At 72.6% G+C, this 56,797-nt stretch carries 48 protein-coding genes (2 of these 48 cut by a window edge); 28 read left to right on the top strand and 20 right to left on the bottom strand.

The genetic code is table 11. The annotated features are described in order from the left end of the window. From WME85_RS45725 to WME85_RS45715, 3 genes are all read right to left on the bottom strand, one after another. On the bottom strand, nt 1-4,725 hold the 5' portion of the coding sequence (locus tag WME85_RS45725; protein WP_437830706.1) for an AAA family ATPase. The gene continues 723 nt to the left of window position 1, outside the view; the window shows 4,725 of its 5,448 coding nt (coding positions 1-4,725); it begins with the start codon at nt 4,723-4,725; its stop codon lies off the left edge, out of view. 311 nt (nt 4,726-5,036) lie between these two features. Continuing rightward, nucleotides 5,037-6,131, bottom strand: a complete 1,095-nt coding sequence (locus WME85_RS45720) for a type VI secretion system protein (protein WP_437830703.1) — start codon at nt 6,129-6,131, stop codon at nt 5,037-5,039. A gap of 4 nt (nt 6,132-6,135) precedes the next feature. Further along, on the bottom strand, nt 6,136-6,777 hold the full coding sequence (locus tag WME85_RS45715; RefSeq protein WP_437830701.1) for a DotU family type IV/VI secretion system protein: 642 nt from the start codon (nt 6,775-6,777) through the stop codon (nt 6,136-6,138). 177 nt (nt 6,778-6,954) lie between these two features. On the opposite strand from WME85_RS45715, the gene eno reads away from it, so the two are divergent. Beyond that, entirely contained in the window at nt 6,955-8,250 is a 1,296-nt protein-coding gene (gene eno, locus WME85_RS45710; protein ID WP_437830698.1) for a phosphopyruvate hydratase, read from the top strand. A gap of 175 nt (nt 8,251-8,425) precedes the next feature. Here the strand turns inward: eno and WME85_RS45705 are convergent, their stop codons facing one another. Next, nucleotides 8,426-8,803: an RNA recognition motif domain-containing protein gene (locus WME85_RS45705; protein WP_437830696.1), complete on the bottom strand. Its 378-nt coding sequence runs from the start codon at nt 8,801-8,803 to the stop codon at nt 8,426-8,428. A gap of 572 nt (nt 8,804-9,375) precedes the next feature. Between WME85_RS45705 and WME85_RS45700 the strand changes: the two genes are divergently transcribed. Then, a complete protein-coding gene (locus tag WME85_RS45700) occupies nt 9,376-11,337 on the top strand; it encodes a hypothetical protein (protein WP_437830693.1) in 1,962 nt (653 codons plus the stop codon). Between the two features lie 90 nt (nt 11,338-11,427). Here the strand turns inward: WME85_RS45700 and WME85_RS45695 are convergent, their stop codons facing one another. Further along, nucleotides 11,428-12,552: a S8 family serine peptidase gene (locus tag WME85_RS45695; protein WP_437830690.1), complete on the bottom strand. Its 1,125-nt coding sequence runs from the start codon at nt 12,550-12,552 to the stop codon at nt 11,428-11,430. A 148-nt stretch (nt 12,553-12,700) separates the two neighbouring features. Between WME85_RS45695 and WME85_RS45690 the strand changes: the two genes are divergently transcribed. The 3 genes from WME85_RS45690 to WME85_RS45680 all read left to right on the top strand — a co-directional run bounded on the left by WME85_RS45690 (nt 12,701) and on the right by WME85_RS45680 (nt 13,610). After that, nucleotides 12,701-13,045, top strand: a complete 345-nt coding sequence (locus tag WME85_RS45690; protein WP_437830687.1) for a hypothetical protein — start codon at nt 12,701-12,703, stop codon at nt 13,043-13,045. A 71-nt stretch (nt 13,046-13,116) separates the two neighbouring features. Next, nucleotides 13,117-13,350, top strand: coding sequence for a hypothetical protein (locus WME85_RS45685; protein WP_436620210.1), 234 nt, complete (start codon nt 13,117-13,119; stop codon nt 13,348-13,350). 11 nt (nt 13,351-13,361) lie between these two features. Then, nucleotides 13,362-13,610, top strand: coding sequence for a hypothetical protein (locus WME85_RS45680; RefSeq protein ID WP_437830684.1), 249 nt, complete (start codon nt 13,362-13,364; stop codon nt 13,608-13,610). Between the two features lie 125 nt (nt 13,611-13,735). Here WME85_RS45680 and WME85_RS45675 read toward each other — a convergent pair whose 3' ends face one another. Then, nucleotides 13,736-14,644 carry a fibro-slime domain-containing protein gene (locus tag WME85_RS45675; RefSeq protein WP_437830682.1) on the bottom strand — a complete coding sequence of 303 codons (909 nt, stop codon included), beginning with the start codon at nt 14,642-14,644 and terminating at the stop codon, nt 13,736-13,738. Nucleotides 14,645-15,190: 546 nt separating this feature from the next. Here WME85_RS45675 and WME85_RS45670 point away from each other — a divergent pair. The 10 genes from WME85_RS45670 to WME85_RS45625 all read left to right on the top strand — a co-directional run bounded on the left by WME85_RS45670 (nt 15,191) and on the right by WME85_RS45625 (nt 26,477). Next, nucleotides 15,191-15,469, top strand: a complete 279-nt coding sequence (locus WME85_RS45670) for a hypothetical protein (protein WP_437830679.1) — start codon at nt 15,191-15,193, stop codon at nt 15,467-15,469. 189 nt (nt 15,470-15,658) lie between these two features. Beyond that, on the top strand, nt 15,659-17,200 hold the full coding sequence (locus tag WME85_RS45665) for a YncE family protein (RefSeq protein WP_437830676.1): 1,542 nt from the start codon (nt 15,659-15,661) through the stop codon (nt 17,198-17,200). Continuing rightward, entirely contained in the window at nt 17,197-18,624 is a 1,428-nt protein-coding gene (locus WME85_RS45660; protein ID WP_437830673.1) for a hypothetical protein, read from the top strand. Before WME85_RS45665 ends, WME85_RS45660 begins: the two co-directional genes overlap by 4 nt. A 54-nt stretch (nt 18,625-18,678) precedes the next feature. Next, nucleotides 18,679-20,100 (top strand): hypothetical protein, encoded by a 1,422-nt coding sequence (locus tag WME85_RS45655; RefSeq protein WP_437830670.1) that lies wholly within the window; start codon nt 18,679-18,681, stop codon nt 20,098-20,100. Nucleotides 20,101-20,203: 103 nt separating this feature from the next. Next, nucleotides 20,204-21,022, top strand: a complete 819-nt coding sequence (locus WME85_RS45650) for a Uma2 family endonuclease (protein WP_437830668.1) — start codon at nt 20,204-20,206, stop codon at nt 21,020-21,022. A 306-nt stretch (nt 21,023-21,328) separates the two neighbouring features. Further along, complete coding sequence (locus WME85_RS45645; protein ID WP_437830665.1) at nt 21,329-22,336, top strand: expansin EXLX1 family cellulose-binding protein; 1,008 nt, start codon at nt 21,329-21,331, stop codon at nt 22,334-22,336. 229 nt (nt 22,337-22,565) lie between these two features. Continuing rightward, a complete protein-coding gene (locus WME85_RS45640; protein WP_437830661.1) occupies nt 22,566-23,678 on the top strand; it encodes an alpha-hydroxy acid oxidase in 1,113 nt (370 codons plus the stop codon). Between the two features lie 282 nt (nt 23,679-23,960). Next, on the top strand, nt 23,961-24,878 hold the full coding sequence (locus tag WME85_RS45635; RefSeq protein ID WP_437830658.1) for a metallophosphoesterase: 918 nt from the start codon (nt 23,961-23,963) through the stop codon (nt 24,876-24,878). A gap of 348 nt (nt 24,879-25,226) precedes the next feature. After that, the gene (locus WME85_RS45630) at nt 25,227-25,445 is read left to right on the top strand and encodes a hypothetical protein (protein WP_437830655.1); all 219 of its coding nucleotides are present in this window, start codon (nt 25,227-25,229) and stop codon (nt 25,443-25,445) included. Nucleotides 25,446-25,484: 39 nt separating this feature from the next. Next, nucleotides 25,485-26,477 (top strand): NAD-dependent epimerase/dehydratase family protein, encoded by a 993-nt coding sequence (locus WME85_RS45625; RefSeq protein WP_437830653.1) that lies wholly within the window; start codon nt 25,485-25,487, stop codon nt 26,475-26,477. A 92-nt stretch (nt 26,478-26,569) separates the two neighbouring features. Here the strand turns inward: WME85_RS45625 and WME85_RS45620 are convergent, their stop codons facing one another. Then, nucleotides 26,570-26,983 carry a hypothetical protein gene (locus tag WME85_RS45620; protein WP_437830651.1) on the bottom strand — a complete coding sequence of 138 codons (414 nt, stop codon included), beginning with the start codon at nt 26,981-26,983 and terminating at the stop codon, nt 26,570-26,572. A gap of 333 nt (nt 26,984-27,316) precedes the next feature. Next, nucleotides 27,317-28,303, bottom strand: coding sequence for a Kazal-type serine protease inhibitor family protein (locus tag WME85_RS45615; protein ID WP_437830649.1), 987 nt, complete (start codon nt 28,301-28,303; stop codon nt 27,317-27,319). 946 nt (nt 28,304-29,249) lie between these two features. Between WME85_RS45615 and WME85_RS45610 the strand changes: the two genes are divergently transcribed. Together WME85_RS45610 and WME85_RS45605 are read left to right on the top strand one after the other, a co-directional pair. Further along, a complete protein-coding gene (locus WME85_RS45610) occupies nt 29,250-30,476 on the top strand; it encodes an ROK family protein (protein ID WP_437830647.1) in 1,227 nt (408 codons plus the stop codon). Between the two features lie 144 nt (nt 30,477-30,620). Then, nucleotides 30,621-31,007 carry a nuclear transport factor 2 family protein gene (locus WME85_RS45605; RefSeq protein WP_437830645.1) on the top strand — a complete coding sequence of 129 codons (387 nt, stop codon included), beginning with the start codon at nt 30,621-30,623 and terminating at the stop codon, nt 31,005-31,007. Between the two features lie 395 nt (nt 31,008-31,402). Here WME85_RS45605 and WME85_RS45600 read toward each other — a convergent pair whose 3' ends face one another. Next, on the bottom strand, nt 31,403-31,831 hold the full coding sequence (locus WME85_RS45600) for a membrane spanning transport protein (protein WP_437830643.1): 429 nt from the start codon (nt 31,829-31,831) through the stop codon (nt 31,403-31,405). A gap of 14 nt (nt 31,832-31,845) precedes the next feature. Then, nucleotides 31,846-32,640 carry a helix-turn-helix domain-containing protein gene (locus WME85_RS45595; protein ID WP_437830641.1) on the bottom strand — a complete coding sequence of 265 codons (795 nt, stop codon included), beginning with the start codon at nt 32,638-32,640 and terminating at the stop codon, nt 31,846-31,848. A gap of 287 nt (nt 32,641-32,927) precedes the next feature. On the opposite strand from WME85_RS45595, the gene WME85_RS45590 reads away from it, so the two are divergent. The 4 genes from WME85_RS45590 to WME85_RS45575 all read left to right on the top strand — a co-directional run bounded on the left by WME85_RS45590 (nt 32,928) and on the right by WME85_RS45575 (nt 36,819). Continuing rightward, nucleotides 32,928-34,022: a hypothetical protein gene (locus WME85_RS45590; protein ID WP_437830639.1), complete on the top strand. Its 1,095-nt coding sequence runs from the start codon at nt 32,928-32,930 to the stop codon at nt 34,020-34,022. Between the two features lie 51 nt (nt 34,023-34,073). Next, the gene (locus WME85_RS45585) at nt 34,074-34,277 is read left to right on the top strand and encodes a CopZ family metallochaperone (protein WP_436620227.1); all 204 of its coding nucleotides are present in this window, start codon (nt 34,074-34,076) and stop codon (nt 34,275-34,277) included. Nucleotides 34,278-34,323: 46 nt separating this feature from the next. Next, on the top strand, nt 34,324-35,703 hold the full coding sequence (locus WME85_RS45580; protein ID WP_437305345.1) for a GH1 family beta-glucosidase: 1,380 nt from the start codon (nt 34,324-34,326) through the stop codon (nt 35,701-35,703). Nucleotides 35,704-35,904: 201 nt separating this feature from the next. Further along, the gene (locus WME85_RS45575; protein ID WP_437830636.1) at nt 35,905-36,819 is read left to right on the top strand and encodes a hypothetical protein; all 915 of its coding nucleotides are present in this window, start codon (nt 35,905-35,907) and stop codon (nt 36,817-36,819) included. Nucleotides 36,820-36,918: 99 nt separating this feature from the next. Here WME85_RS45575 and WME85_RS45570 read toward each other — a convergent pair whose 3' ends face one another. After that, a complete protein-coding gene (locus WME85_RS45570; protein WP_437830634.1) occupies nt 36,919-37,221 on the bottom strand; it encodes a hypothetical protein in 303 nt (100 codons plus the stop codon). Between the two features lie 164 nt (nt 37,222-37,385). Beyond that, nucleotides 37,386-39,488 (bottom strand): serine/threonine-protein kinase, encoded by a 2,103-nt coding sequence (locus tag WME85_RS45565; protein ID WP_437830632.1) that lies wholly within the window; start codon nt 39,486-39,488, stop codon nt 37,386-37,388. Nucleotides 39,489-39,618: 130 nt separating this feature from the next. Here WME85_RS45565 and argS point away from each other — a divergent pair, with 130 nt between their 5' ends. Beyond that, nucleotides 39,619-41,358 (top strand): arginine--tRNA ligase, encoded by a 1,740-nt coding sequence (gene argS, locus WME85_RS45560; RefSeq protein WP_437830630.1) that lies wholly within the window; start codon nt 39,619-39,621, stop codon nt 41,356-41,358. A 259-nt stretch (nt 41,359-41,617) separates the two neighbouring features. Beyond that, nucleotides 41,618-42,865: a choice-of-anchor L domain-containing protein gene (locus WME85_RS45555; protein WP_437830628.1), complete on the top strand. Its 1,248-nt coding sequence runs from the start codon at nt 41,618-41,620 to the stop codon at nt 42,863-42,865. 96 nt (nt 42,866-42,961) lie between these two features. Here WME85_RS45555 and WME85_RS45550 read toward each other — a convergent pair whose 3' ends face one another. Together WME85_RS45550 and WME85_RS45545 are read right to left on the bottom strand one after the other, a co-directional pair. Continuing rightward, a complete protein-coding gene (locus tag WME85_RS45550) occupies nt 42,962-43,471 on the bottom strand; it encodes a hypothetical protein (RefSeq protein WP_437830626.1) in 510 nt (169 codons plus the stop codon). Nucleotides 43,472-43,932: 461 nt separating this feature from the next. Next, nucleotides 43,933-44,310 (bottom strand): hypothetical protein, encoded by a 378-nt coding sequence (locus WME85_RS45545; protein WP_437305338.1) that lies wholly within the window; start codon nt 44,308-44,310, stop codon nt 43,933-43,935. 264 nt (nt 44,311-44,574) lie between these two features. On the opposite strand from WME85_RS45545, the gene WME85_RS45540 reads away from it, so the two are divergent. The 3 genes from WME85_RS45540 to WME85_RS45530 all read left to right on the top strand — a co-directional run bounded on the left by WME85_RS45540 (nt 44,575) and on the right by WME85_RS45530 (nt 48,704). Continuing rightward, nucleotides 44,575-46,494: an ABC transporter ATP-binding protein gene (locus WME85_RS45540; protein ID WP_437830624.1), complete on the top strand. Its 1,920-nt coding sequence runs from the start codon at nt 44,575-44,577 to the stop codon at nt 46,492-46,494. Between the two features lie 201 nt (nt 46,495-46,695). Then, nucleotides 46,696-47,151, top strand: coding sequence for a helix-turn-helix domain-containing protein (locus tag WME85_RS45535; protein ID WP_437305336.1), 456 nt, complete (start codon nt 46,696-46,698; stop codon nt 47,149-47,151). 278 nt (nt 47,152-47,429) lie between these two features. Continuing rightward, nucleotides 47,430-48,704 carry a serine/threonine protein kinase gene (locus WME85_RS45530; RefSeq protein WP_437830622.1) on the top strand — a complete coding sequence of 425 codons (1,275 nt, stop codon included), beginning with the start codon at nt 47,430-47,432 and terminating at the stop codon, nt 48,702-48,704. Between the two features lie 631 nt (nt 48,705-49,335). On the opposite strand, the gene orn is transcribed toward WME85_RS45530, so the two are convergent. Further along, the gene (orn, locus tag WME85_RS45525; RefSeq protein WP_437830620.1) at nt 49,336-49,899 is read right to left on the bottom strand and encodes an oligoribonuclease; all 564 of its coding nucleotides are present in this window, start codon (nt 49,897-49,899) and stop codon (nt 49,336-49,338) included. Nucleotides 49,900-50,020: 121 nt separating this feature from the next. On the opposite strand from orn, the gene WME85_RS45520 reads away from it, so the two are divergent. Together WME85_RS45520 and WME85_RS45515 are read left to right on the top strand one after the other, a co-directional pair. Continuing rightward, on the top strand, nt 50,021-51,253 hold the full coding sequence (locus WME85_RS45520) for an acetyl-CoA C-acetyltransferase (RefSeq protein WP_437830618.1): 1,233 nt from the start codon (nt 50,021-50,023) through the stop codon (nt 51,251-51,253). Next, nucleotides 51,250-52,335 (top strand): cation diffusion facilitator family transporter, encoded by a 1,086-nt coding sequence (locus tag WME85_RS45515; protein ID WP_437830616.1) that lies wholly within the window; start codon nt 51,250-51,252, stop codon nt 52,333-52,335. The genes WME85_RS45520 and WME85_RS45515 overlap by 4 nt, the downstream gene beginning before the upstream one ends. Before the next feature lie 25 nt (nt 52,336-52,360). On the opposite strand, the gene WME85_RS45510 is transcribed toward WME85_RS45515, so the two are convergent. The 5 genes from WME85_RS45510 to WME85_RS45490 all read right to left on the bottom strand — a co-directional run. Beyond that, nucleotides 52,361-53,875 (bottom strand): ABC transporter permease/substrate-binding protein, encoded by a 1,515-nt coding sequence (locus WME85_RS45510; RefSeq protein WP_437830614.1) that lies wholly within the window; start codon nt 53,873-53,875, stop codon nt 52,361-52,363. After that, nucleotides 53,872-54,645, bottom strand: coding sequence for an ABC transporter ATP-binding protein (locus tag WME85_RS45505; protein ID WP_437305330.1), 774 nt, complete (start codon nt 54,643-54,645; stop codon nt 53,872-53,874). Before WME85_RS45505 ends, WME85_RS45510 begins: the two co-directional genes overlap by 4 nt. 70 nt (nt 54,646-54,715) lie before the next feature. Next, a complete protein-coding gene (locus tag WME85_RS45500; protein WP_437830612.1) occupies nt 54,716-56,374 on the bottom strand; it encodes a hypothetical protein in 1,659 nt (552 codons plus the stop codon). Further along, nucleotides 56,332-56,715 (bottom strand): hypothetical protein, encoded by a 384-nt coding sequence (locus tag WME85_RS45495; RefSeq protein ID WP_437830610.1) that lies wholly within the window; start codon nt 56,713-56,715, stop codon nt 56,332-56,334. Before WME85_RS45495 ends, WME85_RS45500 begins: the two co-directional genes overlap by 43 nt. Continuing rightward, nucleotides 56,715-56,797 carry the final stretch of an Hsp70 family protein gene (locus WME85_RS45490; protein WP_437830608.1) on the bottom strand. It continues 2,374 nt past the right edge of the window, so the window shows 83 of its 2,457 coding nt (coding positions 2,375-2,457); its start codon lies beyond the right edge, outside the window — the gene reads right to left on this strand; its stop codon occupies nt 56,715-56,717. The genes WME85_RS45495 and WME85_RS45490 overlap by 1 nt, the downstream gene beginning before the upstream one ends.

Raw genomic sequence — 56,797 nt, 5'->3', positions numbered from 1 at the left:
CTTCTCGAAAGGCTGGAATTGACCTGTCGAGTCGATCTCGTCGAGCGACCGCTGGGTCACGTCGTGAAACTCCGGCGGCGTGGCCTCTGTCCACGAGATCTTCTCCGAGACGAGCTCCTGCCGGCCATAGCCGACCATGGACAGGAACGCGTCGTTGGCGTCGATGACCCTGCCGTCGAGGTCCCAGAAGGCGATCCCGATGATGTTGGCGTCGACCAGGCGCCGGATCCGCGCTTCCCTCTCGCGCAGCGCCAGCTCCGCGCGCTTGCGTTCGCTGTTCTCTCGCTGGAGCTGGGTATAGAGGCGAGCGTTCTCCAGCGAGATGGCGGACTGGGAGGCCAGGAGCTCCAGCATCGCGATCCGATCGGCGATGAAGGCGCGCGGGGTCAGGTTGTTCTCCAGATAGAGCACGCCCACCAGCGTTCCCTGCTTCACCAGGGGCAGGCAGAGCACGGAGCGGGGGCGCCGCTCGCGCACGTAGGCGTCCTCCGAGAACTGGTTGGGCGCGGCGGCGTCGTCCAGGATCACGCTCTCCCGCGTGCGGATCACGTAGTGGAGGACGCCGATGGGGAGATCGGCCGGGGTGACGGGCGCCTGCCGGAGGGTGACCTCGACCCGGCCGCGCCGGGTGACGACCTCGGCCTCGACCTCGTGCTCGGCGCCGCAGGGGCGGATCAGCAGGCCTCGCTCGGCGCCCGCGTGCTCGACCCCGATCGTCAGCAGCGTCTCGAGCAGCCGATCGAGGATCAGCTCGCCCGAGACCGCCTGCGCGGCCTTGAGCACGGTGATGACGTCGAGCTCCGCGTGCGGGACGTGCGAGGCGTGCGAGGCGTGCGAGACTTCGACCGCGGGGGCGGGCCCTGGCGTGGCCTGCCTGCGCGTCGCCTCCGGCCGGAGCGCGTGCGGGAAGTCCCTCTCGATGCGTCGCATCGGCCGCGCGGCGCCCCAGCGCCCGTACAGCCGGTGCGCCTCGGTCATGTAGGCACACGCGACGAAGGTCCTGCCCAGGTCGAGGTAATGGCGAGCGCACAGCTCGTTCGCCAGCGCCGCGTCGTGCAGGAACTGACCCTCGCGCGCGGCCGTGATCCCCAGGTCGTAAAGGGCGTCCGCGCCCTCGCGCCCCTCGCACCGGGTGAGCTCGGCCTGCAGGATCAAGCAGCGGTGACGGTGGCTCTCCGGGCCGAGCGCCGCCCAGGACTCCACCTTGCGCACGCACGCCCTGAGGCTCTCGAGGTACGCCTCCCTGAGCGCAGGGGCGGCGGTCCCGGCGGCCCGCGAGAAGGCCAGGCCGCCGTAGAAGTGATAGCAAGGGCTCGCGTGCCACGCGGCGAGCATCCCGAGGCTGCCCGGGTCGGTCGAGCCCCAGAGCTCCGCCACCTCCTCGTATGCGCCCTCGAAGACGCCGGCGAGGACCTTGAAGACGTTGAGGAAGTAGAGGGACGCCCGGTTGTCGATGCGGCGGGCCTCCTCGGCGACCGCGTCGATGTCGACCCACGCCCCGCGCGTCCAGTCGCCCCCGCCCGGCGCGCCGAGGTGCTCGCAGAGCTGCGCGACGGCCCCGACCATCCACGTGATCGTGTTGAATTTGTCGAGCTTGCAGAGCGGCGCGTACTGCCGCGCCTCCTCGATGACGTCGTGGAGGTGCGCCCCGCGGAGCAGGCCGTTCATGCTCGCGTTGCACGCGTTGTAGAAGGCCCAGATGTACTGCCCCGTCTCCACGCCGGCGTGGATGCCCTTGCGCAGCGACGCCTTCGAGCTCTCGTAGGTATCCATCCAGTGCTGGACCCACGCGCCCCACATGTTGCACAGCATGGATTCGGACTCCGCGTCCGGGTGGCGCTCGTTCAGGCGGACCGCCGCTCGCCCGAACTCGTAGCCCTTCTCGATGTCGAGCCCGGCGCAGAGGAACGTCCCGAAATTGACGTAGGCGTAGATCGAGCTCCTCGAGATGCCGTGCTTCAGCGAGCCCTGGAGCGCCTTCATCACCGTGATGCCGAAGTTGTTCGTGCCGAGCTGGTAGGTCGGCGAGAACATCTCCTGGAGGACGTCCTGGAGGGCGGCGATCTCGGGGTCGTCCAGCGCGGGCAAGTCCACGAGAGAGGCGATGGGGCGGTCGCCGATCATCGCGATCGTCCGAGCGAGCTCGGCGGCGAGCGCGCCGTCGTCCGGATACGGTGGAAGGTGGATATCGTACGCTCGGAGCGCGGCGAGCCCCTCTGCCATGGCGGCCGGCAGATCGTTCTTCAGGATCTCCACCTTCATCTTCAGGCGCCGCACCTCGGTCTGGTGAAGGCGCCCCGTCGCCCTGTCGAAGGCGCCCGCGAGGGTGGCGAGCGCGTCGTCGTGCCGCCCGCACAGCGACTCCAGCAGCCCCTTCTTCGTGTGGTAGGTGAACGCCAGGTCGTAGTCGGAGGTCCACGCGTCCTCAGGCAGCATGGCCATGCCGTGCTCCATGTACTTCAGCGCCGCGGTGAAGGCCGCCGACTTCTCGGCTCGCGCGGCGGCCTCGAGGTTGAGCCTGGCCGACTCCATGCGCTCCGGCGGGGCCTTGATCAGATCGCCCGCGCTGTTCAGGTGATTGACCGTATCGAACAGGTGACGCCCTCTGTCCGAGCGCAGCTTGCCGAGCAAGAGCCTCCCGATCCGGTAGTGGAACGCCGGCCTGTCCCGCTCCGGGATCAGCGAGTACGCGGCCTCCTGGATCTTGTCGTGCGCGAAGCGATACTGCGCGCTCGCCCTCACGATCAAGCCCTCGACGAGGGCGTGGTCGAGGCTCGCGTAGGTCTCGTCGGGGGCGCGCTCGCTGACGGTGTTCAGCACGTCCAGCTCGAACGTGCTGCCGATCGCCGACGCCAGCCGGAGCACCCTTTGCGTCGCCTGCGGCAGGCGCCGGATGGTCTCTGCCATGAGGCTCAGGACATTGTCGGTGCACTCCAGCCGCTCGATCTGCCGCAGGTCCCAGCGCCAGCCCCTCGCCGGCTCGAAGACGAGCACCTGCGCGTCGTGGAGGTACCTCATGAACTGCTTCACGAAGAACGGATTGCCGCCGGTCTTCTTCAGGACCGCGCCCGCGAGCGCGCCGCCGTCGCCGATCTGGAGGCTGTCGTCGACGAGCTCGGTCAGGTGGGCCAGCCCGAGGGGCTCGAGGACGATGCTCCGCACCCCGAGGCCGCTCCTCTCGAGCTCCTCCAGCGCGACGAGGAGGGGGTGGGTCGGGCTCACCTCGTTGTCGCGGTAAGCGCCGCAGAAGAAGAGCGACTCCACGCTCTCTTTCGCGAGGACGCTCGTGATCAGGCTGAGGCTCGCCGAGTCCACCCACTGCAGGTCGTCGAGGAAGATGGCCAGCGGGTGGGCGTGCCGGGCGAACACGGAGACGAAGTTCTGAAAGTAGAGGATGAAGCGGTTCTGGGCCTCGACCGGGCCGAGCGCGGGGACGGGCGGCTGCTCGCCGAGGATGTGCTTCAACGACGGGAGGACGTCGCAGATGACCTGTCCGTTGCTCCCCAGCGCGTCCAGGATGGCGCCGCGCCACGTCGCGATCCGCTCCTCGCTCTCGGAGAGGAGCTGCTTGATGAGCGCGTCGAACGCGTGGACGATGGCGCTGTAGGGCCGGTCGCGGTTGTACTGATCGTACTTCCCGCTGATGTAATAGCCCTTCTCGCGCGCCAGCGGCTTCAGGATCTCCTGGACCAGCGACGACTTGCCGATGCCCGAATAGCCCGAGACGAGGACGATGGTGCGCTTCCCCCGGAGCACGTCGTCGAACGAATCGATGAGCGCCCGGATGTCTCCTTCGCGACCGTAGAGCTTCTGGTGCAGTCGGAAGAGGTCTCTCCTGTCGTGCTGGCCCGGGCTGAACACCCCGAGCTGGCCGCCGCGCCGCCACCGCGACCGGAGCTCTTCCAGATCGGCCTTGAGCCCCTCGGCGCGCTGGTAGCGGTCTTCCGCGGTCTTGCTGAGGAGCTTCAGCGTGATGGCGGAGAGCGCGTCGGGCACCTCCGGGTTGATCTCCCTCGGCGGGACGGGCTCCACGGCGATGTGAGCGTGCATCAGCTCGAGCGGGTCCATCGCCTCGAACGGCCTCCGCCCGGTGAGCATCTCGAAGAGCACGACCCCGAGCGAGTACATGTCGGTGCGGTAGTCCACGCTGCGGTTCATGCGGCCGGTCTGCTCGGGCGACGTGTACGGGAGCACCTCCGAGAGGACGCGGTGGGAATAGATCTCCTCTTTCTCGCGCGTCACGATGGAGTCCACGCCGAAGCCCGTGAGCTTCACCTGACCTCCCTCCCCGAGCAGGATGTTCGGAGGCCTCACGTCGCCGTGGACGAGGCTGTGCCGGTGGATGTCGGCCAGGGCTTCGGCCACGGGGATCACGGCGTCGAGCACCGCGCAGGTGTCGAGCTCGCGCGCTGTCGTCGCCGCGGAGAGCGGGGCGCCCGGGAAATACTCGGTGAAGAGCAACAGGCCATCTCCGTGCTCCTCGACGGCGTGCACCTTGAGGATCCTCGCCGAGTCGATGCGCTTGATGACGCCGTAGGCGTGCTTGAAGCTCATGATGTCGCCGATCCGCGTGTAATCGGCGTACAGCATCTTCATCGCCACCTCGGCCCCGTCGGCGTCGCGGCGGGTCCGGTACATGGTAAAGCCCGCTCCCTCGCCGATCTTCGCGGTGACGTGATGCCCTTGGATACGGGTCGTGCCTGGCTGGATCGGCAGGTGTGTCATCGGGCCGTCCTTGCGCTCGCCGCCCCGGTCCCGCCCGGACAGCTCCGCGCCGGGAGCCTCGCGCCGCCGCTCCGGCCCGTCCGTGCGGCGCGCGCCCGGGCGCAAGCCAGCGAGCACCCTGAACGGCAGGTCGATTCCGTATGTGGAACGTGCCCTCCCATCGCGTGCGTATGAGCCCTCCACACGCCCTGTCAACCGGACGAACAGCCCGGGTGGCGCCGCTGCGGGCCGCGGCGTCGAGCCTCAGCGGGCGCGGCGCGGAGACGCTTTTCCGGAGAATTTGAGGGCACGCCTCGGGCGCGTCCCGCGGGTCACCCGAGCAGCCGCAGGACGAGCTCCGTCAGCCCCGCCGCGAGCAGCATCAACACCCCGCCGACGAAGCAGATCTGCGTGAATCGATCGTCCCGCCACCGCGGCCGGAGCGGCACGATGTCCCGCTCCGGCAGCACGACCGCCCGCACGGTCGCGTGGATCGGCAGCCCGCCCGGCCGCGGCGCGACCGCCACGTTCGGCGGCTGCGCCAGCCCCATGTTGATGAACCGCGTCACCCCCGCGCGGAGCCGGTCGCCCATGCCCGGCAGCGCGCTGCCGATCGCCACCGCCCGGATCCACGGCGCGCGCTCGAACGCGTTCTCCATCGCGATGACGCCGAACAGCTGCCGCAGCCTCGCCATCAGCGCCCGCACCTCGGCGAGGTGCTGGAACGCGCGCATCCTCGCGTCGGGCGGGTCCTCCGAGCTCACCCGCGCCAGACAGTACGACTCCAGCCGCGCGTTTAGGCCCTCGAGCTCCTGGAGGATCCGCGGCGCCGCCTTCTCCGGGCTCGTCTCGAGCGGGAGCGTGAAGCCCCAGGGCTCCTCGCGGCCGCGCTCCGGGGTCCACTGGAACACCTCGGCGAACCCCCAGAGCGTGTCGTAGCGCGACAGCACCACGTACGCCGGCACGTCGGCCCGCAGCGCGCGGCCCACCTCGATGAGGTAGGCGCGCATGCGGTTCGCGTACGCGTCGACCCCCTGCTCGTCGAGCTCGACGAACTCGGCGATGCTCAGGACGAGGAGGATGCCGTCGATCGGCTCGCGCTGGCGCGAGCGGCGCAGCTCCTCGCAGAGCTGCGCGAGCTCGGCCGGCTGCCGCCGCGGGCCGAGCACCGACGCCTCGGGCTCGATGAAGAGCGCCTCCTTCGCCAGCCAGTACGAGCACCGCGCCCCGGGCACCCCGATCGGGAGCGGGCCGCCGCCCGGGGGCCACGTGAGGTTCATCGAGCGGACCACCGTGGAGCGGCCCGAGCCGGGCTCGCCGAGCACGAGGTAGCAGGGGACCGCGTAGATCCCCTGCGCGCTGTCCGGGTTGGCCTGCTCGACCAGCGCGTGGACGCTCGCCAGCTCGTAGACGAAGGAGCCGCTCATCCGATCATCCGACCTTTTGCGCGATCGTCCACCCGAGGGCCAGCGCGCCCGCGATCGCGACCAGCGCCGCCAGCGTCCGCCCGACCAGCGCCGACCGCCACAGCGGCAGGCCGGGGACGTGCTGGGCCGCGACGCCGTCGACGATCGCCGGCCGGAGCACCCCGGCCTTCCAGTCCCGGTCCGGATCGACGCCGAGCTTCAGCGAGAGATCGCGGCGGATCCGCAGCAGATCGTCGCTGTTCTGCCCCGGCAGGCCGTAGCGGCCGCGGAAGCCGAGCCCGAGCACGCAGGCGTAGGTCGCCATCACCGGGAGCGGCCCGCTCTGCACGCGCCCGAGGCGCTCGAAGAGCTCGACGCCCGCGTTGTTGGTCATCCACCGCGACGCCTGGAGCGGGCGCTGGGCCCAGACCGGCCGGAGATCCGGCAGCGACATCGCGAGCTCGTCCGCGAACGCGGCGATCGCGAACATGCCGTCGTCGACCGAGGCCACCGGCAGCGACAGCGCGAGCTTGGACCCCTTGAGCTCCTCGAGCAGCAGGTTCGCCTGCCGCAGCACGTGATCGGCCGGCGGCCGCCGCGGGGACTGGCGGAGCATGCAGAGCCAGAGGAGCAGCTCCTCACCGAAGACGCCGATGGACGTTTCCACGCGGCCGCGAGCTTACGCCAGGCGCGCACCGACCGTCGACCCGGACGCGCGGATGCGCCGGGGGTGCCACCGGAGCGTCGACAACCGGGGGGGGCCGCGCCTATGCTCCCGCCGCTTCTCGAGCCCCTTTCGAGAGCAGCCGGGGACCCGCGAGCGCGGCCCCCTTGAGGAGAGGTCATGTCGGAGATCCAGAGCGTCATCGCGCGCGAAGTCATCGATTCGCGCGGCAATCCCACCGTCGAGGCCGAGGTCACCACGCTGAGCGGCACCGGCCGCGCGGCCGTGCCGAGCGGCGCGTCGACCGGCGAGCACGAGGCCGTCGAACTCAGGGACGGCGACAAGAAGCGCTTCCTCGGCAAGGGCGTGCTCACCGCGGTGAAGAACATCGAGACCGTCCTCGGTCCGGCCGTCCTCGGGATGGATGCGCTCGATCAGGCCGAGCTCGACCAGGTGCTCATCAAGGCGGACGGCTCGGCGAACAAGTCGAAGCTCGGCGCCAACGCGATCCTCGCGGTCTCGATGGCCGCCGCGCGCGCCGCCGCCGACACGGTCGACCTGCCGCTCTGGCGCTACCTCGGCGGCGCCGCGGCGCGCGTCCTGCCGACGCCCCTCATGAACATCCTGAACGGCGGCGTTCACGCCGACAACGGCCTCGAGATCCAGGAGTTCATGGTCGTCCCCTACGGCGCCGCGTCGTTCGCCGAGGCGCTGCGCACGGGCGCCGAGATCTTCCACACGCTGAAGGGGCTGCTCAAGAAGGACGGTCAGGTCACGGCCGTCGGCGACGAGGGCGGCTTCGCCCCGCGCCTCGCGTCGAACCGGGCGGCGCTCGAGTACGTCGTGCGCGCCATCGAGGCCGCCGGCTACCGCCCCGGCGAGGACGTCGGCGTCGCGCTCGACTCCGCGCTCAGCGAGTTCTACGACGCGAAGACCGAGCGGTACACCTTCGACAAGCAGCAGAAGACCCGCGAGGAGGTCGTCGCGATCTACGAGGAGCTCAGCAAGGCGTTCCCGATCGTGTCGATCGAGGACGGCGTCGCCGAGAACGACGAGAAGGGCTGGCGGCTGCTCACCGAGCGGCTCGGCAAGCGGGTCCAGCTCGTCGGCGACGACCTCTTCGTCACGAACCCCGCGCGGCTCGCGAAGGGCATCGAGGACGGGCTCGCCAACGCCATCCTGATCAAGCTGAACCAGATCGGCACCGTGACGGAGACGCTCGAGTGCATCCGCCAGGCGGGCGAGGGCGGCTACCGGTCGATCATCTCGCACCGCTCGGGCGAGACCGAGGACACGTTCATCGCCGACCTCGCGGTCGCGACGAACGCGGGCCAGATCAAGACGGGCTCCGCGTCCCGCTCGGACCGCGTCGCGAAGTACAACCAGCTGCTCCGGATCTCCTACGCGCTCGGCGACGGCCAGATCTTCGCCGGCCGCGCGCCGTTCCGCCGCCCCGGGGCGCAGCGCGCCAGCTAGCGCCAGCTAGCGCCATCCGGCGCTGGCCGCGCTCGCGCGGCCAGCGCTCGGTCGACGTGGTCGCTTTGATCGACGTGGTCGATGTGGTCGACGTCGCCGTCAGCGGCGTCGACGTGAACGACGCAGCCGGGCCCCCGCGGCGCTGACCGCGCCGGGGGCCCAGCCTCGCCGCTGGCTACCAGCGATCGCGCCCGCCGCCACCTCCGCGGCCACCGCCGCGGCCGCCGCCGCCGCCACGGCCGCCGCCGCCGCCGCCGCCACCGCCGCGGAACCCACCGCCGCCGCCGCCGCCGCCCGGGCCGCCCGTGCGCTCGCGCGCCTCATTGACCGTCAAGGTGCGACCGTCGAGGTCCTTCCCGTGCAGCGCGTTGATCGCCGACTGCGCCTGGGCGTCGCTCACCTCGACGAAGCCGAACCCACGAGACTGCCCGGTCATCCGATCCGTCATCAACTGAATCGACAGAACCTCGACCCCTGCCGCCTCGAACGCGGTGCGCAGGCTGTCTTCCGTCGAATGGAACGCCAGGTTCCCCACATAAAGCCGCTTGCTCATGTCTGCCGCCGATCCCGTATGCACGATCCCCGCTTCCCTCGCGAACGGCCCGGATCGTGCCGCGGGCCGTACACGAAAACACTCCCCGATGACCGGCCGTCACCCCACGTTCGGATGAGGCAACCACGTTGCAGCAGGCGGCCGGATCTGAGGTCGAGGACGAACGAGCCTTGAGGCGCTTCGGAAGCTACCGGCCGGCGACGGTGTACGCAAGGTATTCCCCCTGGATGGCCGCGTCTGCCTCGCCCTGGGCGGGCCCGGCCGCGGATCCTGGCCGCCGATCGCTCGCGCCGAGCGCGCCGCGCGCCCCTCGCTCGACCCCTGACCGAGGCCCGCGCCCGCGCGCGCGCCAGGCAGAACGTTTTCATGCACCGAGGACACACGGAGTTTTCCGTGGCCTCTCTGACGCCGAGCTCGGCCCTGGCCAGCGCGCCGCGCGATCTGCTCGAAATCCCTCGATCGCGCGGCGCGCTGGCTGACCGCGCGGCGCGCTGGCAGGGGGCGAGCGCGTATGTCCCCGATCGTCTCTTCTGGTAGCCTGCCTGTTCCGTGCTCGAACTGGAGGTCAGACCATGAGACCACGCGTGTTCTCCGCGAGGGCAGGCTCGCGCAAGGTGCATCGAGGGGCGCTCCTCCTCGCCTTCGCGGCGGCGATGGCGGCCTCCGGGGGGGCGTGCTCGTGCTCCTCGGACGGTGAGACGGACGGGTCGGCGGGCGGGGCGCAGGGCGGCGGCGGTGGCTCCTCGGGGAGCGGCGCGGTGGAGGGGCTCGTCTCGCTGCGGGTCGAGCCGGGCGCCACCTCGGTCGACCTCGCGGTCGGCGAGCCTGCCGCCGTGCAGCTCGAGGCGATCGGCCGGTTCGAGGACGGCTCCGAGCGCGACGTCACCGACCGGGTGACCTGGCGCGCCGACGACCTCTTCGCCCACGTGGACGCCGGGCGGCTCACGACCGGCTCGCCCGGCCGCGTCCGGGTGACCGCCGCCGACGGCCCGGTCTCGGCGAGCGCCGAGGTCACGGTGAAGCTCGCCGGCGAGCTCGCGCTGCCCGGCGCGCCCGCCGGCGCGAGCGCCGCGCTCGACGGCGCGCCCGAGGCGGCGAGCGCCCCCGCGATCGCCTATCCGCTCGACGGCGCGCTCTTCCCCTCGAACATCGGCACGGTCGAGCTCCAGGTGAGCCGGGGCAGCGCCGGGCAGAGCGTCGGCCGCGTCGAGATCACGGGTGATTTCATCGACTTCCGGCTCGTCGGCGCCTGCGACCCGATCCCGGAAACCGACGGGTGCGCCCTGGCGCTCCCCGCGGATCTGGTCCCGCTGCTCGTGAGCGCGAGCGAGGGCGAGGCGATGGAGACGCGCGTCCGCCTGGCCGCCGAGGACGGGAGCGAGCTCGGCGAGAGCGCGGCGATCGACGTCCGGTGGGCGAGCGCGTCGCTCTCCGGCGGCCTGTACTACTGGCGCACCCACGGGACCTCGCTCCAGTCGGCCGCCATCTACCGGTACGATCTCGACGACGCGGCGAGCCCGCCCGAGCTGTTCTGGGACAACGAGCAGTCGCCGCCGCTCGCGAACGGCCAGGAGATGCCGTGCATGGGCTGCCACGCCCTCGCGCTGGCCGGCGACAAGATGGCGCTCACCTTCGGCGGCAGCGGCCCTTCCTCGTTCGCGCTGGTGGACGTCGCGACCGCGGACATCATCGCGCTCCGCAACACCGACCCCGACGGGTTCGCGACGATGACCACCTTCTCACCGGACGGCGCGCTCATGGTCAACGCCTTCCGCGGCGGGCTCACGCTCCGGCGCGCCGACGAGACCCTCGAGTCGCTCGGCGACCTGTTCGGCGACGAGCCCGAGCGGCTGACGCAGCCGTTCTGGTCGCCGGATGGCAAGCACCTCGCCTTCGTCGCGTGGCGGCCCGGAGAGAACGGCGCGGGCGACGAGCTCTACGGCGACACGGTCCGCGGCGCGCAGATCCTCGTCGCGGGCGCGGACGGCGCGGGCGCGTTCGAGGCGCCGAGGGCCCTTGTGCCGCGCGAGCAGGACAGGACCCATTACTATCCTGCCATCTCCGACGACGGCGCCTGGGTGGTGTTCAACACCTCGCGCTGCGACGGGCCGCCCGGCAACGGGACCTACGGCAACGACCCGTGCGATTCCTACGACGACAACTCCGCGCGCCTCCGGATCATCCCGGTCGAGGGGGGCGCGCCCATCGATCTCGCGCGGGCGAACGGGGACGACACCTGGGCGAACTCGTGGCCGCGCTTCGGGCCGAGCCACGACACTTATCGTGGAAAGAACATCTACTGGGTCGCGTTCTCGTCGCGGCGCCCCTATGGCCTGCGCCTGCCGGGGTCGACCGACGGGACGTCCAGCCCGCAGCTCTGGTTCGCGGCCGTGACGCTCGCGCCTGGCGCGGAGATCGACGGCGACCCGAGCTTCGCCCCGGTGTGGATGCCCCAGCAGAACGACGACATGGCCGATCCGACGGGGAACCACATCCCGCAATGGGCCGAGAAGGCGCTGCCCGTGCCGCAATGACGAGCCCGGCCGGGCGCGTCGCCGCGGCCGAGCGCGGCGCCGCGCGGCGCGCGAGGCGGCCCCTGGCCTCGCCGCGCCGCTGCGCCCCGCTCAGGCGGCCCGCGCCGCGGCCACGGCGGCGCGGGGCTGCACCACGCCCCAGCCCTGCCGCTCGAGCGCGATGCCGGGCAGCCCGCGCGCGGTCTTCATGAGGATGCGGCGGCACTGCTGCGGCGAGAGCCGCGGGTTCGCCTCCAGCATCTGCGCCACCACGCTGCTCACGATCGGCGCGGCGAAGCTCGTCCCGTCCACGTGCTTGTAGTGGCCGGAGATCACCTTCTGGTCGCGCAGCTTGGCCGCCGCGAGCTGGCGCACGAGGTACGGCTCGCGCCCGGCGACGGCGTCGAGGTCCGGATCGACGCACGCGTGCTCGACGAGCAGCCCCGGGAGCTCGTCGTCCCGCGCGCGGTCGAGCAGCGACAGGAGCTGCGCCTGCGCCGCCGTCGGCGTCCCCGGCAGGATCGGCGCCGCCAGCCAGATCGCCGGCGCGATGATCTCCGGCTTCTGCAGCCCGTCGAGCGTGAGCCCGTACGATGAGTGGTAGTTCCACGTCTGCTCCCCGGCGCCGCCGTCGTCGACCCCCCCGACCGCGATGACGCTCGGCGCGCTGGCCGGCGGAAGGACGTTGTGCGCCGCGTCGTGCCCGGAGTTGCCCGCGGCGGCCACGACGACGATGCCGTGTCGGGTCGCGTCGTCGGCGGCGCGCGACAGGCTGCCGGTGAGGTACGACTCCTCGTAGTCGCCCCCGCACGAGATGTTGAGCACGCGGATCCCGTACCGCTCGCGGTGCGCGATCGCCCACTCGATGCCCCTGCGGATGTCGTCGTGGACGATGCGGTGCGCCGAGCCGACCTTGACCAGCACGAGGCTCGCTTCCGAGGCGAGCCCGCGGAAGCGCCCGTCCGAGAGCGCGCCGTTCCCCGCGGCGACGACCGAGGTCATCATCCCGTGCCACGACGAGGCGTCCCGGTGCTCGAGGGCCGAGAGGTCCGCTTCGGGCGAGAAGATGTCGTGGTAAGCGAGGATGCGGCTGCGCGGCGTGACGAGGTCCGGGTGAGCGTGAAAGCCGGAGTCGAGGAAGGCGATGGTGACGCCCCGGCCCGCGTAGCCGGGATCCGCGTGCAGCCGGTCCGCGATGGGCAGGATGCGCCGGGGGTCGAAGTGGCTCGGGGACATCGGCGCGACACTATTTCACCGTTTCGCCCCCCTGGCTCGCGTGAACTCCGCGCGAGCCCGCTCGCCCGCCGGGCCAAAACGCTGGCCGCCGCTGGCCGCCGCTGGCCGACGCCTGGACGGGCCGGCGCCGCTCCGGCAGGCTCGGCGCATGAGGTCATTCATCGCGACGATGGTCTACGAGCTTCACCCGGACACGACCCCGGACGCGAGGAAGCTCCTGCGGGCGCACCTCGTCGGCAGGCGCTGGCAGGACAGGCACGAGGGCGCGCCGATGCCGCCCACCGCGGTCTGGATCCGCCGCTCCGCGGAGGATCATGAGACGACCGACGACCTGCACGCCGCGTGCGCGCGCGACCTCGGCGACGCGGCCGCCGCCGTGGCCAGGGCGGGGCGCCCGATCCAGGTGGTGCGCGCGTGGATCCAGGTGAGCGGCGCCGGGACGTACGGGTTCGCGCCGCTCGCGCCGCTCGCGCCGCTCGCGCCGCGCGGCTGAGCGCGCGGCGCGGAAAGCCGGGCCTCACCGCGGCGCTTCGGATAGGCTCAGGCGGCTCGAAGGAGGCGACGATGGCTCGATGGCTCGGGATTGGCACGGTACTGCTCTCGCTGGTCGCGCTCGCGGCCGGCTGCGGTGGGTTCTCGACGGAAGAGGCGCAGCAGCGCTGTGATCAGCTGCGCGACGCGGTGCCCTCCTGCTCGAACGACGAGAGTCACGGCGCGTGCGTGAGCTGTTACGAGGAGTGCGGCGACGACTGCCAGCCGTCGGCGGCCTGCCCACAGACCTTCACCTGCGCGGAGTGACCGGGAGCATCATGAGCAAGCGCAGGGCAGGTTCATGGGCCTTCACGGCGCTCGCCGCGGTCGCGCTCGGGGGCGCCGCGCTCGGCTGCGGCGGCGGTTACGACGACGAGGACGCGAGGGCGGCCTGCGACGCCCTGGTCGGCCAGGTCGCCACGTCCGACGAGGCCGCGTACGACGACTGCATGGAGTGTCACAGGGAGTGCGGCGCGGACTGCGCGGTGCTCGAGAGCTTCCCGCCGCAGTTCGCCTGTCCTGACTGACCGCCGCGCCGCTCTGCAGGGGGCGGGGAGGGGGCACCTCGGGAGGGGGCGCTCGACCTCGACGGCGCCGCGCCGGGAGCGCGAGGCGTTCTCGGCCGCGCGCTCCCATCGTCCGGCGCCCGGCCTTACTTCACCTCGACGCCGCAGTTGATGAACTCGATCGAGGTGTCGATCCGGAAGTGGGAGTCGGTCACGTGGCGCTCGGCGAAGAAGAAGTCGAGCTGATACTTTTTCCCGATCTCGAGCCCGAGCTCGTCGAGGTTGACGATCTCGGTCTGCTCGGCGTGGATGCCCCCGAGGTCGACGACCTTCTTCCCGTTGATGTACGTGAAGACGTCGTCGTCGCCGGCGAACGTGAACTGCTCGCCGCCCTTGTACTCGAAGCCCATGTGCATCTCGAAGGTGAAGTGGTAGTTGTGCGGCCGCCCCTCGTTGCCGAACAGCTGCTCATCGATGGGGAAGAACTCCCGGTTATTGTACGTCCACACGCCGTCTCCGTCGGTGTCCTCGAACTGGAGCGTGATGTTCATCGGCATGTTCACGCCGTCCATGTCGCGGAACCACATGTCGAAGTTGGCCTGGCCGGTCGTGGTGGTGGTGCCCTCGGCCCCGCCGGCGTAGATCGGCTTCAGGTCCTGTCCGAGGGTGTCGGTGACGATCGCGTGGTCGTCGCAGTTCGAGCACTTGCCTGAGTCCTGCGGCTCCATGTCGGGGTGCTCTTCCTTGAAATCGCGCACCCGACCGGTGAACCTGCCGTCGCACGACTCCCCGTTTTCCTGGTTCCCTCCGGTGGTCGCACCGCCGCCGGCGCCGGCGGTGCTGGGATTGACCGAGCCGAAGCTCTCGTCGAGGCCCCCGGTCCCGCTGGGCCCACCCGTCGGCCCCCCGGTCCCGCCAGGCCCACCAGGTCCACCGGCGGCTTCAGACGACGAGTCCCCGCCGCTGCTCTGATTCGCCTCTGCGCTGCACCCACTCAGCGCTCCCACGAGCGCAATCGCCGCCACGCAACCCGCCGCCGTCTTCATCGCCTTCATCGCCGACCTCGCTCTTAAGATGTCGTCCCAAGCCCCGGCGGCAAAGTAGCATGATGTCACCATCTTGGCGTGTTGACGTAATGCGTCATCCGGCGGAGTGCACATATCCAACACACGATTGGGTTTGCTGTGGCTGGCATTTTCTATCGTCGATGCGCGCCGGGCGACCTTGGCCGGAGTCCGGTGGCCCGGGTGGTTGAAATTGTTTGATCCCATACGTTCTCCCGCGCGGGTTCCGGTCCCGGTGCAGGTCGGTGTTGAGACCCCGTCCGAGCGGGTCTCCGGGGACCATCGAGCGGGTCGACCCTGCGATGAGCACGTCCGTCGCCTGCGCCACGGCGCGGCCTGTGCCGTGGCGCCGCGGACCGGGCTCGACCGCGCGTCGATGGCTGTGCCCGGCGCGGGGAGCGACCTCCTCCGCCAGGCGCGCCAGCGGACCTGGACGCTGGATTGCATACAGGACGTCGAGGGACGTCGAGGGACGTCGAGAGCGTCGAGGATATCGAACCGAACGCTGAGCACGTGATGTGGAAGGAGGAAGCGACGATGAGCGATCAACGAGGTGACGCTGCGGGGCGGACGGCCACACGGAGCGGGGCAGGCGAGGGGACGCCGTCCGAGGAGATCGGGCACGGCCCCGGGCTCGATCCGCCGGGCGCGCTGCCCGACGAAGACGCGGATCCCCGGGACGAGGCCTATGCCGACCGGCCCGCCGCCAACAAGCCGTCGGCGCCGAAGGACGGGCGCGAGCCAGTCGGGCAGTCGGACTACAGCGATGTGAGCGACGACGCTTCGGCCATCCAGCGTCCGCCGGCCGACTCCTGAGCTGGCGACCACAGCCATGCTCACCTGAGCGCCTGCGTCTCGCACCCCACCGCGCACCTTCCGTGGAGGTGTCGCCATTTCCCGTCGTCTCGTTCACAGCCGTCGCCGCCGCGCTCCGGCACGAGGGGCTCGACATCCGGGCACGCTCGGAGTACGCGAGGACCGCTCACGGAGAGACGCAGGTGCGCAGTGGACCACGAGACGGGGAGCGATATCGAGCCTGGCTCCAGCGCCGCTGACGCGCGGGAGGCCCGCCACGCCGCCGAGGCGAGCCCATCGCCGGAGTGGACGGAGGCGCCGTCGACCCGGCCGCCCAGCGCCAGTGAGGCGATTTGCCCTGTCTGTCTCGAGCGCATCACCGCCGGCGTCGCCCTCTGCCCCGAGTGCCGCGAGCCGACCGACGCGCCGAAGAGGTCGGTGCGCGCCCCCTCGGTCCCTGACGCCCCCCCGGACGCGAGCTGGCTCTCCCTGCACTGGCGCCCGCTCGTCACCCTGGGCGCGATCCTCGCGCTCATCAGCACCGGCGGGGCGCTGCGCTACCTGGCGCCCGGCCGGTTCTCTCCGTCGCGGGCCGCGTCGCCGGTCCCTCCCCCGGCCCCCGTGTGCGGGGCGCCGTGCTGGAGCGGCGAGGCGTGCCAGCTCGGCCGCTGTGTCTGGCAGCGCCCGAACAACGTCGGCCACCTGGTCGACGCGCCCACGATCACCGGGCCCTTCTCGCTCCCCAAGGACGCCTTCGACGCGCTCCCGCTCGACCGCGACCGCTTCGCCGTCGCGCTGCACGCCGGCCTGGAGGTGCGCAGCTCCAGGACCGGCGAGGCGCTGAGCCTCGTCACCGAGGCGCCCAACGTGCGGCGCCTCTACCGCGTGGGCGAGGTCGTCTACGCGACGGCGCCCTCGCGCATCTACGTGATCGACGCCGCCACGACGCGGCTGCTCAAGACGATCGAGCTCGGCGAGGCCGTGGGCGATGTGGTCGTCGGCGCCTCGGGGCGGCGCGCGCTCGCCTCGCTGCCGGCGGCGCACGCGGTGGCGATCCTCGCGACCGAGTACCACGCCGAGATCGAGCGCATCCAGTTCGGCGACGACGCCGTGGGCCCGGTGGCGGTCGACGACAGCGGCACCCGGGCGATCACGACGACCGGCCAGCTCCCGCTGCCCGGCCAGCGCGAGCCGGCGTCGGGTGGTGTCGCGTATCCGTTCGACCCGAGCCGGCTCGGCTCCGAGCAGGATCGCGTGCGCACCTCGATGGTGGGCAACCCGGCCAGCGCGCTGATGAGCCCGGACGGCTCGGTGGGCTTCGTCGCCCTCCGGGCCGAGAACACGCTGGTGCCGCTCACCTGGCTGCCGTCGGGCGCGGTGCGGCAGGAGGCGCGCATCACGACGTGCCGCGAGCCGGAGCAGATCGAGCTCGTCCGGAGCGACAGGCGCGCCGTCGTGCGGTGCAACGAGGGGCGCGCGCTCCAGGTCTTCGACCTGTCGAAGCGCGAGCTGATCCGGGCCGTCACGTTCCCCGGCCGCGCGCTCGACATGGCCGTCGCGCCCGACGGCGCGCAGGCGGTCGTCGCGCTGAGCGGCGACGCGGCCGGCTCGGTGGCGCTCGTCGATCTGAAGAGCTACGCGGCGACGGTGCATCCGCTCGGCGGCGAGCCGACGCGGATCCGGCTCGCCCCCGACGGCGGCTCGGCGCTCGCGCTCGGCGATCGCGCCAAGGTCGCATGGGTGCTGCAATGAGCGAGCGACGCGTCCCGTGCCCGACCTGCGGCGCCCGGATCGTCGAGGGCGCGCGCAAGTGCCGCGCCTGCAAGGCGTGGCTCGGCGAGCGTCCCCGCGGGTCTTCCGCGTCGCTCTCGGGCCGCGAGCCGCGCCTGGCGCGGGCCGCCGTGTCGGTGGCGAGCGGCGTCGCGGCCGTGATCATCGCCACCGTGACCAGCCTGAAGTCGCCCGTCGGCGAGGCCCCGCCGCTCACGGCGCTCACGCCGGAGGGCGCCGCGCCGCCGTCCGGCGTGGCCGACGACGCGCCGAACCCCGCGGCGTTCGGCCCGGACAGCCCGGAGGCCGCGCCGCCGCCGCCGTCCGCCGACGCGAAGGGCCGCTGGCGCGCCCGCGAGTTCCGGATCGGCGACGTCCATCCGCTCGACGTCGTCTTCAACCCGAGCGGCACGTCGATCTACGTCAGCGCCGACGACGCCTCGCTGCGCGAGTACACGATCCAGAGCGGCGAGCTGATCCACAAGGCGTCGATGCCGGCGCAGGGCGACCACATCCGGCTCCTGTTCGACCGGTACGTCGCGGTGCTGCGGCACGAGGACGCCGCGCGGATCCCGGTGATGGACACGACCGCGTGGGACCGCGATCCGGTCCTGCTCGACGTCGGCCGGACCCCTGGCGACATCGTGGCGTTGCCGGACGGCAGGACGGTGGTCGCGGCGACGACGGACACGAAGCGCGTGACGAAGTTCGAGCTGCCGACGGGGGTGCGGCTCTCGAACATCACGCTGCCGCACGCGACGGGGCAGCTGTTCCTGGTGCAGGCCGAGGGGCGCCCGTACATCGCGGCGCTCGGCGCGCTCACGCACGCGGGCCGGCCGGCGGGCGCCTGGATCGACCTGTTCGACCCGAGCGAGTCGCCGTTCGGCGCGACGCGGCGGAGCATCGCGGTCGGGCGCGAGCCGCGCGAGGGCGACATCACCAGGGACGGGGGCGCCGTGTTCTTCCCGGATCGGCTGTCGAACACGGCGATCTTGCTGAGCGTCGCCGGGGTGACCGAGACGAGGAAGGCGCCTGTCGGCGTCGGGCCGACCGCCGGCTTCCTGCTCGACGAGGACCGGTACGGCATCACGCTCAACGCCGAGGGGCGGACCGCGAGCGTCATCGAGCTCTCGACGATGGCGGTGAAGAGCACGCTGCCGCTCCGCGGCGAGCCGCGGACGGGGGTGACGTCGCCCGACCGGAGGACGCTCTTCGTTGCGCTCGGCGGGGCCCAGTGGCCGCCGGCCGGCAGCGGCGTCGCGGTCATCGCGGGCGACCCGCCGCGGGTCGTCGCGTCGCTGCCCACGGGCAAGGGCGCGTGCGCCGTGGCGGTCTCGAAGGACGGCGCGCGGGCGGTGGTCGCCTCGTACTGGGACCGCTCCATCACGGTGCTCGAGCAGCAATAGGCGGCGGTAGCGCATGCGCACGGGGAACATCCTGGCGCTGATCGGCGTCGGGCCATGGTCGTGAGCTCCTCGCGTCTCCGTGCCTGTCTCCTCGCGCTGGCGGCGTTCGCCGCCTGCCGCGGCGGCTCCGGCGCCCCTGACGCCGGGCCAGCGCCGGCCCCCGGCGCCGACGCGGCCGCGCCGGCGTCCTCCGTCGCGCCTGCCCCGGCCGCGACCGTGAGCGCGACGGCGGCGGCGAGCGTGGCGGCGCTGGATGCGGGGGCGGCGGCGGACGCGGCCGCTGCTCCGGACGCGTCCGCGGCGGCACCGGACGCCGCAGCGCCCGACGCCGCCGCGGACGCGGCGGTCACGGCCGCGGCGCCGGACGCGGGCTGCAAGCTCCGCCGGGGCCCCCTCGCGCTGTCGCTCCGGGGCCCGGCCCTGCTGTGGGCCCCGGACGACGCGGCGCGCGCGGATCTCCGGGTGATCTTCAACCGCGACGGCGTGGCGCAGCACGTCACGCCGGCGTTTGGCGCGCTCCTCGGGCCGCTCTCGCCGCGCCAGGAGTCCTCGCCCGACGCCGGGACGGGCAGCGCCTTGCTCGACGCCGGGGCGGGCAGCGCCGAGCCGGCGCGCGCGTCCTGGCCGGCGTGCGAGGTGGCCTCCGGGTTCGTGTTCTGCATGGATCAAGGCGGCACGATCCGGAGGACGCCGCTGGCTGGCGGGGCGGCGCCGCCCCTCGGCGCCGGGCGGCGGGGCACGCCGATCTCCGCCGTCTCGCTGCCCGGCGGGCGCACGCTCCTCGCCTTTCTGTCGGATCGGAAGACGAGCGAGGGGGCCGTCACCCAGGCCTTCGCGGTGCTCGACGATGGGCCTGCCGTGCCGCTCTCCGCGGAGGGCAGCGGCGCGACGTTCGTCGCCCTGTCGCCGTGGAAGGGGGGAGCGCTCGCGATGTACATCGACGCGCGGTCGGCGCTCACGCCGGTGCACGCCCGCACGCTGGGGCTCACGGCGGGGGGGAAGCTCGAGCTCGGGCCTGACGCGGTGCTCTTCGTCGGAGACGCGGGCGAGTCGCGGATGGGCGGCGCGCTCGCGCGCGGGGCCGACGGGCCCGCGTACGTGCTCCTCCCGGCGGCGAAGGACATCTCGGCGTTCGGCATGGCGGCGATCCGCATCGACGATGCGCCGCGCGACGACATGCCGGCGGTCTGGTCGCTTTATCCGAACGGCCTCAGCCCCGCGCCGATCGCGGCCACGCAGGGCGTCACGCCGATCCACGTGGCCCGGGTCCGGCCGATCGCGCGCGAGCCCGGGGCGCGGCACGCGCTCGAGATCGGGCAGCTCGACGGCGAAGGGCGGTTTCAGGCGCGCTGCCTCGCCGTGGAGGGTAAATCGTTCAAGCACGTGGCGATCGAGGCGGACCGCGACGGCTCGCTCTGGCTGGCGTACACGACCAGCGCTGGCACCTTCGTCGAGCAGCGCGCCCTGGGCCCGTGAAGGCCGCGCTCAGGGCAGCTCTCGGTGCTCGTCCCCGCGTCCTGCAGAAACCGAGATCGACGCGCCGGCCTACCCGGAACAAGGAGGTATGAGAAGATACCCCATGAGCGCGCCGCCACGTTCTCCCCTCACGGCCGACAAGATCCGACCGGGCGATCCCTACGAGCTCTCGGAAGGAGAGCTGGTCGCGTGCTTGCCGACCGGGGAGCGCGGCGGGCGCGGCAACCTGGTGGGCGGCTCCGTGCTGGACACCGATCCAGCGGTCGAGTCTGCCGGTGTGGATGTGGGCGTCTCCGTGCGCCCGGACATGCTCCGGGCGCCGGACATCTCGGTAGGGAACGTGCATGACAAGCCCGGCTGGGCGAGCGCGGCGCCGTCGCTCGCCGTGGAGTACGCGGATACGGGGCAAGACGAGGGAGAGCTGCAGCGCAAGATCGTCGAGCTCCTCGCGGCCGGCACGCGCTGGATCTGGGTTGTCCGGCTGAGCGGCGCGCGGCGGGTCGAGGTGTACGAGGCGGGCGCGGGCCTGGCCGCTCGTGAGGAGCCGTCCCCGGCGCGCTCGCCATCTGGCGGGCGCGCTCGGCGGCAGCCCGCGCTGAGTCCGGCGCGGGTGGCATACCCGGGCGACGCGCTGGAGGCGCCGGGCGTGCTCAAGAACGCGGTGCCCGTCGAGGCGCTCTACGATCGCGAGGCGGCGCACGAGGTGACCCTGCGCAACCTGCTCCAGCGCAAGGGGTACGAGAGCCTGGCAGCGGTCCAGGCGTCGGGGCGCGAAGAGGGCCTGCGCACCGGTCTCCGGGACCTGTGCGAGCTGCTCGCCATCGAGCTCTCCCCCGAGCGTGAGGCGGCGCTCGGCGCCATGAAGGAAGCGGAGCTGCTCGCCCTGCGCGAGCGCCTCAAGCGCGAGCGCCGCTGGCCGTAGGCTCGCGCCCGCTCGCTCACTCGCTCACTCGCTCTCGTATGGAGTCGAGTCGAGCGGACACGCGGCAAATCGCCTGCTCCCTCCGGGCGTGCGCGTGTCCCCGCCGGTGGAGACTCCCGCGCTCCCGGTTCGGTCGAGCACATGAATCCGATCGATCCACGCCCCCTCCCTGTCCCGCGATGTGCGCCAGGGCCCTTGTCTCAGGGCACGACAGCGCGCCGAGGCGGTTGCGTCACTCCCCCTCCTGGCGTAAGCCAGCCCCGTGGATCCACGATCCACTCCTGTCGTAAATCTTAAGGAGCCGAGATGAAGCTAGATTACGTGCCCACGGGCATTTTATGGCCCCTCGTATCGCTGATCGCCCTCGGCGTTGCTGGCTGTGGCGACGACGGCAGCGGCGACTCCGGCGGTGGGACGGAGAGCGCCTCGACCGCCACCGGCGGCCAGGGCGGCGCCGGCGGCGGCGGGGTCACCGCGACGGGCACGGGCGCCGGCCCGGGCAGCTCCACGACGACCGGCGCGACCTCGACGAGCACCGGCGAGCCCGGCAGCACGACCGGCGCCACCACCGCGGCCGCCACCACCACCACCACCGGCGCGGGCGGCGCTTCCGCGAGCTGCGGCTATCCCGCGGAGTACGCGGACGGCTCCGTCACCTTCTACACGCTCGACATGGGCTCGACCGAGGTGAACTGCAGCTACCAGATCACGGGGAGGAACCCGGACATCGTCGCGCACGTCCCGTTCGGCGGGGGCCAGTACTTCGCCGCCATGAACACCGCGGACTACAACTCCGCGGCCATGTGCGGCGCGTGCGTGGAGGTCACGCGGGACGACGGGCGGAGCGTGCAGGCCATGGTCGTGGACCAGTGCCCGATCGCCACGAACCCGAAGTGCACGGCGGGCCACATCGACCTCAGCAAGAACGCCTTTCTCAAGGTCGGCGAGGAGCGCGAGGGGTATGTGGGGACCACCCACGGCGGCGCCGGGGGGAAGATCTCCTGGCGCTACATCCCGTGCCCGACGACCAGCCCCCTCACCTTCCGCCTCAAGGACCCGACGAACCGCTACTGGAACGAGATCATCGTCGAGGGGCACGCGCACCCGATCGAGAAGCTGGAGGTCGAGATCAACGGCACCTGGCAGACGGCCACGCGTCAGTCGTACAACTACTTCGTTGTCGGCGACGGGAACATGGGGGCTGCGCCGTACCATGTCCGCGTCACCGACATCAACGGCTCCACCCTGGAAGCGATGCTGGACCTCAAGGCCGGAGACCAGCCCGCCAGCGCTCAGCTCCCCGCCTGCCACTGACCGCCCGCCAGCGCTCAGCTCCCCGCCTGCCACTGACCGCCCGCCTGCCGCTGACCGCCCGCCAGCGCGCCTCTCCCGGGGGCGCGCGCCGGGGCCGCTCGGCCGCGGGGCAGCGCCTCGTCCCACCGCAGCCGAGCGCGCCTGCCGCGCCAGCTGGCCGCCATCTCAGCTGGTAGGATGGCCGCCGCCCGCGGTCAGGACGTATCGCCGGGCTCTCCAGGAGAACGCCGTGCAAGACCCTCGCCCCGCCCCGTCGCTGCTCACCATCGACGACTTCGAGCGCGCCGCTCGCGCTCGCCTGTCCAGGATGGCCTACGACTACTACCGATCGGGGGCCGACGAGGGCCGGACGCTCCGGGAGAACCGCCGCGCCTTCCGCCGCCTCGAGATCCACTACCGCGTGCTCGTCGACGTGGCCGAGCGCGACATGAGCACGACCGTTCTCGGCACGACGGTGCCATTCCCCGTCCTCGTGGCGCCCACGGCCTATCAGCGCCTCGCGCACCCCGACGGCGAGCTCGCCTCCTCGCGGGCGACCTCGGAGCTCGGGACCATCTTCACGCTCTCCACGCTCTCGACGACGAGCCTCGAGGCGGTCGCCGAGGCGTCGCCAGGGCCGAAGTGGTTCCAGCTCTACGTCCACAAGGACCGCGGCCTCACGCGCTCTCTGGTCGAGCGGGCCGAGGCCGCGGGCTATCGCGCGCTGATGCTCACCGTCGACACACCGCTCCTCGGCCGCCGGATCGCGGACGTGCGCAACGGCTTCGCGCTGCCCGAGGGGCTCGTGATGGCGAACCTCCTCGACGCCACGGCGGGCGTGCCGGCCGCGGAGAGGGGCTCGCTGCTCGCGGCCTACGTCGCGTCGCGACACGACGCCTCCCTGACCTGGCGTGATGTCGAGTGGCTCGGCTCGCTGACGCGGCTGCCCATCCTGCTCAAGGGCATCGTCCGGCCGGACGACGCGGTCCGCGCGCTCGGCTCCGGCGCGGCCGGCGTCATCGTCTCCAACCACGGCGCGCGGCAGCTCGACGGCTCACCCGCGACGATCGAGGTCCTCCCCGCCGTCGCCGACGCGGTCGCCGGGCGGTGTCCGGTGCTGATGGACGGCGGTGTCCGGTGGGGTACGGACGTGCTGAAGGCGCTCGCGCTCGGCGCCCGCGCGGTGCTGGTCGGGCGGCCAGTCCTGTGGGGACTCGCCGCGCTCGGCGGCGAGGGGGTGGCGCGCGTGCTCGCGGCCCTGCGCGATGAGCTCTCGATCGCCATGGCGCTCGCGGGCTGTCCTACCCTGGCATCCATCGATCGCGACCTCGTCCGGTGGGCCCGGCACGCCAGGCCCACGTAACGTAAATGGATACCTGAGTCGCACGAGCGCGGAGTTTTCCAAGGTTGGTGCGGTCACACGCGCTGTCACACGCAAACTCCCGCTGGATTGCTGCGCTTCCCGGAATGTTCCCGGGATGAACGCGTCTTCGACGAAAGAAAAGGTGGCGGCCATTCGACCTCGCCCGTAGACTCGCCAGCTGTGAACAGCGCTGTACCTGCGAGGGAGCGGTGGCGGGGGCTCTTCCGGCGGGACGCTGGGCCCTCAGGGGAGGTATCGGGGCCGGGGCTGGCGGACCCGACCATGGGGATTCGCCTCCGGCGCTTCGCGGGGCCGGCTGCTTACCTCGACCAGGTGTCCTCGCTGCGCATTGCCCACCTGACCGATCAGCACGTCGGCCGGGTGACGTCGGTGCGGGTCCAGCGCGCGGCCGTGGCGCTGACGAACGAGCAGCGGCCCGATCTGGTGGTGCTCACGGGCGACTTCGTGTGCCACAGCCAGCTCTACCTCGATCAGCTGGAAGAGGTGGTGCGCGGCTTCGAGGCGCCGGTGATCGCCGTGCTGGGGAATCACGATCACTGGTCTGGCGCCGACGCGGTGAAGCGCGCGCTCGAGCGGGGAGGCGCCGCGGTGCTCTGCAACGCGAACACGGTCATCACGCTGGGCCATGAGCGGCTCCAGGTGGTGGGGCTCGACGACGCCTACACCGGCCACGCGTCGCGCGAGAAGGCGGTGAAGGGGATGCGGCGCGATCTGCCGACGCTGGGCCTCTCGCACATCGCCGAGGAGGCGGACGGGCTCTGGCGGCACGGCATCCCGCTGGTGCTCTCGGGCCACACGCACGCGGGCCAGGTCACCGTCGCGCGCCTGAACGAGCTCTCGATCGGCAAGATCGCCGGGCACCGGTACATCCACGGGCTCTACGGCACGCGCAAGCGGGCAGAGCCCGGCCAGGGTGCGGTCTACGTGGGCGCGGGGATCGGCGCGGCGGTGATGCCGCTGCGGCTCGGCGAGCGCGGCCAGCGCGAGGTCGCGATCTTCGAGCTCGGCAGCGAGCCAGGGTCGTTCGACGAGCACCACGCCGAGCAGGTGCCGCACCAGGGGCGCAAGCCGTCGCCGGAGCTCCTGGCGAGCCGGGCGGCGCGCGTGGCGAGGAACCGCGAGCGGCGGGCGCTGGCGGTCCGGCGAAGCCAGGGGAGCGCCGGCGGCGGAGAGCCGTAGCGCTGCGGCGCCCGAGGTCGTCCCTCGCGGCGGAGAGCCGTAGCGCTGCGGCGCCCGAGGTCGTCCCTTGCGGCGCGGGGGTCGTGCCGAGTGGTCCGCCGACGCTGAGCGCGCGAGCACGGAGACGAGCTGGAGGGCGCGCCGCGCCTCAGCACGCGAGCGCGCTGGCCGGGCGTGATTGTGAACGCCCACAGAAGCGCATCCCTCGCTGGCTGAGCGGCGGGCTGGTCGATCGAAGTTGACACCGGATATGTGAACGTTCACAATGCCGGCCGGCAGTCACGCTCTTGCTTCGCTCCGGATGGGCCGTCATGCATCCAGGAGACGGTCATGAAGTAACGGTCGGTCGTGTCGCTGACCGAGCGCCACCCTTTCTACGAGCACATTGCCGGCTCCAGGCCGGCCGAGTGCGAGCTCATTTCCAGCTGGTACTCGAAGCAGCACCTCTACCTCCTGCAGGAGATGGAGAAGGTCGACATGGGCGGACGCTCGTTGCCTGACGAGAGCGTCGCCTTCTTCGGCTCCGAGACATTCTCCGGCGCATGGCCGGTCAGCGGCCCGCGGTGAACGCTGCTATCTTGGCGGGCAAGAGCGAGGAGCGATGGAATGAGTGAGACAAAGAGAATTCTGGTCACCGGGGCGGCAGGCAAGGTAGGCCAGGCCTTCATCCGCAGGTTCCTGTCGGAGCCCAGGTTCGAGGACTGGAAGGTCCGCGCGCTATGTCACAACCGCGTGCTGGAGCGGACGGCGCGCCTGGACGTCGTACGCGGGTCGATCGAGCACAGCGCCGTGGCCAGGGAGGCCGTGGAGGGCGTGAGCCACGTGCTGCACCTGGCGACCAGCAAGGAGACGCCCGAGAGCATCATGGACGTGGCCATCAAAGGCATGTTCTGGCTGCTCGAAGCGTGCCGCGCCAGCCCTGCGTTCGAGCAATTCATCCTGATCGGGGGCGACGCCGGGATGGGCCACTTCGTCTATCCGCACCCCACCCCCGTCACGGAGGCGCAGAAGCACAGCGCCTACCCGGGGTGTTATGCGCTCTCCAAGGTGCTCGAGGAGGTCATGCTCGAGCAGTACTACCTCCAGTACGGGATGAACGGATGCTGCCTGCGCGCGCCGTGGATCATGGAGAAGGACGACTTCAAGGCCCAGCTGTCGTTCGGGGACGACGTGTTCGGGGGGCCGAGGTGGCGCGACCTGGTCGGGGCCGAGGCGGCAGAGCGTTACGTCCGCTCAGGCGCCGTCCCGGTGATGCTCGACCCTGGCGGCAAGCCGGTGAAGCGTAACTTCGTGCATGTGGAGGATCTGGTCGCCGCGATCCTCAAGGCGATCGATCACGAGAAGGCGCGGCAGCAGACCTTCAACATCTGCATGGATGAGCCGGTGGACTACGGCGAGCTGGCGTCTTACCTGGAGACCACCCGGGGCCTGCCGAGCGTGCGGGTGAAGACGCCGTACCATTCGACCTGGCTGGACAACACGAAGGCCAAATTCCTGCTCGACTGGCGGCCGCAGTACAACCTGGCGCGACTCGCGGACGCCGCCTTCGACTACGTGCGCGCGCCAAACGATCCGCGGGTCACGTGGTACCCCGGCTGACGAACGAGACGACGGCCGGCGGTACGGTGTAGGTCACGACACCTTCATCATCGACATCATCGACCCTACCACGAACGTGCCAGTTCGGAGCGTCAGCTCGCGTGCAGCGCCCGGCCGAGCGCCGCCTCGAACCTGGCGCGATCGCGGTAGATCTCGATCCCGCCGACCGCGATCTTCATGAGCCAGGCCCCCATGGTCACGACCGTGGCCGCGACGAGCACGTGCTCGGTCACCGACGCGCTCGCCCGCACGGCCCGGAGGTACTCGACGAGCCGGACGCGAACGACCGAGTCATAGCCGGTCACGCGCGTGCAATCGACGAACTCGTCGATGTGCCCGTGGAGCGCCACGCCCTGCAACGTGGGCTTGACGAGGTTGACGAGGAGCGGAGCGTCGATGTGCCCCGCGAGGCGGTAGTAGATGACGTGGCGGCCTGGATAGGCTATCTCGACGCTGCCCCGCTCGGATTCATGGCGGACATCGACGGGAAGTGGCGAGTCGTGCATGTCGTCCTCCGCGCCTCACGCCGCCCGGAGGTCCAGGAGGTCGACGTGGAGCGCCGCACCCCAGGTTACGCGACGCGATCCGCGGAAGCGAGCGTCCTGTGACGATCGCGACCGGCTGGCGCGGCGGCAGGGCGCACTGCAGGTTTCTCCCCGCGCTGTAGCGCTGGTGTTGCGGGCAGAGGAGCGATGGAACAGCGCGCGCCCGAGGGGGAGCGCCGCCGGACGCGGCCAGAGGCGGCCGCGCCGCGGCGCGCGGAGAGCCCGGAGGGGCGATGTCAGGCACGCGGGGCGCGGGGCGCGGGACCGATGGAGAGCAAGGCGGGCCGATGTCCCTCACTCGACAGGCGGGCTCGCGCACGAGCCCCGCTGATCCACCGAGATCCCGCTCGCGGCCGCGACGCAGGCGTTCGAGTACGTCTGGCCATCGCAGCCGCACACGGGCGCGAGCTCCTTCGTGCAGACCTCGGGCTTCTCCGCGCAGAGGCCGGACGCGTCCGCGCGCCCGCAGATCGCGTCGGGCGCGTACTTGCAGTAGAGCCCCTCTCCGCACACGCGCGGCCCTCCCAGGGTGAAGCCGCCGCAGCTCTCGTCGAGCCCCACCACCGTGGGGCCGCACTCCCCGAGGCTCTTCACGGAGACGCCGGCCATCGCCGCGACGCAGTCGTTGCCGTACGTCCGGCCGTCGCAGCCGCAGACCGGATCGTAGTCCTGCGTGCACGCCTCGGGCACGAACTCGCACGTACCGCTCCTGTCGTAAGCGCCGCAGTTCGCCTCGGGAGCGAAGTCGCAGTACAGGCCCTCCGCACAGCGGATGCCCGCGATGCCCCCGCACATGGCGCCGGGCTGCGCGACGGGCGAGCAGACCCCGCCGGCGCAGGAGAGGCGGAGCTCGAGCTCGGCGACGGCGCGCGGAGCGGCGATCTGCACGACGTACGCCCCCGTGCCCTGGCTCCGCCACGTCGCCGAGGCCGCCCGGGTGCCCCTGATCGGCGGGAGCTGCCGCAGCTTCCCGTCGCTCGTGACCTCGTAGAGCTTGAAGGCGACCGCGGCATCCCTGGCCCCGGCGATCGCGCGCAGGTCGAGCGTGATCGTCCTGCCCGGATGGCTCGTGAAGTGCGCGTAGACAGCGTCGCCGCGGTCCACCGTGAAGCGGTTCTCGTGATCGAAATACGCCGGGACAGCCGCCACGTCCCTCAGCGTGAGCGTGTCTTCGACTGTCCCTGTCTCCTCTGGATCTCCGACCTCGGCATTGTCCGATGATGCCGTGCAGCCGGCGAGCGTCATAGCGAGAACAGCACCCAGAACATCCGCCATCTTCATGATCGTGAAAACTCCTCGTGAAGAGACGGGCCCAGCGCTCCGGGCGTCTCCTCGGAAATGCGAATCGCGCGCGAACAGGGCAACGCGCTGCCGGAGGGCGAGCTGCGTCGGTCAGCCAACCGTCAGCCGACCGTCAACCACCAGGCCAGCCGGTTGCTAGGACCCGATGGCGGGCCCGTCAATCACCGCCGGAGAGCGCGGTGCGAGCCGCCCTCGCGGCGCAGCGGCCATGAGCCCTGCGTCTCTTTGCGATATCGCTGTGTCCTCCATACCGCCGAGCTCTCGCTCGACCTGGGGTGGTAGTGCGTCGATATGTCCACACTCCAGCGCCTTGACGATCGCTCTCCTCATTCATCCACGTGCATCCACGTGATCAGCTCTCATCGACTCGACATCTGCTCCTTCATGCGGTTGCAATCAGCGTTCCCCGCGAAGAGCGATGAGCCCGCTCGCCGCCCTCTCTCCGGCGCCGGGCAGCGAGGAGCGCGGCGGTCATGGCGTATTTTTCACGCCGGGGCGGGGCTCCGGTGGCGAGAAGGCAGCGCGCACACCCTGTTCCCACATCACACGCGGCACTGAGGCGTTCCGCCACACAGGGGCGCTCACCGTACGACCGCATCCCTCTGTGCGGGGCAGTTTGCTACGCGGAAGACCTCGAAGGGCCGCCGGCCGAGGCGTGGTCGTCCTCGGCTCAGCCCTTGTGATGTTGACATAAGCGCTCGGTCGCTCGCCCGGAGCGGGCGGGTGGAGCGCAGTCGCGCACGGCGCCGCGCGCGGCCAGGCCAAGCCAGGCCAAGCCAGGCCATGCCACGCAGGCCAGACAGAACAGACAGAACAGAGGGGAAGGGCAGAGGCGCGCGCTCGGGGACGCGGGCGTTCGTGACAGCCGCATGGCGACGCCCCTTGCTTTCGCTGCGCGGGCGCGGCTAAGTCTTGATCTGCTCGAATGGTCCGTCCCACCGACAAGACCGCCAACAACCGCACCCCTCGGGAGCTGAACCGCTCCCTCGTGCTCGATCTCGTTCAGGAGCACGGCCCGATCTCCCGCACCAACCTCGCGCGGCTGAGCGGGCTGACCAAGCCGACGGTCTCGGCGATAATCGAGGAGCTCCTGGAGAGCGGCAGCGTCCGCGATGTCGGGACCGAGTCGCGCGGCGGTCGCCCGGCGCGGCTCCTCGAGTTCAACGACGAGAGCGCGGCGTACCTCGGCATCGAGCTCGGCGTCGAACAGACGGCCGTCGCGGTGGCGGACGCGCGCGGGCGGCTGCGGGCGCGGCTGGAGCACCCGGCCGTCCAGCGCGATCCGCACCGGACTGTCCGCGACGTGGTCGAGCTCGTGCCGAAGGTGTTGCAGCTCGCCGGGGTGCCGCGAAAGCGGCTGCGCGGCGCGTGCGCCATCCTACCGGGGCTCGTCGAGCGGCCGAGCGGCGTCTGCGTGCTCGCGCCCAACCTGGGCTGGGAGCGGTTCCCGCTGCGCGCGGAGCTCAGCCGCGCGCTCCGCATGCAGGTGCCTGTGTACAACCTGCCTCAGGCGGCGGCGGTGGCGGAGGGGCAGCTCGGCGAGGCGCGGGGGCACGCGTCGTACGCGTGGGTTTATGTCGGGCTCGGCGTCGGCGCGGGTCTCGTCGTCGATGGGCGCCTGTTCTTCGGGATGCAGGGCTACAGCGGCGAGATCGGCCACTGCCGCGTCGCCGACGACGGCCCGCCCTGCGGCTGCGGGCGCCGCGGCTGCCTGGAGACGTTCACCTCGGTCATGGCGCTCCGGCGCGCCTCCGAGGCTGCGGCCGCGCAGTCGGACCTGCTCGCCGCGCTCCCCAGGCCGCACGCGGTCGCCGCCATCGGGAGCGCGGCGCTCGCCGGCGACGCGAGCGCCCGCGCGGTCTTCCACGAGGCCGGCAGGCAGCTCGCGCGCGGCATCGCGTTCCTCCTGAACCTGCTCAACCCGCAGCTCGTCGTGCTGGGCGGCGAGCTGCTCGCCGCGCCGGAGGTCCTCCTCGCCGGCGTGCGCGAGGAGCTGCCGCGCCACGCGGTGCGCGCCGGCGAGGTGCCGGTCGTCGCCTCTCCGCTCGGCAGCGAGGCCGGCCTGCTCGGCGCGGTCCTGCTCGCGCGCGAGGGCGCGGTGCGCTCGTTCCGGCTCGTGCCCGACGGCGTGCTCCAGGACAGCGCGCCGTAGCCGCCCGCCGCGCGCCTCTCCCGCGCGGCCGCGTGCGCAAACGCAAAAGGGAGCCTTTGTCAAGAGACTTTCCCAACCCGGCGCCGGGGAGCGGGCGACCCCGGGGCTCGCCCGCGGCGCGGGGGCGCGCTATCCGGTGGGCTCATGAGCAACGTCGAGCTGATCGAGCGGCTGTACCGGGCTGTCCGGGAGAAAGATTACGAGTCCTTCCGGAGCGTGTGCGCGCCTGACATCGAGTGGATCCAGAACGAGGGGTTTCCGAACGGGAAGAGTCACCGGGGTGTCCAGGCGGTGGTGACCGACGTCTTCGAGGCGTTCGGGGGCGAGTGGTCCACGTGGCGCTTCGCCGTCGAGGAGGTTCTGGACGCGAGCCGCTCGGTGATCGTCCTGGGGCGCTACGAGGGCGTCCACAGGAAGACGGGCAGGTCGTTCACCTCGGCCGCCGCGCACGTCTATGACATCGAGGAAGGCAAGGTCCGGCGGTTCCGGCAGTTCGCCGACACCAGGGTCATCTGGGACGCGATAGGCTAGAACACCGATCACGTTGAAACCCGAAGAATTTTTCACAGGGAGGCGGGGAGGCGGGGAGGAAGAAAAAAATGAAGTTCTTTCTCTTGCCGTCTCTCGCTCCCCGCCTCCCCGCCTCCCCGCCTCCCTGTGAAATTCCTGCTTTTTCTCGTGGTTTCAACCCGTTTGTCGCTCTAGGTCGCTGCACGGCGGAAGAGAGGGAGCCGGCGCTCTCTCGCGGTGGCCTCTGTGGTTCTGTGCTCTTCAGAACGAGAGAGAATTGAACCGCCAAGAGCGCCAAGGACACCAGGAGAGAGGTATATAGATTCTTTTTCTCTCTATCCCTGTCTCCTCTTGGCGTCTTGGCGGTTCTTCTTCTCTTCATGTCTTCATCCCGCCCACCGCCGCCCCGAGCGCCGCTACGCAGGAGAAGCGCGCTCCCCGCCCGCCGCGCCGCCGACGGCGGAGGTGGAGCCGGCGCGCCCCTCGGCGAAGAGCGGCGCGAAGGCGCGGCGGTCGTGCCAGGTGAGAGCGCCGAGGAGGCCGAGCAGGATCACCGCGTTGACGCCGGCGCGGTGGTCGAGCAGCAGGTGGAACAGGGCGATGTTCACCACGACCGGCCAGAGCAGCGCCAGCGCGAGAGGGCGGCGGCGGTCGAGGAGGAGCAGGACGGCAGCGGTTAGCTCCACGGCCTTGACGGCATGGACGTAGCCGCTGTCGACGAGCAGCTGCGTGAACGGATGGAGCGGCTCGGGCACGGGCACGATGCGCACGAATCCGTTGATGCCGCCGAGCAGGACGATGAGGCCGAGGGCGATGCGGGTGGCGTCGACAGCGCGAGGGGGCATGGGTCCTCCTGGGTTCAGGGGACCACCCTGCGCACGGACGCGGCCGGCTCTTGTACGAAGTGGCTGCGGGCGATGGCGCCCGGCGTGCGACCCAGCGTGGCGACGATCGCGCGCGCCAGGTGCGCCTGATCGTGGAAGCCGCCGGCGAGCGCCGCCCGCGCCGGCGCGATGCCGGCCACGAGCGCGCGGACGGCCGACATGACGCGCAGGAAGGTCACGTAGTCGCGCAGCGGGTGGCCGAAGGCGTCGTGGAACAGGTGGGAGAGCCGCGAGCGAGACAGGCCCTCCGCGGCGGCCAGCGGGCCCAGCGGGGGGCGGTCCGGGGCGTGCTCCGCGAGGCGGCGCATGGCGCGCAGCACGCGGCGGTCGATCTGCAGGCGCGGGCGCGACGCGCCGCCCGGCGCGAAGGCGCGGGCGCAGGCGGTCATGAGCTCGCGCGCGGCGGCATGATCGAAGCGGCCGCGGAGCGCGTCGAGCGCCGCGCCGCGCACCCGCTCGGCCTGCGCCCCCTCGAGCACGACCACCCGCCCGCGCGCGGCCGCCTGCGCGCCGGCGCCGAGCCCGTCGGGCGGCAGGAAGGCCGTCACCGTCGCGCCGGGCGAGCCGACCGCGTGCGCGACGCCAGCGCCGGTGAGCACGGGCGCGCGCACCGCGATGGGCCGCTCGCCCTCGCGCTCGACCTCGAGAGGGCCGTCGACGGGCACCACCAGCTTCACCAGGTGGAGCGCATGGCGGCGCGCCGCCCCGGCGCCCTCGACGACGTGCACGCCGCCGCCGCCAACCAGCGCTGTGTGCTCGCGAGCCGTCACGGCCGAGAGCGAACCACTCGGACGCAGGCGGCGCAAGCGATCCTCAGCAGCGGTGACGCGCCCGCGAGCACCTGAATCGGCAACGAGACGAGGCGCGCACGCGTAACCATCACGCGAGCACGTCGGTGCCTCGATCCTCCATTGACGAAAAGTAACGAAAACTGTCGTCAAGGCTGGCAGACCCGCGCCGGGTCCGGGTAGGATCGACGCCAGTTGGAAGCGACATCACGGCGGATTGGGGCCGCCGGGATGTTGGCGCCATCGCCTCGTGCCGGAGGACTGGACGCATGGACAGTTATCTTAAGCATTGTATTGTCGGTTCGATATTTCTCATCGTCGTGGCGATTTCTTCGTGTGAGCGTCCGAGCCACCTCGGGGGGAGCTGCGAGTCGACGGCCGACTGCGAGTCGGACACCCAGTACGCGCCCGGCACGGAGTGCGCGGACGGGGTGTGCACCTGCGTCCAGGAGGGCCACACGCTGTGCTGTGAGCCCGAAGACACGGCCCCTGACTGCTTCCTCGCCTGCCGTCCCTGCAGCGAGTGCCAGGAGGGCTGGTTCAGCTGCGCGCCGGGGACGGCGGGGACGGCGTGCGACAACGACGCGAAGTGCGCCGGCCCGCCGGACCCCCGCTGCGGCGCGGGGCGGTGCGTGGAAAGGGTGTGCCAGGTGGACATCTACCCGGGCCCGCTGCCCTCGCAGGTGCGGGGCGACTGCGCGCAGCTCGAGTGCACGCAGGCGGGCGAGGTCGTGGTGACGGCGGATCCGGCCGACATCTACAACGACGGCAACCTGTGCACGTCCGATGTCTGCTCGGCGGAGAGCAGGCCTGTCAACGTGCCTTTCGACAACGGCATCAGCCTCATGGCGCTCTATGCGGTCGACCAGATCTGCTACGAGTCGCACCCGTTCGACTGCATCGTCGAGGACGACCAGTGCGGGTCTCGCCGCATCTGTGTCCCGACCGTGGGCGCGCAGCACGGCGGGGGCTTCTGCGCGCCGAGCCACTGCATCAACCTGCGGCGCGACACGGACGAGGCCGACGTCGACTGCGGCGGCATCTGCAGGCGGCCGTGCGAGGACGGATCGCGGTGCGCCGCCCCGCAGGACTGCATCTCCGGCGTGTGCCTCGGGAGCCCGATGACGTGCCAGAGCCCGACCAATTCCGACGGCGTGCGCAACGGGTCCGAGACCGGCGTCGACTGCGGCGGTCCGTGGTCGCCCTGCCCGCCGGGCGAGGGCTGCGCGACGGGCGCGGACTGCGAGGCCGGCGTCTGCTGGGCGGCCGTGTGCGAGGAGCCCACGTGCATCGACGGGGTGCGGAACGGCGGCGAGCTCGACGTGGACTGCGGCGGGCCGGCGTGCACGGCGTGCCCGCGGTAACGACGACCGGGTGTCGTTGACGCTGCCGCGTCGAGGGGGCATAGGGGCGAGATGCGCAGACTCGCCATCGAAGGAATGACCTGCGGTCACTGCGTCCAGGCGGTCTCGAAGGCGCTCGCGAAGGTCCCCGGCGTGACGCGGGTGAGCGAGGTGAGCCTCGAGCGCGGAGAGGCGATCGTCGAGGGGAGCGCGGCGGCCGAAGCGCTCGTCGCCGCCGTGGCCGAGGCCGGGTACGAGGCGCGCGACGCCGGCTGACGCCGCGGTGCGGAGGTCGGCCGCCTTTGGTATGGTGGCGGCCACCATGACGCGAGAACAGAGCGGGAAGGGTTTTCCGGAAGGGTTCCTCTGGGGCGCCGCGGCGGCGTCGTACCAGATCGAGGGCGCCGCGTCCGAGGACGGCAAGGGGCCGTCCGTGTGGGACATGTTCTGCAGGAAGCCGGACGCGGTGTGGAACGGCCAGACGGGCGATGTCGCCTGCGACCACTACCACCGGTATCAGGAGGACGTCGGCCTCATGCGCGACATCGGCCTCCGCGCCTACCGACTCAGCATCTCGTGGCCGCGCGTCCTGCCGGAGGGCACGGGCGCCGTCAACGAGCGCGGGCTCGCGTTCTACGACCGGCTCGTCGACGCGCTGCTCGAGGCGGGCGTCGAGCCTCATGCCACGCTGTTCCACTGGGACTTCCCGCTCGCGCTCTACCACAAGGGCGGGTGGCTGAACCGCGACAGCGCGGACTGGTTCGCCGAGTACACGAGCGTCGTGGTCCGGAAGCTCGGCGACCGGGTGAAGGACTGGATGACGCTCAACGAGCCGCAGGTGTTCGCGGGCGCCGGCCACTACGAGGGCCGCCACGCGCCCGGCGACCGGCTGCGCTTCGCGGAGGTCCTGCGGCTGTGCCACCATGTCCTGCTCGCGCACGGCAAGTCGGTGCAGGCGATCCGCTCGTCGAGCCCCGGCAAGTGCAACGTCTATTATGCGCCGGTCGCGCAGGTGAAATACCCCGCGAGCTCGTCACCCGAGGACCTGGAGGCCGCGCGCGCGGCCACGTGGGCGGTGAACGCGCGCACGACGTGGACCAACACGTGGTGGATGGATCCCGTGTTCTTCGGCAAGTACCCCGAGGACGGGCTCCGCCTGTTCGAGAAGGAGCTGCCCGAGGTCCGGAGCGGCGACATGGAGATCATCGCGCAGCCGGTCGACTTCTGCGGCGTGAATGTCTACTGGGGAGTCCCGGTGCGCGCCGGGGCGAACGGCGCCGCCGAGGTCGTGCCGCACCCGGTGGGACACCCGATCACCGCCTTCGAGTGGTCCGTCACGCCCGAGTGTCTCTACTGGGGTCCCAGGTTCTTTTACGAGCGGTACAAGCGCCCCATCGTGATCACCGAGAACGGCCTGTCCACCCGGGACTGGATCTCGCTCGACGGCAAGGTGCACGATCCTCAGCGCATCGACTTCATGGCGCGCCACCTGATCGAGCTCCGCCGGGCGATCGCCGAGGGCGCGGCCGTGAACGGGTATTTCCACTGGTCCATCCTGGACAACTTCGAGTGGGCCCATGGCTACAAGCACCGCTTTGGCCTCGTCTTCGTCGACTATCCCACCGGCAAGCGCGTGCTCAAGGACTCGGCGCACTGGTACCGCGAGGTCATCGCCTCGAACGGCGCGACCCTCGGCGGGTGAGCCGGCCGCGGGGGCGGGGGCGAGGTCGAGGACGGACAGCGCCGTCGCGCGGCGACGCAGAGCTGCTGGGCGCTTCGTCCGGCGGCCGACGCCAGTGATAGCCTCGCTCTCCGTGTCCATGTCGCGCCCCGCTCCATTCCGGATGGTTCAAGGCACTCCTGCCGCCCCGACCCGGCCGATCGCAGCGCGTGGATCCAGCTCATGTACACGGCGCCGAAGCGCGTGCTCGCGACGCCGTTCGCCCAGGTGCTCGCCCGGCGCGCCGGCGAGGCGCCCGTGTACCAGGACGAGGCGTACGCCGCGTCGCGGCCGGTGGCGAGCGCCGAGCAGTTCACGCGCGCGGTGCTCGAGCAGCTGAACCGCGCGCGCGCGGAGGTCGGGCTCCGCCCTGTCGCGCTCGCGGCGCGCGAGTCCGCCACCGCCGCGCGGCTCGCGCCGCACTACTTCGCGGCGGCGCTCGGCGAGGGCGAGCGGCCGGAGACGGACGTCATCGCGCTCGGGCTGCTCGCGGGCTGGGAGGTCGACGGGACGATCCGGAGCGGCAGCTTCGTCTCGAGCTTCTCGCCGCGCGGGCTGGACGCTGGCCACTGGCTCACGGCCGCGCTGGAGATGCCGGTCGGCCGGATGACGCTCTTCGCGCCCGACATCGAGCAGGTGGCGCTCGGTCCGCTCCTGACGCGCGGCCCAGACGGGCTCGGGGCGGTGGTGACCGGGTACCGCTTCCACCACGGCAGCGACCACGCCGCGGACGTGAACCTGCTGCTCTCCCGCGTCATCGACGCGCGCCGCCGGATGGGCCTGGCGGCTCCGCTGCGCCTCTCGGACGTCGGCGAGGCGATGGGGGAAGAGCTCCGCCTCGTGCACGTGGGCGAGTCGGACACGAGCTCCGCGCTCGAGGCGGTCATGTCGCGGGCGGTCGCGCAGTACGGAAGCAGCATGCGCGGCTTCGCCATCGAGACGACGTCGCTCGACGCGCTGGAGCTCCCGCCCGAGCTGCTGCGCCAGCGGGCGCTGCACCTCGACATCGGCGTCACCCACCACCGGCCGAAGGGCGCGGCCTGGGCGCAGTACGTGATCCTGGTCGTCTTCGCCGACTACAGCGCGAACGAGGCGTGAGGCGCGGCCGCGCGGCCGCGCGAGTGGACGCGCCGGGCCGGGAGCCGCGGCGGCGGCGCGCGCCGCCGGCCCGCGCCGCGGGCGAGCGCCTCGGCCGGCTCAGGAGGCGATCGGCTCGTCGCCGTCTTCCTCGTCGTCGAGCGGCTCGTCGTCCCCGCTCGCCAGGTCGTACCCGTGCGGATCGAAATCGTCGAACATGGCCTGCAGGCGCTCGGTGAGCGAATCCCACGTGTCCGGCGGCTCGCCTGCCTGGCGATCGCGCTCCGCCAGGGCGAACGCGGCGGCGACCGCCGAGGTCAGCGGGCGTGCGTCCTGGAGCACCGCGACCTTCGAGGCGTCGCCGTTGCACGAGTACGCCAGCAGGTAAGCCCGATAGATGTCCTCATTCGTCTTGTCGCTCATTCCTCGTCCTTCGTCGTTCGTCGTCCGGCGCGCCGTTCGTTCCGTGGTCTGGCCTTCCGGGCGCGGCGGACCGGGGGTGCGAGCGTAGCCCATCTCGGCGTCCATCGGGGTGGTCTGTGTCTCGCCCGCGCGTCCCTCTCGAGCGCCGCGCGGGCGCAGCCGGATCAGTGGCGCAGCCGGTCGCGCAGCGTGCGCACGGCGCGCTCGAGCCCCGCGTGGTGGTGGAAGCAGCACTGACCGATGCGCGGCTGGCACTGCGACGAGCGGAGCATCTCGAGGAACACGAGCGCCCGCGCGTCCCCCTCGAGCGCCGCGCGCTCGAACAGCGCGTGCTTGCGCCGGCAGGGCGCCTCGCGCAGCTCCACGGCGATGCGCAGCGGGACGCTGGCGCGCTTCAGCACCTCGGGCCGGCGGAGCAGCTCGGCCGCGCGCTTCCCGCCCTGCGTGCCGCCGTAGCCGCTCACGATCTCGTAGGCGATGTCGAGGCCCTCGGGGCCGAGGCGGCTCTCCAGGGCCTCGAAGATCGGGTCCGCGCGGCCGTCGGGCCGGTACGAGCTCTTCACCGCGACCGCGGCCGCGGCCGTCATCACGTCGCGGTCCTCGAAGGCGGAGCGGTCCCTCTCGAGCAGCGCGAAGAGCGCGCTCTCCGCGTCGTCCCACCGCTTCGCCTGGACCGACTCCACGAGGCGCGCCCGCTCGGCCGGCAGGCCCGCGCCCTCGAGCGGTCCCGGACCGGCGTCCGCGACGGCGTCCGCGGCCGGCGCCGTCGCGGATGCCGCCAGCCCGGGGGCCGAGGCGCTCGCGGCCGGCGCCGCGGAGGGCGCTCGCGGCGGCGCGCCCAGGGTGCCCGGCGCCGCGGCGGCCGGCGCCGCGGCGGCCGGCGCCTGCATCGAGGCGGTCGCCTCCCGGAGCTCCTGGCCAGCGACCGCCGGCGCCGGCGGGCTCGCGGGCACGCGGCGGAGGAGCACCGCGCCCGCCGCGCCCACGGCGACCAGCGCGGCCACCCCGAGGAGCCAGCCCAGGGCGCCCCGCCGTGGCCGTGGCCGGCCCTCCGCCGCCTCGCGCGCGTCCTTCCCTGGTGCGCCGCCGCGCGCGTCCCTGGCCGCGCGTGTCCCTGGCCGCGCGCCGCCCTCGTCGCCGCCACCCGCCTCGTCGCCGCGGGCCGCCGCTGCGTCGCCGGCGCCGTCTCTCCGCGGCGCTGGTGGCTCGGCCGGCGGCACCGCGCGCATCGCGCCGTCCGGCCACGACGTCCCGCTCGAGAGCGGGTCCTTCCAGGAGAGCAGGCCCAGCGCCTCGGACCTCGGCACGGCCGCGTCGAGCGCGGCGAGCAGCGCGCGCGCGCTCGCGTGGCGCGCCTCCGGGTCCTTGCGCAGCAGCCGCATCACGAGCGCCTCGAGCTCGCGCGGCACCTCCACGCCCGGGGCGCGGAGCCGGAGCGGCGGCGGCGCCGTGTTGCACTGGTCGCGGAACAGCTCGACGGGCACGATCGAGTCGAACGGGTGCTTCCCGGCGAGCATCTCGTAGAGGATGAGCCCGAGGGCGTAGAGATCGGAGCGCTCGTCGACGTGCTCCATGCCCTGCGCCGCCTCCGGCGCCATGTACGCGAGCGTGCCGAAGACCATGCCGCTCAGCGTGATCCGGACGGGCTCGGGCTGCTCCTCGGCGCTGTGCGCGTACGTCGTGGAGAGGCGCTCCAGCGGCACCTTCGCGAAGCCGAAATCGATGAGCTTCACCGCGTCGGTGCCGTGCTCGACCATGACGTTGCGCGGCTTGAGGTCGCGGTGGATGACGCCGCGCTCGTGCGCCGCGGCGAGCGCCGCCGCGATCTGCCGCGCGATCTCGGCGGCGCGCGCGGCGGGCACCGGGCCCTTCTTGATGATGCGGTCGAGCGTCGGACCGCGGACGTACTCCAGCACGAGGAACCGGGAGCCGTCGGAGAGGGTCCCGAAATCGGTCGCCGAGGCGATGTTCGGGTGCTGGATGTGCGCGCCCGCGATCGCCTCGCGCTCGAAGCGCGCCGTGAGCTCCGGGGAGCCCTTCGCCGCGGGCAGGAGGATCTTCACCGCCAGCCACTTGCGCAGCAGCAGGTGCTCGGCCTTGTAGACCGCGCCCATCCCGCCCGTCGCGACGAGCTCGACGATCCGGTAGCGGTCCGAGATCACCGTCCCGACCATCTGCGCCGCCGCGCTCTCTGCGGACGTGTCGCGCGGCGCGGCGCTCGGGGCGAGCGACGGATCACCGGGGGCACGGGGCGGGGAGGCGCTCACGGGAAGGCGTGAACTGTCCGGCCTCGCCCGATTTTTGTCAAAGGGGGCGGCGGTGCTGGGGGGCGACGCGGGGCGGTGGCGCGCTGGCTTGCCTATTGAATTGGCCGCGTGCCCGGGCCAAGGATGCGCCATGGCCGATCCCGTCCACGCCCTCTCCCGCGCTCTCCAGGCGGCGATCACCGCTGCGTTCGGCGCCGAGCACGCCGCCACGGATCCCTCGCTGCGCCGCTCCAGCCACGCCGACTACCAGGCGAACGCCGCCATGGCCCTCGGCAAGCGCCTCGGCAAGCCGCCGCGCGAGGTCGCCGCGGCGATCGTCGCGCACCTGGAGGTCGGCGGGATCTGCCGCAAGGTCGAGATCGCGGGCCCCGGGTTCGTGAACCTCACGCTCGACGACGCCTACCTGGTCGGCGAGCTGGCCGAGACGGCGGGCAGCGGGCAGCTCGGGATCGCGCCCGCGGCGCAGCCCGAGACGGTCATCGTCGACTACTCGGGCCCGAACGCCGCGAAGGAGATGCACGTCGGCCACCTGCGCAGCACGATCATCGGCGACGCCCTCGCGCGCGTCCTCGAGGCGCTCGGCCACCGCGTGATCCGCCAGAACCACCTCGGCGACTGGGGCACGCCGTTCGGCATGCTGATCGAGCACATGCTCGACCTCGGCGAGGCGGCCGCCTCGGAGGAGCTCTCGGTCGGCGACCTCGACGCTTTCTACAGGCAGGCGCGCGCCAAGTTCGACGGCGACCCGGCGTTCGCCGAGCGCTCTCGCCGACGGGTCGTGCGGCTCCAGGGCGGCGACGAGCAGACGCTCGCCCTTTGGCGGCAGCTCGTGCGCGAGTCGACGCGCTACTTCGAGTCGGTCTACCGCCGCCTCGGCGTGACCCTGACGGCGGCCGATTTCGCGGGCGAGAGCTTCTACAACCCGATGCTGGCCGACGTCATCGCCGAGCTCACGGCGAAGGGGCTGGCGCGCGAGAGCGAGGGCGCCCTCTGCGTCTTCCCGGCGGGCTTCACGGGCAAGGGTGGCGAGCCGCTGCCGCTCATCGTGCGCAAGCAGGACGGCGGCTACGGCTACCCCACGACCGACCTCGCGGCGATCCGCCATCGCCTCACGACCGTCGGCGCGCAGCGGCTCATCTACGTGGTGGGCGCGCCGCAGAGCCAGCACTTCGCGATGGTCTTCACGACGGCGCGGGAGGCGGGCTGGCTCGCGCCCCCGGCCCGGGCCGAGCACGTGGCCTTCGGCTCGGTGCTCGGCGCCGACAAGAAGATGTTCAAGACGAGGAGCGGCGACACGGTGAAGCTCTCGGACCTGCTCGACGAGGCCGTGGAGCGCGGCCTGAAGAAGGTGCGGGAGAAGAGCCCGGATCTCGACGCCGAGGCGGCCGGCGCGGTCGCGCGGGCGGTGGGCGTGGGCGCGGTGAAGTACGCCGACCTGTCCAGCGACCGGATCAAGGACTACGTGTTCGACTGGGACCGGATGCTGGCGCTCGAGGGGAACACGGCGCCTTATCTGATGTACGCGCACGCCCGCGTGCGATCGATCTTCCGCAAGGGCGGCGTCGCATCGGAGTCGGCGCGTGGAGCCGGGTTCACGCTGGCCGAGCCAGTCGAGCGGGCGCTCGCGCTGGAGTTGCTCCGGTTCGGGGCGGTGCTCGAGGACGTGGCCGCCACGCTCGAGCCGCACCGGCTGTGCGGCTATCTCTACGAGCTCGCCGGGTCGTTCACGACGTTCTACGAGCGCTGTCCGGTGCTCAAGGCCGAGAGCGACGAGGTGCGCCGCTCGCGGCTCGCGCTGTGCGATCTCACGGCGGAGGTGCTGGCCAAGGGCCTCGGCCTGCTCGGCATCGAGGCGCCCGAGCGGATGTAGCCGCGCCTTCAGCGCGCGCGCCGCAGCTCGTCCGGCGAGGCAGACGAGCCATCGGAGCCGGCGCGCCGCAGATCCGGCGAGGCAGACGAGCCCATCTTCCACGGCGCGCCGGAGATCGAGATAAGCGGGCGAGCCCATCGCGCGCGAGCGCGCCGCAGACCGAGACAGCGGGCGAGCCCATCGCGCGCGAGCGCGTTTTCCGGGAGCCGCGCGTGGGTTGCGCGCGAGCTCGACGCGGTCCTCGTGGCAAAGTGCAGGGATGATGGAACTGCGGCTTTCTCTTCCCGGCGCCGGCGCCGGCGTCGCGGCGATGGCGGCGCTCGTCGCGGCGCTCGGGTGCTCGGCGGTGGGGGGCTCGCCCTCGCCGGGCGGCGCGGGTGATCAGGGCGCGGCGTCCTCGGGGGCCGACGGCGAGGACGTCGCCGACCCCTCCGGCGGTCTCGATGGGCCGGGCGCGCCGGGGCCGGGCGGCGGCGGCGCTGGCCCCGTCGCCGACCCGAACGCGGACACGGACGCCGACGGGTTCACGCCCGCCGGCGGCGACTGCAACGATGCGGATGCAAATGTGAACCCCGGCGCGATCGAGGTCGAGGTGACGGAGCCCGACGCGAGCGGCCAGGTGCCTGCGCCGGCGGACGAGGACTGCGACGGCGCGATCGACAACGTGGCGCCTCCCTGCGACGAGGGGCTCTCGCTGGAGGACTTCGATCCGGCGAACGGCGCGAGGGCGATCGACCTGTGCGCCGTCGCGTCCCCCGAGGAAAGGCGGTGGGGCGTGCTGTCCGCGAGGTACGTCCGCGGGGACGGCTCGCCGGCGGAGCGGTCGCCCGCGGTCGGCCTCTTCGACGGCTTCGGGCCGAACGTGCACGTGCAGGGCGGCGCGCGCCTGCTCGCGCTCTCGACGGGGCGCGCCCGCCCGCCGGATCACCTCGACGCCTGCTGGTCCGAGAGCTGCTCGAACTACGGTCCTGGCGCCGCGCCGCCCGGGTTCCCCCAGGACAACCCCGACTGCCCTCCTTCCGACTTCATCAACGACGACATCGGCCTCGAGGTCGTCCTCCGCGCGCCGAGCAACGCGACCGGCTACGAGTTCCTCTTCAAGTTCTACACGTACGAATACCCGGAGTGGGTCTGCCAGGACTTCAACGATCAGTTCGTCGCGCTGGCCACGCCGGCGCCTCCGGGGTCGTACAACGGCAATCTCTCGTTCGACGCGGAGGGCAGGCCGGTCAGCGTCAATATCGCGTTCTTCGATGTCTGCGACAGATGTCCGCTCGGCTCGAGCGAGCTGGTGGGGACCGGGTTCAGCCCGCGCCACGACGGCGGCACCCGGTGGCTGAAGACCCGGGCGCCGGTGCGGGGCGGAGAGGAGATCACGCTCCGGTTCATCCTCTTCGACACCGGGGATGATCGCTTCGACTCCACCGCGCTCATCGACGGGTTCCGCTGGATCGCCACCGGCGGGACCGTGAGCCTGGAGACCGCGCCCGCCGTCGACCCCCGCTGAGCGGCGCGGCGCTCGCGCGTAACGTCGCCCGCGTCGCCCGCGTCGCTCGCTTCCGGGGCGGGCGGGAGGCCTGATGAACGCCCTGCGTTCGCCATCCTACCTGCAGGTCCGACACGCCCCGCCGCAATCCACGTCGAGCTCGCTTCCATTCAGGGTGCCGTCATCGCACGAGGGCTCCTGGCAGACACGCTCCCTGCACACGCCGGACGCGCAGTTCTCCCCGGCGAGGCACCCTTCGCCGACGGGGCACAGCGGGCACGAGCGGGTGCCGCAGTCGACGCCGGTCTCGAAGCCGTTCGCCACGCCGTCCACGCACGTCGGCGCCTGGCAAACCCCCAGGCGACATACGCCCTCTTTGCAGTCGATGCCCGTCGCGCACGAGCCGCCGAGGCGACAAGGCCTGCACGAACCGCCGCAGTCGGTGTCGGTCTCCCCTTCGCGATCATCCGTGAATCCATTGCTGCAGTGCGGGGGGACACACGTGTCCTCCGTGCAGGTCCAGCCCTCGGGGCACTCGTCGCAACTCCAGATGACGATGGCCCCGCCCTCCCCGCACGAAAGGAAAAAAGGCGCCGTCAGCCCCAATGCAATGACGCGTCGAAGCATGGTGCTCGCTCTTCTTTGTAGTTGATGGCCTGTTGACGACGACAGTACATCAAGCAACGCCATCGAGGGCGCCGATCTGGCCGTTTGCGCGCGGATTTGTAGCATTCCGGAATGCCGTCTCGGATTGCCAAATAATCGACATGGGAAGATCCGCCGGGGCGTGGAGGCCTGGCTCGGACGCGCGGAGAGCGCGGGGTTGGAGATCGGACGCGCGGAGATCGGAGGTGCAGAGTGACGAGAGGAGAGGGGAGCTCATCGACGCGAGATGGCCCGTGGCACCGGCCGTTCTCTACGGATTCGACAGGAGCGCGCCGCGCGGCGCCGCGCGCGGCCGACAGGGGCGCTCGGCGCGCTATCCAGGGAGGGCGATGGTGAAGAGGGGTGCTGTGAGGGCGCCTTGGCCCGGCGGCGAGACGGCGCTCCGGGGCGCGCGCCGCTGAGTGCCGCGGGGCGTGCCGCGCTCAGGGGCGGGCGGGGGCGCGGCGCGCCGCGACGAAGGAGCGCACGCAGAGGCCGACGTAGCCCGCCGAGAGGATGGCCATCAGGGACTGGGCGATGACGGCCGCGGGGCGCTCCACGTCGCCGCCGGAGAGCAGCGCCGGCAGCCTGGACAGGCCGCGGATCGAGCCGAGGAAGCCGACGACGCCGAGCAGCGCCGACGCGTGCATGACGTGCATGCGGTACCTCTCCTGCCTCGCGAGCAGGCCGAGCCCGATCGCGACGGCCCCGAAGCCGGCCGGGATGAGCGCGGTCGGCGCGCTCGTCGCCGCGAAGCCGCCGACGCCGAGCGCCGTGAGCAGCGCCCCGTAGCCTATGGTCACATTCGACATGCTCGACATGCAGAGCCTCCTTGTCCGGAGCCCCCGGGATACCGCGGCCGGCGCGCCCCCGCCACCGCGGCCGCCCGCGCCCGCGCCGCGCGTGCGCGTGACGATCGCCGCGCGTCCGGGTCGCGGTGGACCGGAGCGCGGCCCGGACGCGCGGCGATCGTCACGGGGCCGCGCTCGCCGCCACGGCCGGCGGGAGATCGCCCGGGCCGCCGCGCTCGCGGTCGCCAGGGCGTCCGCGGGCGGAGCGCGGCGGCGTGGTTAGATTCCGCCCCCATGCTCGGCCTCTCCCGCCTGCGGGACAGCTTCGCCTACACCCCGCGGACGCTCAAGCTCGTCTGGCGCTCGTCGAGGGCGGCCAGCGTCGCGCTCGGCGCGCTCACGCTGGCGGCGGCGGTGCTGCCGCTCGGCGTGGCCTACGTGGGCAAGACGATCACGGACGCGGTGGTCGCGCGCGACCAGAGCGCGGCGCTCGTGTGGGTCGCGGTGGAGCTCGGCCTCGTGGCCGCGCTCGCGCTCGCGCAGCGCGGCCTCGCGCTGACGCGGCAGCTGCTCGGCGCGCGGCTCTCGATCGACATCCACGCGCTCATCCTCGAGAAGGCGCTCTCGCTCGATCTGGCGCACTTCGAGGACTCCGAGTTCTACGACCAGCTCACCCGCGCGCGCCGCGAGGCGTCGTCGCGCCCCGCGTCCGTGGTGACCGAGAGCTTCTCGCTCGTGCAGAACCTCATCACGCTCGCCGGATACGGCGCGATGCTCGTGGGGTTCAGCGCCTTCGCCGTGCTCGCGCTCTTGCTCGCGGCGATCCCGGCCACGGTCGCGGAGGCGCGCTTCTCGGGCGCGGCGTTCCGCCTCCGGAACTGGCGATCTCCCGAGGCTCGCCGGCTCAATTACCTCGAGTACGTGCTCGCCAACGACGGCCACGCCAAGGAGGTGAAGCTCTTCGGGCTAGGGCCGATGTTCCTCGATCGGTACAAGGCGCTCGCCGCGTCGTTTTACCGGGAGGACAGCGCCCTCGCGGTCCGCCGCGCCGGGTGGGCTTACGGCCTGTCGCTCCTCGGGACGGCCGCGTTCTACGGCTGTTATGGCGCCATGGCGCTCGGCGCCGCGGCGGGGCGCCTCTCGCTCGGCGCGATGGTGCTTTATGTAGCGGCCTTCCGGCAAGGCCAGCAGGCGTTCCAGGCCGTCCTCGCCGGCATCGGCGGCATGTACGAGCACAACCTCTACATGTCGAATCTCTTCCAGTACCTGAGCATCCCGACCAGCGCGCCAGCCGCGCTCGCGGACGGCGGCGCGGCCGCGCTCTCGCCCAGCGCGCCAGCCGCGCTCGCGGACGGCGGCGCGGCCGCGCTCTCGCCCAGCGCGTCTGCCGCGCTCGCGGACGGCGGCGCGACCGCGCTCTCGCCCAGCGCGTCTGCCGCGCTCGCGGGCGGCGCGAGCGACAGGGGCGTGCGGTTCGAGGGGGTCGGCTACCGGTATCCTGGCCAGTCGCGCTGGGCGCTCCGGGGGATCGATCTCCACATCCCGAGCGGACAGAGCCTGGCGCTGGTCGGGCACAACGGCGCGGGCAAGACGACGTTCATCAAGCTGCTCACGCGGCTCTACGAGCCCACCGAGGGGCGCATCCTGCTCGACGGCAAGGATCTCCGCGCCTGGGATATCGACGCCCTGCGCCGGAGGGTCGGTGTCGTGTTTCAGGATTTCAACCAGTACCAGCTCACGTTGCGCGAGAACGTCGGGCTGGGCAGCCTCGAGCACCTCGCGGACGAGCCGCGCATCGGGCGCGCTGTCTCCGAGGGCGGCGCGGACGAGGTCGTGACCGCGGTGCCGGGGGGCCTCGACGCGCAGCTCGGGCGCTGGTTCAAGGACGGCGTCGAGCTGAGCGGCGGGCAGTGGCAGAAGATCGCGCTCGCGCGCGCCTTCATGCGCGAGCAGGCCGACATCCTCGTGCTCGACGAGCCGACCGCGGCGCTCGACGCCGAGGCCGAGCACGCGGTCTTCCAGCGGTTCCGGTCGCTCTCCAAGGGGCGCACGACGATCGTCATCTCGCACCGCTTCCCGACCGTGCGCATGGCCGACCGCATCCTCGTCCTCGACGGCGGGCGCATCGTCGAGGAGGGCACCCACGACGAGCTCGTCGCGCGCGGCCAGCGCTACGCCCGCATGTTCGCGCTGCAGGCCGAAGGCTACCTGTAGCGCCTCCGGCGCGAGCGCGAGCGCGAGCGCGACCGCGGCGAGCTGCGCCGTCGGCCGATCCTCGTCGCTCGTGCGAGCGCCCGCGCGGCGCGCACGGCGCCGGGCCGCCCTTCCTCTCGCCGGCTCGGGCGGAAGCCTCGGGACGCGCGCGACGCCGCTGCCGCGGCGGCTCGAGCGAGCTCTGCCTGCTAGGCTCGGCGTATGCGCGACACGCTCCCCAAGGAGGTCGGCCAGGCGATCCGCATCCTCCGGCTGCTTCGCGGGCTCAGCATGCAGGAGTTCGCCGAGCGGGCGCAGCTCTCGGCCACGTACCTGCGGCAGGTCGAGCGCGGCGAGCGGGATCTCGGCCTCGGCGCGCTCGGCCTGATCGCCCAGGGGCTCCAGTGCGACGCGCGCCTCCTGCTCCCCGGCGACGGGCGCAGCCCGGTCGCGTCCGTCGTGGCAGAGCTCTTTGACCGGTCCCAGGAGACCCTCCAGAACGCGATCCTCTTCCTGCTCATGGAGCCTGACGATTCGCCCAGGAAGCAAGCAATGCTCGCCCTGGCCAGCGAGGATCCCGAGCGCTCTCGTCCGGCGGCACCGCCCAAGTCGCGCCCGCCGGAGCGCGCCGTCTCGGGGCGAGCTCCCCCGTCGTCGAGCCGTCGTTCCGGGAAGTGAGCGCGCCGTCTCGCTCGCTCCGTGACCCACGGTCCGCCCTGGCGACGGCTTCCGCGGGCCTTGAACGTCTGTTACGGTTACAGCCAACCGATGTTCCCCGAGCCGTGTCCGGGGGTGTCATGGACTCGAACCTCGTGCCGGAGGTCCGACGCAGTGAGCAGAATCTTCTGGGCTGATCCAACATCGCAGCGCGCGTCCGCGCATCGCCATTCCTTCTTGTCTCCACGCGCCCGGGCTGCAGCTGCTGTGTCCGGAGTGGGGCTCGCGGCGGGGGGCCCATGGTGATCCTGGGCCAGGAGTTCGCGGGCTACACCATCGTCGCCAGCCTCGACTTGCCCGCTCCGGCCGAGACCTATCGCGCGCTGGACGCCGACGGTCGCGAGGTGACACTTTATGTCCAGGAGCACATCGAGCTCGACCCCGGCGCGTTCCGCCGTGAGCTCGAGCGGCTCCTCTCGCCGTCTCCGGCGATGCACGGCATCGTGCCAGTGCTCCGGGGCGGCATGGAGGGCAATGCCGGCTGGCTCGCCGCCCGGCCGAGCGATGACCCGTCGGTGGAGGAGCTCTTGCCCCGGCTCCGCTCCGTCGCATACGAGCTGGCGGTCGACGTCGCGCGGACGCTGATCGCGGCGCACGCGCTGGGGCTGTCGCACGGGGATCTCGGCCCGCACACGGTGGAGATCTCCTGCCAGGGGGTGGCTGTCGTCAGGGCGTTCGGGCTGCACCGGCTGTTCGGGGCGCCGGCGGACATCGTGGCGGACGCGGCGCGCTACCGGGCGCCGGAGGTGTTCGACGCGCGCGTGATCGACCATCGAACGGACATCTACGGGCTCGGGATGCTGCTGTACTGCGCCCTCGCGGGCCGACGGCCTTTCGAGGGGCGCGACGATCTCGACGTGTGCGCGCTCGACGAGGTGCCCCCGCCGCTCGAGGGCGTGCCGCCTCAGGTGAACGAGGCGCTGGCCCGGGCGCTCGCGAAGGATCCCGACGCGCGGTTCCAGACGGTGCAGGAGCTCATGACCGCCGTGCGGCCGCTGCTCCTCGCCGACTCGGCGACGCTCGCGGGGGGCGCTCCGCCGCCGCAGGAGCCGCCGCCCGACACCGAGCGGAGCGTGCCCACGCCGGAGTCGCGCAACACGCTGCCCACCGGGACCATCCCTCCCGAGGCCATGCGGCACCCGGTGGTCCAGGTCGCTGCTCCGCGCTGGCGCCGCGGTCTGCTCCTGAGGGCCGCGGGAGCGCTGCTGCTCGTCGCGCTGACGAGCGCGGCGGTCGCGGTGCCGCTGAGCTCCTACATCGCCCGGCGCGGGGCGCCGCTCCCGCCGCCCGTCGAGCCTCCGGTGTACGTGAGTAACCTGGATCACAATGCCGAGGTGGCGCCGCCGGTGCAGTGCGAGCCGGGCGTCCACGAGGCGGTGCATCCCGCTGTCGAAAGGCCCGTCCTGCGGTCCCGGGCGGCGCGTCGCCCGGCGCCGGCGTCGCTGGCCACGACCCCGGCCGTGGAGGCCGGTGGAAGCGCCCGTCAGCGGTGGTACGGCGACCAGCTCTTCTGAGGCACCTTCGCAGGCTGCCCGCCGCAATCTGGGGTGGGGTCGGTGGGCTGCAGGCCGCAACCTGGGGTGGGGTCGGTGGGCTGCAGGCCGCAACCTGGGTGGGTCTGTGGCCCAACCTGGGTGCGCCCGCCTGCCGCAACCTGGGCGCCCGCCGCAACCTGGGTGGGTCTGCGGCCCAACCTGGGTGCGCCCGCCCGCCACGACCTGGGCGCCCGCCGCAACCTGGGTGGGTCCGTGGCCCAACCTGGGTGCGTCCGCCCGCCGCAACCTGGGCGGCAAACGACACCCCGGCGGATTGGGGCCGCCGGGGCGTCCGCATCGCAGGCCTCGTGCCGGAGGCCTGGACGCATGGCTAGCTTACTAAAGCATTCCGTCGATCGATCTTAAATTCTCGTGGCGTCGACAAATTTCTCCGCTCTTCGGCGTGACCCCTCGTCCGCCTGTGTGAGCAGGGTCGGACCGTGGTTGCGTGCGACACCCCGGCCGGGCGCGCCGACCGCGCTGCTCAACCTCGTCCTGGATCGCGCGGGTACGGGCCCCCAGCGGGAAGGCGAGCGCGCGCGACACGCTGCGAGCCGGCGGACGCGACGGCGCCTCTCGTCGTCGTGCCCCCCTCGGTCAGCGTGCCCGCTCAGCGGAGCTCGTTGCCCGGCAGCGGCTGGAACACGTTCGCCCGGTACCACCGGAGCTCCTCGATCGACTCGCGGATGTCGTCGAGCGCGCGGTGGATCTCGCGCTTCTTCGGCGCGGAGCGCCTCGGGTACCAGCGGCGGACGAGCTCCTTGAGCGTGGAGACATCCACGATGCGGTAGTGCAGGAAGGAGAGGAGAGCCGGCATGTAGCGCTGCAGGAAGGCACGGTCCTTCCACACGGAGTTGCCGCACAGCACGGCCGTGCCCTCGTCGCAGTGCGCCTCCAGGAACGCGCGCGTCTCGGACTCCGCGTCGCCGACCGAGAGCGTGGAGGCGTGGATGCGCGCGAGGAGACCCGAGCGGGCGTGGAGATCGCGGACGAAGTCGCTCATCCCCGCGAGCACCTCCTCGGGCTGATGGATGACGAGGCACGGCCCCTCCGCGACGACGGTCAGATCCGGCTCCGTGACGATGGTCGCGATCTCCACGATCGCGCACGTGCTCTCGTCGAGCCCCGTCATCTCCAGATCGACCCAAACCATGCGCTGCGACCGGTCCGTCATCGGCGGCGAGCATAGCCGATCCGCGGTGGCTCAGGTCCACCTGGACCTGCCCGCGAGCAGGCTGCCCCGGGAGCGGGTCGTGTGCTAAGGACGGGCCGGACACCTGGGTCGGGAGGATGTCATGCGAGACGTTTTCATCGTGGATGCCGTTCGCACGCCGCGCGGGCGCGGCAAGGCAGGCAAGGGAGCGCTCTCCGGCGTGCACCCCCAGGAGCTCCTCGCGCAGACGCTCAACCGCCTCGCCGAGAAGACCGGGATCCGCAAAGAGGACGTGGAGGACGTCGTCGTCGGGTGCGTGACCCAGGCGAGCGAGCAGGGGGCGTGCATCGCGCGCACCGCGATCCTCGCGGCCGACTGGCCGGACGTCGTGACCGGCGTGACCGTGAACCGCTTCTGCGGCTCGGGCGCGCAGGCGGTCAATTTCGCGGCCATGGGGGTCATGTCGGGCCAGCAGGAGCTCGCCATCGGCGGCGGCGTCGAGAGCATGTCGCGCGTGCCCATGGGCTCCGACGGCGCGCCCCTCGACGGGAACAACCTCGCGCTCCGCCAGAAGCTGGCGATGGTGCCGCAGGGCATCTCGGCGGACCTCATCGCGACGATCGAGGGCTTCTCGCGCGAGGACGTCGACCGCTTCGCCCTGGCGAGCCAGCAGAAGGCCGAGAGGGCCGCGCGCGAGGGGCGCTTCGCGAAGAGCCTGTTCACGGTCGTCGACCTCGACGGCAAGCCGCTGCTCGACAGGGACGAGCACCCGCGGGCCGGGGCGACGATGGAGGCCCTCGCGAAGCTCGAGCCGGCGTTCACCGGCCTCGGGTCGACCCCGATGGGCCCCGCCGGCGAGACGGTCGACGAGCTGGCGCTCGTGCGGTACCCGCAGGTGAAGGCGATCCAGCACGTCCACACCGCGGGCAACTCGAGCGGCATCGTGGACGGGGCCGCGGTGGTGCTGCTCGCGTCGGGCGACTACGTGAAGGCGCACGGGCTCAAGCCGCGGGCGAAGATCCGCGCCGTGGCGACGGTCGGGGCGGAGCCGGTGATCATGCTGACGGCCCCGGCGCCCGCGTCGGAGCGGGCGCTCAAGAAGGCGGGGATGCAGGCGCGCGACATCGATCTCTGGGAGATCAACGAGGCGTTCGCGGCGGTGCCGCTGCAGACGGCGCGCAAGCTCGACATCGATCTCGACCGCGTCAACGTGAACGGCGGGGCGATCGCGCTCGGGCACCCGCTCGGCGCGACAGGGGCCTGCCTCATCGGCACGGCGCTCGACGAGCTCGAGCGCGAAGGCAAGGCGACCGCGCTGATCACGCTGTGCATCGGCGGAGGGATGGGCGTGGCGACCATCGTCGAGCGGGTGTGAGCCGCGCCGGCGCCGTGATGGGGGTGCCCGACGAGCCTGGGAGCTCCGCTCACGAGCACCCGCGCGGGCACGGCGAGCGGCACGATCACGGCCACCACGGCCACGATCACGATCACGACCACGGTCACGGCGACCCAGGGCATCACGACCACGACCACCGGCGCGCGCCGCTCCGCCGGCTGATCGCGGCCTTCGCGCTCACGGCGTCGTTCCTGCTCGTCGAGGCGGCGGTCGGGTGGTGGTCGAAGAGCCTCGCGCTGCTCGCCGACGCGGGCCACATGCTCGCGGACGCCGCGGCGCTCGGGCTCGCGATCATCGCGCAGCGCATCGCGGCGCAGGCGCGGACGCGCGCGCGGACGTACGGCTTCCGGCGCGCCGAGGTGCTCGCGGCGTTCGCCAACGGCATCGCGCTGGCGCTGACGGCGATCTGGATCTTCATCGAGGCGGCCCGCAGGTGGCGCGAGCCGCAGGCGGTGCACGCCGAGGCGCTGGCGATCACCGCGGCGCTGGGGCTGCTCGTGAACGTGGCCTCGGCGCTGCTGCTCTCGACCGGCGAGCGCGGGCACAACATCAACACGCGGGCCGCGCTGGCGCACGTGCTGTCGGACGCGCTCGGCTCGGTGGGCGCCATGGCGGCCGGCGTGCTCATCCTCGCCTTCGGCTGGACGCGGGCCGACCCGGTGATCAGCGCGGCCATCGGCGGGCTGGTGCTCTGGGGCGGCTGGCGGCTCGTGCGCGACACGTCCCGCGTGCTGATGGAGGGCAGCCCGATCGAGATCGACCTCGTCGACGTCGAGGGCACGATCCGGAGCGTGCCCGGCGTGGTCGACTTCCACGATCTGCACGTCTGGTCGATCTCCGACGGCTTCAACGTGCTCACGGTGCACGTGGTGCTCGCGAAGGGGCACCACGGGACGGACGTCGCCGCGGCCGTGAGCCGGCGGCTGCGCGAGCAGCACGCGCTGACCCACTGCACGATCCAGCCGGAGCCGCTCCAGGAAGAGCACCTGGTGACGCTCAGGCGTCCGGGCGCGCGAGGGCCTCGCGGGCAGGGGCCCGCGAGCGACAGGGGCGGCGTGTAGCCGGGCGGCGGCCCGGGCCGGCCCGTCAGAGCTCCTGCAGCAGCGCCTCCGCCGCCTCGGCGGGGGACTTCCCGCGCTCGTCGACGGCGACGTTGAGCTCCCGCATCCGCTCCGCGCCGATCTTGTCCTCGAGCCCCCGCAGCGCCTCGATCACCTCCGGGTGCTCCCGCGCGAGCCGCGCGCTGGCGAGGACGACGGCGTCATAGGGCGGGATCGCCCGCCGGTCGTCCTCGAGCACGCGCAGATCGAACGACACGATCCTCCCGTCCGTCGAGAACGCGCTGATGACGTCCACGTCGCCCGCCCTCACGGCCTCGTACATGAGCGACGGGTCCATGCTGCGCTGCTTCGCGAACGCGATCCCGTACCGCTGCTCGACCGTCTTCCACTCGGCGCGCTGGAAGAACTCGTAGTCTCCGCCGATCGACAGCGAGCGCGCCGACGGCACGAGATCGCTGATGGTGCGCGCGCCGAGCCGCTCCGCGAGCTCGCGCCGCAGCGCGAGCGCGTAGGTGTTCTCGAAGCCCAGCGCGGCGGCGACCACGATCCCGTGCTCCTCGAGCAGGTACTGCCTCACCCCGCGGAGCACCTCGCCCCGGTCGGCCGGCAGGTCGCTCCGCTTCATCACCGTCGCCCAGAGCGTCCCGGAGTAGTCCACGTACGCGTCGATCTGGCCCGTCCTCAGCGCGTCGAACGCCACCGTCGACCCCAGCGACTCCACCGCCTCGGTCGGCAGCCCCGTGTCCCGCTGGATCTTCCCCGCGAGGATGCGGCTCAGGATGTACTGCTCGGTGAAGGTCTTGGAGCCGATGGCGATCTTCCGCGCGCCGCCCCCGAGCGCCCCCCGCGCGAAGCCCGCCGCGGCGACCGCGTAGAGCAGGGCGAACGCGCCGATCGCCGCCGCCACGAGGCCCCGGCGGCGCTGGCGGAGCCCGATCTCCAGCGCCCTCACCGTGCCGTCGAGGACGAGCGCCAGCGCCGCCGCCGCCGCGCACCCGACGAGCACGGCCGTCGTGTTGCGCGTCTGCAGCCCGCTGAAGATGTAGTTGCCGAGGCTCTCCGCGCCGATGGGGGTCGAGAGCGTCGCGGTCCCCACCGTCCACACGGTCGCCGTCCTGACGCCGGCGACGATCACCGGCATGGCGAGCGGCAGCTCCACGCGCCGGAGCCGCTGGCCCGGCGTCATGCCGACGCCCTCGGCCGCCTCGATCAGGGCCGGGTCGACGGTGGAGAGGCCCACCACCGTGTTCCTGAGGACCGGGAGCACGCTGTAGAGCACGAGCCCGAGGAGCGCCGGCACGTAGCCGATGCTCGCGGCGCCGACCGCGGCGAGCGCGGGCACCATGAAGGCGAGCAGCGCCAGGCTGGGGATGGTCTGGATGACGCCCGCGGCGGCGAGCACCGGCTGCTCGAGCCGGCGCGCGCGGGAGACCAGCACGCCGAGCGGCACGCTGACGGCCGTCCCGATGAGGAGCGCGACGAGCGTGAGCTCGAGGTGCGCGAGGAGGCGCCCGGGGAGCAGGGCGAGCTGCTCGTTCACGCCACGCGCTCCCGATCGGCGAGCAGCGCGTCGATGAGCCCCGCCTGCCGCCTGGGCGTCCCGATGAGCTGCGCCACGTACTCGTCCGCGGGCGCGGTCATGAGCTCCCGCGGCGTCCCGATCTGGGCGAGCCGGCCGCCCTGCATCACCGCGATGCGGTCGCCGAGCAGCAGGGCCTCGACCATGTCGTGGGTCACGAAGATCGCGGTCAGCCCGAGCCGGCGCCGGATCGAGAGGAACGACTGCTGGAGCCGGTCGCGCGTCAGCGGATCGAGCGCCCCGAACGGCTCGTCGAGGAGCATCACCCTGGGCTCGGCGGCGAGCGCGCGCGCCACGCCGACCCGCTGCTGCTGCCCGCCCGAGAGCTCCGCGGGGCGGCGATCGCGCACGGCGGCCGGGTCGAGCTCGCAGAGCTCGAGGAGCGCGTCGACGCGCGCGCGGATGCGCGCCGCGTCCCAGCCGAGCAGCGACGGCGTGACGCCGATGTTCTCCGCCACGGTGAGGTGCGGGAACAGCCCGAGCCGCTGGAACACGTAGCCGATGCGCCGGCGCAGCGCGTGCGGCGGCTCGCCGGTGATGTCCTGCCCGCCGATCCGGATGGCGCCCGACGTGGGCTCGATGAGGCGGTTCACCATCTTGAGCGTGGTCGTCTTGCCCGAGCCCGACCCGCCGAGCAGGACGAGGAGCTCGCCCTCCTCGACGCGCAGCGAGACGGCGTCGACCGCGACAGCGTCGGCGTAGCGCTTCGTGACCTTGTCGAGCTCGATCATGCGGGCTCCTCGGTCGCGCCGCGGGGCGCCGCCCGCGCCACGGCGCGCGCCACGGGCGCGGCGTCCACCATCACACCCCGCACCCGACGTTGCCGCGCTGGAGCCCCGCGAGGCGCGCGTCGTCGAGCGCCTCGGCCTCGGCGAGGAGCCACCGGAACATCGCGTTCGCGATCGCCCGCTCCTTGCGCGTGTTGAACAGCCAGACGGCGGCGTGGCACACGTCGGAGTGGAACTTGGGGAACGCGAGGCGGCGGAACTCCGTGCCCACGAGCCCGGCCGCGGCCTCGTACTGCGCGCGGAGCGACGTCCACTCGCGCCACTCCGCGAGCGCCGGGAGCTCGCGCTTCTCGTCGACGCGGCGGCGCAGGGCGTCGCACGCGAGCTCCACCTCGGACAGGAGCTCGTCCCGGAGGCGCCGGCGCGTGCGGCCGATCGTCGCGCCGAGGTCGTCCCACTCCGCGAGCGGCACGCGCGCCGCGCGCAGCGCCGCCGCGAGGTCCTCCTCGACCGCGCGCGCGAGCGGGCCGAGCGCCGCCTGCGCGCCCGAGGCGCCGAGCGACAGCGCCCGCTCGCGGAGCTCGGCCTGCGCGCGCTCGTCGTCGAGCGCCGCGTCCCACGCGCCGCCGAGCCGCCTGAGATCGTCGCCCGAGACCCTGCCGCGGGGCCGGAGCAGCAGCGTCGCGTGGAGCAGCACCGCGCGGCTCCACAGGTCGCCCTCGGCGATCTTCGCGGCGCACGGCTCGGGTTCATCCGGCTCCGGGCGCGGCGCGCCGTCGCCCGCGGCCAGGGCGCGGCGCACGAGCGGGAGCGTGGCGCGGCGGCGGGGCGCGGCGAGCCAGCGGAGCCAGAGCTCGACCGCGCGCGACGCGGGCACCTCGCCGGGCACCTCGCCGAGCAGCCGCGCGGCGACGGCGCCGAGCAGCGAGAGCTCGCGGCCGCCACCCTCCTGCGCGCGCTCGAGCACGGCCGTCCAGTCGCCGCGCGCGGCCGCCTCGGCGGCGAGCCAGCCCGCGGCGATGCGGCGGGCCTCGCGGGGGCAAGCGCGCTCGTCCACGCTGGCGACGCTCTCGAAGAGCGCCCGCGCGCCCTCCGTGTCGCCGCGGTACGCCGCGAGCATGGCGCCGGCGGCGACGCCCGCGCCGCGGAGCGGCACCGGGGGCGCCGCGCCCGGCGCGGGAGCCACCCCACCGCGCTCGCCGGCGCCACCGCGCTCGCCGGCGCCACCGCGCTCGCCGGCGCCACCGCGCTCGCCGACCGCGCCGCGCTCGAGCCGCTCGCTGATCCACGCCTCCGCCGCGGGATCCGGCCTCCGCGCGCGGCAGAGCGCCCACGCGGCCGCGAGCGCCGCGCCGCCGCGCCGGTCGGCGCGCCAGGTCCAGTCCGAGAGCAGCGCGACGTAGTAGGCGGCGCGCGGCAACCCCAGCGGAATGAGCGCGCGGCGAGCGAGGGGCCAGGGCGCGATGAGGAGCACGATCGGCGCGAGCAGCAGCGCGCACCAGAGCTGACCCGCGGCGAGGCCGAGCGCGAGGACGACCGTCATCGGCGCGAGGACGACCGTCAAGGCGATGCGCCAGGTGCCCGCGCCGAGCACGCCCGGGCGCGGCGGCGCCCCGGGCGAGGCCCTCCGCGCGGCCACCTCGCTGATCGTCCGCACGACGACCGCGAGGACCAGGATGAAGCCCCAGTTCATCGCGACCTCCAGCCGAGCGCGGACAGCGCTTCCGGCCACGGCGCGCGCGGATCCTCGCCAGGCGGATCCGGCATCGGGAGCTCGCCGAGGTCGTCGTCGAGCTCGTCCTTCGGCGGGGGTCTCGGGTCGAGCCGCGCCCAGACCTCGTGCGCGAGCCGCCGCTCCGGGTCCCGCAGGGCCGCCATGGCCTGCCGCACCTTGTCGGCCGTGCGGACCCCGGGGCCGACCGGCGTCGCGTAGGTCGCGGCGCTCGCGAGCTTGAGCTCGAGCATCCCGAGCAGCTTCTGCCCCTCGCGCTCGACCTCCGCGCGGCTCGCGCTCGGGCGCAGGCCGAGCACGTAGAAGGGGTTGTCGCGGATGCGGCCGAGCGCGCCGTCCATCACCGCACCCCCGACTCGTGGCCCAGCCTGCGCTTCTGCGCGTCGACCGGCAGGAGGCGCCAGATCTCCTCGGTGATCGCCC

Origin of the sequence: Sorangium sp. So ce1153, assembly GCF_051521595.1 — a bacterium.
Lineage (GTDB): Bacteria > Myxococcota_A > Polyangia > Polyangiales > Polyangiaceae > Sorangium.
This window is presented reverse-complemented; position numbering and strand designations above follow the sequence as displayed.

Excerpts from the sequence above, each read along its gene's own strand:
- WME85_RS45695 (WP_437830690.1), bottom strand. The coding sequence starts at position 12,552 with ATGTCCCCGAGCCACTTCGACCCCCGGCGCATCCTGCCCATCGCGGAC.
- WME85_RS45660 (WP_437830673.1), top strand. The coding sequence starts at position 17,197 with ATGAGCGAGCGACGCGTCCCGTGCCCGACCTGCGGCGCCCGGATCGTC.
- argS (WP_437830630.1), top strand. The coding sequence starts at position 39,619 with ATGGCCGATCCCGTCCACGCCCTCTCCCGCGCTCTCCAGGCGGCGATC.
- WME85_RS45590 (WP_437830639.1), top strand. The coding sequence starts at position 32,928 with ATGGACAGTTATCTTAAGCATTGTATTGTCGGTTCGATATTTCTCATC.
- WME85_RS45680 (WP_437830684.1), top strand. The coding sequence starts at position 13,362 with ATGAGCAAGCGCAGGGCAGGTTCATGGGCCTTCACGGCGCTCGCCGCG.
- WME85_RS45650 (WP_437830668.1), top strand. The coding sequence starts at position 20,204 with ATGAGCGCGCCGCCACGTTCTCCCCTCACGGCCGACAAGATCCGACCG.
- WME85_RS45545 (WP_437305338.1), bottom strand. The coding sequence starts at position 44,310 with ATGTCGAGCATGTCGAATGTGACCATAGGCTACGGGGCGCTGCTCACG.
- WME85_RS45700 (WP_437830693.1), top strand. The coding sequence starts at position 9,376 with ATGAGACCACGCGTGTTCTCCGCGAGGGCAGGCTCGCGCAAGGTGCAT.
- WME85_RS45535 (WP_437305336.1), top strand. The coding sequence starts at position 46,696 with ATGCGCGACACGCTCCCCAAGGAGGTCGGCCAGGCGATCCGCATCCTC.
- WME85_RS45495 (WP_437830610.1), bottom strand. The coding sequence starts at position 56,715 with ATGGACGGCGCGCTCGGCCGCATCCGCGACAACCCCTTCTACGTGCTC.
- WME85_RS45645 (WP_437830665.1), top strand. The coding sequence starts at position 21,329 with ATGAAGCTAGATTACGTGCCCACGGGCATTTTATGGCCCCTCGTATCG.
- WME85_RS45620 (WP_437830651.1), bottom strand. The coding sequence starts at position 26,983 with ATGCACGACTCGCCACTTCCCGTCGATGTCCGCCATGAATCCGAGCGG.
- WME85_RS45585 (WP_436620227.1), top strand. The coding sequence starts at position 34,074 with ATGCGCAGACTCGCCATCGAAGGAATGACCTGCGGTCACTGCGTCCAG.
- WME85_RS45675 (WP_437830682.1), bottom strand. The coding sequence starts at position 14,644 with ATGAAGGCGATGAAGACGGCGGCGGGTTGCGTGGCGGCGATTGCGCTC.
- WME85_RS45550 (WP_437830626.1), bottom strand. The coding sequence starts at position 43,471 with ATGCTTCGACGCGTCATTGCATTGGGGCTGACGGCGCCTTTTTTCCTT.
- WME85_RS45635 (WP_437830658.1), top strand. The coding sequence starts at position 23,961 with ATGGGGATTCGCCTCCGGCGCTTCGCGGGGCCGGCTGCTTACCTCGAC.
- WME85_RS45575 (WP_437830636.1), top strand. The coding sequence starts at position 35,905 with ATGTACACGGCGCCGAAGCGCGTGCTCGCGACGCCGTTCGCCCAGGTG.
- WME85_RS45520 (WP_437830618.1), top strand. The coding sequence starts at position 50,021 with ATGCGAGACGTTTTCATCGTGGATGCCGTTCGCACGCCGCGCGGGCGC.
- WME85_RS45625 (WP_437830653.1), top strand. The coding sequence starts at position 25,485 with ATGAGTGAGACAAAGAGAATTCTGGTCACCGGGGCGGCAGGCAAGGTA.
- WME85_RS45655 (WP_437830670.1), top strand. The coding sequence starts at position 18,679 with ATGGTCGTGAGCTCCTCGCGTCTCCGTGCCTGTCTCCTCGCGCTGGCG.
- WME85_RS45685 (WP_436620210.1), top strand. The coding sequence starts at position 13,117 with ATGGCTCGATGGCTCGGGATTGGCACGGTACTGCTCTCGCTGGTCGCG.
- WME85_RS45580 (WP_437305345.1), top strand. The coding sequence starts at position 34,324 with ATGACGCGAGAACAGAGCGGGAAGGGTTTTCCGGAAGGGTTCCTCTGG.
- WME85_RS45555 (WP_437830628.1), top strand. The coding sequence starts at position 41,618 with ATGATGGAACTGCGGCTTTCTCTTCCCGGCGCCGGCGCCGGCGTCGCG.
- WME85_RS45540 (WP_437830624.1), top strand. The coding sequence starts at position 44,575 with ATGCTCGGCCTCTCCCGCCTGCGGGACAGCTTCGCCTACACCCCGCGG.
- WME85_RS45615 (WP_437830649.1), bottom strand. The coding sequence starts at position 28,303 with ATGAAGATGGCGGATGTTCTGGGTGCTGTTCTCGCTATGACGCTCGCC.
- orn (WP_437830620.1), bottom strand. The coding sequence starts at position 49,899 with ATGACGGACCGGTCGCAGCGCATGGTTTGGGTCGATCTGGAGATGACG.
- WME85_RS45600 (WP_437830643.1), bottom strand. The coding sequence starts at position 31,831 with ATGCCCCCTCGCGCTGTCGACGCCACCCGCATCGCCCTCGGCCTCATC.
- WME85_RS45505 (WP_437305330.1), bottom strand. The coding sequence starts at position 54,645 with ATGATCGAGCTCGACAAGGTCACGAAGCGCTACGCCGACGCTGTCGCG.
- WME85_RS45720 (WP_437830703.1), bottom strand. The coding sequence starts at position 6,131 with ATGAGCGGCTCCTTCGTCTACGAGCTGGCGAGCGTCCACGCGCTGGTC.
- WME85_RS45605 (WP_437830645.1), top strand. The coding sequence starts at position 30,621 with ATGAGCAACGTCGAGCTGATCGAGCGGCTGTACCGGGCTGTCCGGGAG.
- WME85_RS45690 (WP_437830687.1), top strand. The coding sequence starts at position 12,701 with ATGAGGTCATTCATCGCGACGATGGTCTACGAGCTTCACCCGGACACG.
- eno (WP_437830698.1), top strand. The coding sequence starts at position 6,955 with ATGTCGGAGATCCAGAGCGTCATCGCGCGCGAAGTCATCGATTCGCGC.
- WME85_RS45610 (WP_437830647.1), top strand. The coding sequence starts at position 29,250 with ATGGTCCGTCCCACCGACAAGACCGCCAACAACCGCACCCCTCGGGAG.
- WME85_RS45570 (WP_437830634.1), bottom strand. The coding sequence starts at position 37,221 with ATGAGCGACAAGACGAATGAGGACATCTATCGGGCTTACCTGCTGGCG.
- WME85_RS45530 (WP_437830622.1), top strand. The coding sequence starts at position 47,430 with ATGGTGATCCTGGGCCAGGAGTTCGCGGGCTACACCATCGTCGCCAGC.
- WME85_RS45705 (WP_437830696.1), bottom strand. The coding sequence starts at position 8,803 with ATGAGCAAGCGGCTTTATGTGGGGAACCTGGCGTTCCATTCGACGGAA.
- WME85_RS45670 (WP_437830679.1), top strand. The coding sequence starts at position 15,191 with ATGAGCGATCAACGAGGTGACGCTGCGGGGCGGACGGCCACACGGAGC.